At 67.4% G+C, this 57,280-nt stretch carries 49 protein-coding genes and 1 pseudogene (1 of these 50 cut by a window edge); 30 read left to right on the top strand and 20 right to left on the bottom strand.

Annotation, left to right across the window (positions count from 1 at the left end):
• On the bottom strand, window positions 1-3,640 hold the 5' portion of the coding sequence (locus HCU76_RS09580; RefSeq protein ID WP_218509107.1) for a M48 family metallopeptidase. The gene continues 212 nt to the left of window position 1, outside the view; 3,640 of the gene's 3,852 nt are visible here — the first part of the coding sequence; the start codon lies at window positions 3,638-3,640; its stop codon lies off the left edge, out of view.
• A gap of 121 nt (window positions 3,641-3,761) precedes the next feature.
• Between HCU76_RS09580 and HCU76_RS09575 the strand changes: the two genes are divergently transcribed.
• The 6 genes from HCU76_RS09575 (at window position 3,762) to HCU76_RS09550 (ending at window position 8,349) form a co-directional block, all read left to right on the top strand.
• Window positions 3,762-4,889, top strand: coding sequence for a sterol desaturase family protein (locus HCU76_RS09575; protein WP_213953363.1), 1,128 nt, complete (start codon window positions 3,762-3,764; stop codon window positions 4,887-4,889).
• Window positions 4,889-5,674 (top strand): YaeF family permuted papain-like enzyme, encoded by a 786-nt coding sequence (locus HCU76_RS09570; RefSeq protein WP_256354107.1) that lies wholly within the window; start codon window positions 4,889-4,891, stop codon window positions 5,672-5,674. The genes HCU76_RS09575 and HCU76_RS09570 overlap by 1 nt, the downstream gene beginning before the upstream one ends.
• 21 nt (window positions 5,675-5,695) lie before the next feature.
• Window positions 5,696-6,946: an NAD(P)/FAD-dependent oxidoreductase gene (locus tag HCU76_RS09565; protein WP_256354106.1), complete on the top strand. Its 1,251-nt coding sequence runs from the start codon at window positions 5,696-5,698 to the stop codon at window positions 6,944-6,946.
• Between the two features lie 153 nt (window positions 6,947-7,099).
• Window positions 7,100-7,312: a 30S ribosomal protein S21 gene (gene rpsU, locus HCU76_RS09560; RefSeq protein ID WP_007833691.1), complete on the top strand. Its 213-nt coding sequence runs from the start codon at window positions 7,100-7,102 to the stop codon at window positions 7,310-7,312.
• A gap of 94 nt (window positions 7,313-7,406) precedes the next feature.
• Window positions 7,407-7,856: a GatB/YqeY domain-containing protein gene (locus tag HCU76_RS09555; RefSeq protein WP_213953361.1), complete on the top strand. Its 450-nt coding sequence runs from the start codon at window positions 7,407-7,409 to the stop codon at window positions 7,854-7,856.
• Between the two features lie 28 nt (window positions 7,857-7,884).
• Window positions 7,885-8,349 carry an NUDIX domain-containing protein gene (locus tag HCU76_RS09550; RefSeq protein ID WP_213953360.1) on the top strand — a complete coding sequence of 155 codons (465 nt, stop codon included), beginning with the start codon at window positions 7,885-7,887 and terminating at the stop codon, window positions 8,347-8,349.
• 141 nt (window positions 8,350-8,490) lie between these two features.
• Here the strand turns inward: HCU76_RS09550 and HCU76_RS09545 are convergent, their stop codons facing one another.
• Window positions 8,491-9,237: a sulfite exporter TauE/SafE family protein gene (locus tag HCU76_RS09545; protein WP_213953359.1), complete on the bottom strand. Its 747-nt coding sequence runs from the start codon at window positions 9,235-9,237 to the stop codon at window positions 8,491-8,493.
• A gap of 164 nt (window positions 9,238-9,401) precedes the next feature.
• On the opposite strand from HCU76_RS09545, the gene HCU76_RS09540 reads away from it, so the two are divergent.
• Window positions 9,402-10,298, top strand: a complete 897-nt coding sequence (locus tag HCU76_RS09540) for a LysR family transcriptional regulator (protein WP_213953358.1) — start codon at window positions 9,402-9,404, stop codon at window positions 10,296-10,298.
• Here the strand turns inward: HCU76_RS09540 and pmbA are convergent.
• On the bottom strand, window positions 10,293-11,675 hold the full coding sequence (gene pmbA / locus HCU76_RS09535) for a metalloprotease PmbA (protein ID WP_218509106.1): 1,383 nt from the start codon (window positions 11,673-11,675) through the stop codon (window positions 10,293-10,295). The two genes, HCU76_RS09540 and pmbA, sit on opposite strands and share 6 nt — an antisense overlap.
• A 101-nt stretch (window positions 11,676-11,776) precedes the next feature.
• Here pmbA and yjgA point away from each other — a divergent pair, with 101 nt between their 5' ends.
• The 3 genes from yjgA to HCU76_RS09520 all read left to right on the top strand — a co-directional run bounded on the left by yjgA (window position 11,777) and on the right by HCU76_RS09520 (window position 14,103).
• Complete coding sequence (gene yjgA / locus HCU76_RS09530; protein ID WP_213953356.1) at window positions 11,777-12,433, top strand: ribosome biogenesis factor YjgA; 657 nt, start codon at window positions 11,777-11,779, stop codon at window positions 12,431-12,433.
• The gene (gene mog, locus HCU76_RS09525) at window positions 12,430-13,023 is read left to right on the top strand and encodes a molybdopterin adenylyltransferase (protein WP_213953355.1); all 594 of its coding nucleotides are present in this window, start codon (window positions 12,430-12,432) and stop codon (window positions 13,021-13,023) included. Before yjgA ends, mog begins: the two co-directional genes overlap by 4 nt.
• Window positions 13,024-13,086: 63 nt before the next feature.
• A complete protein-coding gene (locus HCU76_RS09520) occupies window positions 13,087-14,103 on the top strand; it encodes a DUF1887 family protein (RefSeq protein WP_213953354.1) in 1,017 nt (338 codons plus the stop codon).
• 36 nt (window positions 14,104-14,139) lie between these two features.
• Here the strand turns inward: HCU76_RS09520 and cysE are convergent, their stop codons facing one another.
• Window positions 14,140-14,958, bottom strand: coding sequence for a serine O-acetyltransferase (gene cysE / locus HCU76_RS09515; protein WP_213953353.1), 819 nt, complete (start codon window positions 14,956-14,958; stop codon window positions 14,140-14,142).
• Window positions 14,942-15,709 (bottom strand): RNA methyltransferase, encoded by a 768-nt coding sequence (locus HCU76_RS09510; RefSeq protein WP_218509105.1) that lies wholly within the window; start codon window positions 15,707-15,709, stop codon window positions 14,942-14,944. The genes cysE and HCU76_RS09510 overlap by 17 nt, the downstream gene beginning before the upstream one ends.
• A 113-nt stretch (window positions 15,710-15,822) precedes the next feature.
• On the opposite strand from HCU76_RS09510, the gene HCU76_RS09505 reads away from it, so the two are divergent.
• The 10 genes from HCU76_RS09505 (at window position 15,823) to HCU76_RS09460 (ending at window position 25,486) form a co-directional block, all read left to right on the top strand.
• On the top strand, window positions 15,823-16,833 hold the full coding sequence (locus tag HCU76_RS09505; protein ID WP_218509104.1) for an inositol monophosphatase family protein: 1,011 nt from the start codon (window positions 15,823-15,825) through the stop codon (window positions 16,831-16,833).
• The gene (locus HCU76_RS09500) at window positions 16,833-19,115 is read left to right on the top strand and encodes an FUSC family membrane protein (protein WP_218509383.1); all 2,283 of its coding nucleotides are present in this window, start codon (window positions 16,833-16,835) and stop codon (window positions 19,113-19,115) included. Before HCU76_RS09505 ends, HCU76_RS09500 begins: the two co-directional genes overlap by 1 nt.
• 34 nt (window positions 19,116-19,149) lie before the next feature.
• Window positions 19,150-20,256, top strand: coding sequence for a mechanosensitive ion channel family protein (locus HCU76_RS09495; protein WP_218509103.1), 1,107 nt, complete (start codon window positions 19,150-19,152; stop codon window positions 20,254-20,256).
• A 1-nt stretch (window position 20,257) separates the two neighbouring features.
• Window positions 20,258-20,434, top strand: a complete 177-nt coding sequence (locus tag HCU76_RS09490) for a hypothetical protein (protein ID WP_213953348.1) — start codon at window positions 20,258-20,260, stop codon at window positions 20,432-20,434.
• A 4-nt stretch (window positions 20,435-20,438) separates the two neighbouring features.
• Window positions 20,439-20,864 (top strand): DUF1810 domain-containing protein, encoded by a 426-nt coding sequence (locus HCU76_RS09485; RefSeq protein ID WP_218509102.1) that lies wholly within the window; start codon window positions 20,439-20,441, stop codon window positions 20,862-20,864.
• Between the two features lie 89 nt (window positions 20,865-20,953).
• A complete protein-coding gene (locus tag HCU76_RS09480; RefSeq protein WP_218509101.1) occupies window positions 20,954-21,547 on the top strand; it encodes a PadR family transcriptional regulator in 594 nt (197 codons plus the stop codon).
• Between the two features lie 2 nt (window positions 21,548-21,549).
• Window positions 21,550-22,386: a siderophore-interacting protein gene (locus tag HCU76_RS09475; RefSeq protein ID WP_218509100.1), complete on the top strand. Its 837-nt coding sequence runs from the start codon at window positions 21,550-21,552 to the stop codon at window positions 22,384-22,386.
• Window positions 22,387-22,513: 127 nt separating this feature from the next.
• A complete protein-coding gene (locus HCU76_RS09470) occupies window positions 22,514-23,512 on the top strand; it encodes a tripartite tricarboxylate transporter substrate binding protein (RefSeq protein ID WP_218509099.1) in 999 nt (332 codons plus the stop codon).
• Between the two features lie 8 nt (window positions 23,513-23,520).
• A complete protein-coding gene (locus HCU76_RS09465; protein WP_218509098.1) occupies window positions 23,521-24,852 on the top strand; it encodes a sulfatase in 1,332 nt (443 codons plus the stop codon).
• Window positions 24,853-24,970: 118 nt separating this feature from the next.
• Entirely contained in the window at window positions 24,971-25,486 is a 516-nt protein-coding gene (locus tag HCU76_RS09460; protein WP_213953342.1) for a hypothetical protein, read from the top strand.
• Window positions 25,487-25,525: 39 nt separating this feature from the next.
• Here the strand turns inward: HCU76_RS09460 and HCU76_RS09455 are convergent, their stop codons facing one another.
• Window positions 25,526-27,061, bottom strand: coding sequence for a DHA2 family efflux MFS transporter permease subunit (locus HCU76_RS09455; protein ID WP_256354105.1), 1,536 nt, complete (start codon window positions 27,059-27,061; stop codon window positions 25,526-25,528).
• Window positions 27,058-27,525 (bottom strand): MarR family winged helix-turn-helix transcriptional regulator, encoded by a 468-nt coding sequence (locus HCU76_RS09450; RefSeq protein ID WP_213953340.1) that lies wholly within the window; start codon window positions 27,523-27,525, stop codon window positions 27,058-27,060. Before HCU76_RS09450 ends, HCU76_RS09455 begins: the two co-directional genes overlap by 4 nt.
• 137 nt (window positions 27,526-27,662) lie before the next feature.
• Between HCU76_RS09450 and HCU76_RS09445 the strand changes: the two genes are divergently transcribed.
• The 5 genes from HCU76_RS09445 (at window position 27,663) to HCU76_RS09425 (ending at window position 33,755) form a co-directional block, all read left to right on the top strand.
• The gene (locus HCU76_RS09445; protein WP_213953339.1) at window positions 27,663-28,007 is read left to right on the top strand and encodes a helix-turn-helix transcriptional regulator; all 345 of its coding nucleotides are present in this window, start codon (window positions 27,663-27,665) and stop codon (window positions 28,005-28,007) included.
• The gene (locus HCU76_RS09440; RefSeq protein ID WP_371319785.1) at window positions 27,997-29,328 is read left to right on the top strand and encodes a type II toxin-antitoxin system HipA family toxin; all 1,332 of its coding nucleotides are present in this window, start codon (window positions 27,997-27,999) and stop codon (window positions 29,326-29,328) included. Before HCU76_RS09445 ends, HCU76_RS09440 begins: the two co-directional genes overlap by 11 nt.
• 119 nt (window positions 29,329-29,447) lie before the next feature.
• Complete coding sequence (gene mutS, locus HCU76_RS09435; protein ID WP_218509097.1) at window positions 29,448-32,042, top strand: DNA mismatch repair protein MutS; 2,595 nt, start codon at window positions 29,448-29,450, stop codon at window positions 32,040-32,042.
• A 33-nt stretch (window positions 32,043-32,075) separates the two neighbouring features.
• On the top strand, window positions 32,076-32,903 hold the full coding sequence (locus HCU76_RS09430; RefSeq protein ID WP_218509096.1) for a proteasome-type protease: 828 nt from the start codon (window positions 32,076-32,078) through the stop codon (window positions 32,901-32,903).
• A gap of 45 nt (window positions 32,904-32,948) precedes the next feature.
• Window positions 32,949-33,755 carry an alpha/beta fold hydrolase gene (locus HCU76_RS09425; RefSeq protein ID WP_213953336.1) on the top strand — a complete coding sequence of 269 codons (807 nt, stop codon included), beginning with the start codon at window positions 32,949-32,951 and terminating at the stop codon, window positions 33,753-33,755.
• A 19-nt stretch (window positions 33,756-33,774) separates the two neighbouring features.
• Here the strand turns inward: HCU76_RS09425 and HCU76_RS09420 are convergent, their stop codons facing one another.
• Both HCU76_RS09420 and HCU76_RS09415 read right to left on the bottom strand, forming a co-directional pair.
• Window positions 33,775-34,557, bottom strand: coding sequence for an IclR family transcriptional regulator (locus HCU76_RS09420; RefSeq protein ID WP_218509095.1), 783 nt, complete (start codon window positions 34,555-34,557; stop codon window positions 33,775-33,777).
• A 19-nt stretch (window positions 34,558-34,576) separates the two neighbouring features.
• Entirely contained in the window at window positions 34,577-35,347 is a 771-nt protein-coding gene (locus tag HCU76_RS09415) for an IclR family transcriptional regulator (RefSeq protein ID WP_218509094.1), read from the bottom strand.
• A 162-nt stretch (window positions 35,348-35,509) separates the two neighbouring features.
• Between HCU76_RS09415 and HCU76_RS09410 the strand changes: the two genes are divergently transcribed.
• The 4 genes from HCU76_RS09410 to HCU76_RS09395 all read left to right on the top strand — a co-directional run bounded on the left by HCU76_RS09410 (window position 35,510) and on the right by HCU76_RS09395 (window position 40,766).
• Window positions 35,510-36,676, top strand: a complete 1,167-nt coding sequence (locus HCU76_RS09410; protein ID WP_218509093.1) for an acyl-CoA dehydrogenase family protein — start codon at window positions 35,510-35,512, stop codon at window positions 36,674-36,676.
• A 131-nt stretch (window positions 36,677-36,807) separates the two neighbouring features.
• On the top strand, window positions 36,808-39,012 hold the full coding sequence (locus HCU76_RS09405; protein WP_218509092.1) for an acetate--CoA ligase family protein: 2,205 nt from the start codon (window positions 36,808-36,810) through the stop codon (window positions 39,010-39,012).
• A gap of 55 nt (window positions 39,013-39,067) precedes the next feature.
• Window positions 39,068-40,405: an MFS transporter gene (locus HCU76_RS09400; protein WP_218509091.1), complete on the top strand. Its 1,338-nt coding sequence runs from the start codon at window positions 39,068-39,070 to the stop codon at window positions 40,403-40,405.
• Between the two features lie 70 nt (window positions 40,406-40,475).
• Window positions 40,476-40,766: a DUF1330 domain-containing protein gene (locus HCU76_RS09395; RefSeq protein WP_213953330.1), complete on the top strand. Its 291-nt coding sequence runs from the start codon at window positions 40,476-40,478 to the stop codon at window positions 40,764-40,766.
• Window positions 40,767-40,841: 75 nt separating this feature from the next.
• Here the strand turns inward: HCU76_RS09395 and HCU76_RS09390 are convergent, their stop codons facing one another.
• The 3 genes from HCU76_RS09390 to HCU76_RS09380 all read right to left on the bottom strand — a co-directional run bounded on the left by HCU76_RS09390 (window position 40,842) and on the right by HCU76_RS09380 (window position 43,894).
• Window positions 40,842-41,666 (bottom strand): undecaprenyl-diphosphate phosphatase, encoded by an 825-nt coding sequence (locus tag HCU76_RS09390; protein ID WP_218509090.1) that lies wholly within the window; start codon window positions 41,664-41,666, stop codon window positions 40,842-40,844.
• 53 nt (window positions 41,667-41,719) lie between these two features.
• Window positions 41,720-42,367: an aspartate/glutamate racemase family protein gene (locus HCU76_RS09385; protein WP_213953328.1), complete on the bottom strand. Its 648-nt coding sequence runs from the start codon at window positions 42,365-42,367 to the stop codon at window positions 41,720-41,722.
• A 183-nt stretch (window positions 42,368-42,550) separates the two neighbouring features.
• A complete protein-coding gene (locus HCU76_RS09380) occupies window positions 42,551-43,894 on the bottom strand; it encodes an aspartate aminotransferase family protein (protein ID WP_213953327.1) in 1,344 nt (447 codons plus the stop codon).
• A gap of 134 nt (window positions 43,895-44,028) precedes the next feature.
• On the opposite strand from HCU76_RS09380, the gene HCU76_RS09375 reads away from it, so the two are divergent.
• Window positions 44,029-44,895, top strand: a complete 867-nt coding sequence (locus HCU76_RS09375; RefSeq protein WP_213953326.1) for a MurR/RpiR family transcriptional regulator — start codon at window positions 44,029-44,031, stop codon at window positions 44,893-44,895.
• Window positions 44,896-45,019: 124 nt separating this feature from the next.
• Here HCU76_RS09375 and HCU76_RS09370 read toward each other — a convergent pair whose 3' ends face one another.
• The 8 genes and pseudogenes from HCU76_RS09370 to HCU76_RS09335 all read right to left on the bottom strand — a co-directional run.
• A complete protein-coding gene (locus HCU76_RS09370) occupies window positions 45,020-45,277 on the bottom strand; it encodes a hypothetical protein (RefSeq protein ID WP_213953325.1) in 258 nt (85 codons plus the stop codon).
• Between the two features lie 80 nt (window positions 45,278-45,357).
• Window positions 45,358-46,044, bottom strand: a complete 687-nt coding sequence (locus HCU76_RS09365; RefSeq protein WP_213953324.1) for a response regulator — start codon at window positions 46,042-46,044, stop codon at window positions 45,358-45,360.
• Window positions 46,041-47,603: an ATP-binding protein gene (locus HCU76_RS09360; protein ID WP_213953323.1), complete on the bottom strand. Its 1,563-nt coding sequence runs from the start codon at window positions 47,601-47,603 to the stop codon at window positions 46,041-46,043. The genes HCU76_RS09365 and HCU76_RS09360 overlap by 4 nt, the downstream gene beginning before the upstream one ends.
• A 39-nt stretch (window positions 47,604-47,642) precedes the next feature.
• Complete coding sequence (locus tag HCU76_RS09355) at window positions 47,643-48,299, bottom strand: HAMP domain-containing sensor histidine kinase (RefSeq protein WP_213953322.1); 657 nt, start codon at window positions 48,297-48,299, stop codon at window positions 47,643-47,645.
• A gap of 187 nt (window positions 48,300-48,486) precedes the next feature.
• Complete coding sequence (locus tag HCU76_RS09350) at window positions 48,487-49,995, bottom strand: efflux transporter outer membrane subunit (RefSeq protein ID WP_213953321.1); 1,509 nt, start codon at window positions 49,993-49,995, stop codon at window positions 48,487-48,489.
• Window positions 49,992-53,195, bottom strand: coding sequence for an efflux RND transporter permease subunit (locus tag HCU76_RS09345; protein WP_213953320.1), 3,204 nt, complete (start codon window positions 53,193-53,195; stop codon window positions 49,992-49,994). The genes HCU76_RS09350 and HCU76_RS09345 overlap by 4 nt, the downstream gene beginning before the upstream one ends.
• 607 nt (window positions 53,196-53,802) lie before the next feature.
• A complete protein-coding gene (locus HCU76_RS09340; protein ID WP_218509089.1) occupies window positions 53,803-56,934 on the bottom strand; it encodes an efflux RND transporter permease subunit in 3,132 nt (1,043 codons plus the stop codon).
• A gap of 115 nt (window positions 56,935-57,049) precedes the next feature.
• Window positions 57,050-57,280: pseudogene (locus HCU76_RS09335) on the bottom strand (efflux RND transporter periplasmic adaptor subunit); the annotation flags it as partial.

Raw genomic sequence — 57,280 nt, 5'->3', positions numbered from 1 at the left:
AGGCTTCCAGGCCCGCCACGAAGTCGCTCAGCGCCTTCATCTCGGCGGCCGGCAACCGGCGCACGAGTGCAGCCAGCACGTGATCGGTCTTCTGCCCCGACTTGATCGCGAGGCCGATGGCCATCCAGGCATTGTCGAGATCCATCGCCAGGCGGGCTTGCGCCTTGAGTGCCGCGGCGACGGCCGCAGGCCCGGCGCCGTCGGACGCCCCGACCATCAGCGCCAGCCGATGTTCCGGCGCCGACGGGGCCTCGGCGAGTGCGAGCGCCCTGTCGAGTTGGCCCCGGTCCAATGCGGCGTAGCCAAGCGCTGCCCCGTCCGATAGCGACAAGTTTCCACCGCGCAACTCGACCAGGGTCTTGAGCACTTTGGAATGAGCAGCCAGGTCGGCAAGATCGGCGCCCTCGCCACCTTCGATGCGGCGGATGCGCGCCAGCTCCATCGACACGGCGTTGCGCAGCGGCGCACTCCTCGCCGCCGCTTCCAGCGCCTGCCGCGCCTGCGGCCAGGCCTGCTCGGCAGCCCACACATGGGCGGCCGCGTAGGCGAACCAGACGCTGTCCGGATACTGGGCCGCGCCGCGCTTGAAGGTCGCGTCCCGCACCGCTTCATCGCCGATGCAGCGCACCGTCAGATAGACCAGGTCGCCCTGGTCGGGGCGTGCCCGCTGCAGTTCCCGGTGGCGGTCGCAAATACGCTGTCGCTCACCGGGCGTTGCTTCATCCTGCAGTGCTCGCAGCGCGACGACTTCATAGGGGTTGCGCTGCAGCCGTTCGCGCAGGATCGCATCGCGCCCCGGCAAGGCTTGCGCCAGCATGACCCAGTCGAGCAGATCGCCAGATTCCACGTCGTCCCAGCGCGCATGCATCGCGATCAGCGCGTTGCGCTCCGCATCGCTTTCCAGCAGGCCGAGGTTCTCGCGCACCGAGCGCGTTTCGGCGGCGCTCAAGGCTTCGCGCGTGCCACCGCCGCCCGAGGTCCTGATCTGCTTCGGCGGCGCTTCGAGCACATGTTGCGCCGACGGGCTCGACCAGCGCGGCGCGCCCAGCAGCCTGGCCGGGCGGGCCGCTGCGTCGCCATAGGTCGCCGTCCAGGCCACCAGGGGACTGGCGCCCGCGATGTTGTAGACGTAGCGCGCGCCGACCTCTTCTGGCGTAACGGTCAGCGATTCGATCTCCGCGCCATCGGTGGTGCGCGCCGTCAGGGCGAGCGGCTGGTTGGCCTCGACCTCGAACTGCATCGACGCACCGGCCGCCAGCACCGTCCGCTGCCCGCCCAACTGCACCTCGACATTGCGACCCAGGCCGTTGAAGGCCGTGACCCGCGACGTACCCCAGGACGTGCTCACGCCCATCAGGCTGGCAACGACGCCACCCGCCACGGCAATGCGCGCAGTGCCGGCCCACCATCCATCGGCGATCTGGAACCGCGACCACGCGTCGAGCCTCAGTTGTCGCGGCCGCTCCTGTCCGGTGACCAGCGTGTCGTAGCGCTCCGGCGTGACAGGCATCAGCAGCGCATCGCCCGCAGGCTGCCGCGCGATGGCCGCGTCACGCAGCCGTGCCTCCGCCAGCAGCAGGCTGTCCAGCGCCGCACGCCTCAGACAGCGCAGGGCGCGCGTGATCGGATTGAGCCAGCTGTCGAGCGCTTTCAGCCACTCGTTGAAGTTCTCGTGCGACGGAGGCACGAAATCGAAATCGCCAATGTCCAGCATCTGCTCCCAGCTCGCATGCCCGAGCAGCGCCATCACCTCGGGGCCCGGCAGCATGCAACTGCGCTCGCGCGAGACCTGCGACATCAGCATGAACAAGGCGCCGGCGTCACGCAAGGCGCGCTCCGCATCCTTGGGGCTGGTCTTGCGCTTGGCCGTGACCATCGCGACCGTGTTCTGCAGGACGGCGTGCATGTCGAGCAGGTTGGCTTCGGCGTGCTCGGCGTAGTGCAGCAGGCGCAGCAGGCCGAACCAGCTGGCCTCCCACTCGGCGCCTGCCCTGGAGGCCAGCACGCGGCAGGTGCTGCGGCACAGCCTGTCATGCGCGGCCAGCGCGCGTTCGATGTCGGCGATCTCCCGCGTGACCTCCTCGATCACGCCCGCGAGATCGCGCCGCCTGATCGGGCGTCCACGATGTTCCAGCCGCGTGCCCGCGCTCACGGCAGCGCCGTTGCGAAGCGCGGTCAGCGCGGCGCGCTCGTGGCACAGCGCGTCCAGCCTTTCGAGGTCGCAGGACAGCGACTCGGGGTACAACTGCGCCGAACCATGCGCGGGCCCTTCCGGATCGAACAACTGTTCCGCCGTCGTCGCCGATCGCGTGACGGCGCGGGCCAGGTAGAGCCCGCGGTATTGACGGCGGTAGGACTCGCGGTCGTACTCGGCATCGAGCGCCGCTTGCGAGGCTTCGCGCGAAGCCACGGCCGGTGCCGGTTCGATGTGGCGGATCAGGCTGGCGCAGATCCGCTCGCGCAACGCATGCGGCTCGTTGAACAGGGTCCAGCTCGACTCGCCGCGCAGCTCCGCCGACAAGTACACGCTCTTGGCGTTCTCTTCGCGCTCGTGGCTGGCCGGGTGCGTCGACCACATGCGCGACATCTGGATCTTGTCGCGCTTGAAGACCCGATGCGCCGCCGGAGCCGACGATGCGGGCGGCACGCCGTAGCCGGGATCGTCGTAGACCGCGCGCAACTTGACCAGCACGCGGGCCTGGATGTCGTAGAGGTCGGCCGTCGCCTGGCCTTTCTTCAACTGCTGGTTGGCGAACTCCAGTGTGCGGTCCCAGGCCGTCTCGGCCGCCTGCATCCTGTAGAGCGCATGCACCAGCGCATCGCTGCCCGCCAGGCCCACGGCCACGCGGTCGGCCTGGAACTCCATCTCGCGCGACAGCGCGCGGTCGGCCAGCACCACCACGCGGAACAAGCTGTCCACCAGCGAGCGGATGGCCCACACCAGCAGCGAGAACATCCAGCCCACCCAGGCTACGCGGATGTCGGCGCGCGACAGGCCGCCGAGGAAGTTGTCGAAGCGGTCGCGCTTGGCCACGACGTGCCCGGCAATCTGCTGCGCCAGGTAAACCCAGCGCCCGACCGCCATCGTGCGCTGCGCGAAATGCCCGAACTCATGGGCCAGCACGGCCTTGAACTCCGACACCGTCAGCATGTTGACCAGCGCCAGCCCGATCTCAAGGTTCTTGCGCGAGGGCAGCAACAGGTTGGCCAGCGACAGGTCGTAGAACACCGCCGCATTGACGCGGGTCGAAAGGTACACCTTGTGCGGCCTCGGCGCATTGGCTTCGTCGGCCAGGCGGTGCAGGAAGGCGAACAGGCGCGGTTGTTCCGCGGCAGAAATCTCCGTGAGCGAACCCAGCTCGCCGCGCCGCACGAACACCAGCGCCTTGAGCATGAAGAAGGCCAGGAAGCCTGCCGCCACGCCCACCGCCAGTTGCCGCACGCCGTCGGGCGAGCCATGCAGCGACGCCCCGATCAACACCCATGCCTTCCAGGCCAGCCACCCTGAAAAACCCAGGTAAGCGGCAACAAATGCCAGCAATGCCGACATCGCGAGCCAGGCTTGCCGGCGGTACGCAGCGGTAGCCCTGACAATCGCATCCTTCCCCGCGTCCGGACCTGCCGGATACAACGCATCCATGTTATGAGCTCCCTCCGGCCGGGGATGCGACGAGGGAATGACCCACTGACAATCGCAACCGGCTGGTTCAAAAATAATGACAGGGATGATCCATCTGTCACCCGATGGCGGAAAGCTAGAAATGCTCGAAAAACTCAACGAATTCAGTGAGAGCCACGGTGAACTTCAACCGGGCAAGGGATTAGTCACAGGAACCATCGCGCTGACCCTCGGCATCCTGTGCTTGCTGGGCGTGCTGGCCTTCCATTTCCCGCAATACCTCACGACGCCGGAGCTGCGCCGCAGCTACAACGTCGACGTGATGCGCTTCATCCTGCTGGCGGCCATGGTGATCGCGGGCGGCATGTCGCTGGTCAACGTGATCTTCAACCGGGCACGCTGGCTGTCGGCCTTCGCGTTCCTGCTGGTCGCGGCCGCACTGCTGCTGGGCGGCCACAAGGTTCCGGTGGACAGCAACTTCCCCGACCACACGCCCTACATCGGGCTCGACTGGTTCATCCTCGACCTGCTCGGCTCGTCGCTGATCTTCATCTTCATCGAGAAGCTGTTCGCCTACCGCAAGGAGCAGCCGGTGTTCCGCGACGAGTGGCAGACTGACCTGCACCACTTCATCGTCAACCACATGATCGTGGGCTTCGTGCTGCTGGCGACCAACCTGCTGGTGCACAAGCTGTTCGGCTGGGCGGCCCACGACGGCATCCGCGGCTGGGTGGCCAACCTGCCGTTCTGGGCCGGGCTGCTGCTCATCATCCTCGTGGCCGACCTGGTGCAGTACTGGACCCATCGCGGCTACCACGAGGTCCCGCTGCTGTGGCGCCTGCATGCGGTGCACCACAGCGTGAAGAGCATGGACTGGATGGCCGGCTCGCGCCAGCACATCCTCGAGCTGCTGATCACCCGCACGCTGGTGCTCGCGCCGATCTACGTGCTGGGCTTCAGCAAGGAAGTGATCGACGCGTACATCGTGGTGGTCGGGTTCCAGGCGGTCTTCAACCATTGCAATGTGAACGTGCGCCTCGGGCCGCTGCGCTACATCATCGTCACGCCCAACTTCCACCATTGGCACCACAGCCAGGACGACGAGGCGATCGACAAGAACTACGCGGCGCACTACGCCTTCCTCGACTACCTCTTCGGCACCGCCGTGAAGAGCACCAGGCTGTGGCCCGAGCACTACGGCGTGGTCGGCGACTACGTGCCGAACGGCTTCTTCAAGCAGCTCAAGTTTCCGTTCGTCTGGAAGGGATGATGAGACTTCCAGCCATGGTCGCCGCGACTTGCGCGGCGCTGTTGATGTCAGCCTGCGCCTCGCGCGTGGACCTTCCGATCCGGGACACGCCGCCAGCCCTTCGCATCCAGAGTTCGGCCATTGCGCCCGGCAACGGCGGGGAACTCATCACCGTTGCCGCGCTCGAACCCGGCGACATCCTGCTGACCTCGGTCGCCACCATCAAGTCGTTTGGGATCCGCCTCGGCAGCTTCGCGCCGGTGAGCCATGCGGTGCTCTACCTGGGTGACGGGCGCATCGCCGAGGCCGTGGGCAGCGGCGTGCGCGCGCGCGGCCTCGACGAAGTGATCGCAGAGGAACAGATGGTGGTGGCCTTTCGCGCGCCCGGCCTCGACGAAGCCCATGTCGAGCGCATGCGCGCCTGGGCCTTGTCGCAGGTGGGCACGCCCTACAACACCGTCGGCGTGATGCTGGATGCACCCTTCGTGCTGAATCGCCGCATGTGCGAGTTGCCGCTGGTGCCGTCGGCGGTCAGCAACTTCTGCGTCACCGGCATGGCCACGGTGCAACTGGGCGCCAGCCGCAACGACCGCTTCTTCTGCTCCCAGTTCGTGCTGGAGGCCTACAACCAGGCCGGCAAGCCGATCACCACCGCCGACCCGCGCTGGGTCAGCCCGGCCGACCTGCTGCACATGCGCGAAGGCGACGTGCCGTCGATCCCGGCGACGCAACCGCTGCGCTACGTCGGGCATCTGAAATACAACCCGATGCCGGTGATCACGGCGGATGGGGCGACGTCGCGATGAACGTCTGCAGGACCGTTGACCATGGCTGACGCAATGAATTTCGACGTCGTGGTCATCGGTGCTGGCGCCGCCGGCCTGTTCTGCGCGGCGCAGGCCGGCCAGCGCGGCCGGAAGGTGCTGCTCATCGACCACAGCGAACGCATTGCCGAGAAGATCCGCATCTCGGGCGGCGGACGCTGCAACTTCACCAATCGCGACCTGGACCCGCGCGCGCCGCAGAAGCACTTCGTCGGCGAGAACCCGAATTTCTGCCGGTCGGCGCTGTCGCGCTATACCTCGCAGCAATTCATCGCCCTGGTGGACCGCCACGGCATCGCGCACCACGAGAAGCACAAGGGCCAGTTGTTCTGCGATGGCCCGTCGCAGCAGATCATCGACATGCTGCTGGCCGAATGCGCCGAGGGCGGCGTCACGCACTGGCAGCCGTGCAGCGTGAAATCGCTCGCGTATTCGGCGGCGGATGGCAAGGCCACGGGCAGCTACCAGGTCGAAACCAGCCGCGGTGCGGTCGAGGCCGCGAACATCGTCGTCGCCACAGGCGGCCTGTCGATCCCGCAGCTTGGCGCGAGCGATTTCGGCTATCGCATCGCGCGCCAGTTCGGCCTGGACGTCATCCCGCCGCGTCCCGCGCTGGTGCCGCTGACTTTCGCCGGCGAAGGCTGGGCGCCTTACGCCGGCCTGGCTGGGCTGGCGCTGCCGGTGCAGATCGAGACCGGCGCCAGGAAGGAGCGCATGTTTTTCCTGGAAGACCTGTTGTTCACGCACCGCGGACTGTCAGGGCCGGCGGTGCTGCAGATCTCCAGCTACTGGAAGGAAGGCACGCCCCTGACCATCGACTTCGCACCCGGTGTCGACGTCGCCGCCGCGCTCGGCGAGGCCAAGGCCCGGTCGCGCAAGCGGATCAACAACGAACTGGCCTCGCTGGTGCCTTCGCGCCTCGCGGACGCCTGGGTGGGCGAGGAACCGGCCCTGCAGCGCCCCATCAATGAAGCAGCCGACCGCGCGCTGCAGGCACTGGCCGAGCGCATCGCCCGCTGGCAGATCACGCCCGCCGGCACCGAAGGTTACAAAAAGGCCGAGGTGACGGCCGGCGGCATCGACACGCGCGAGCTGTCATCGCAGACGATGGAGGCAAAGAAGCAGCCCGGCCTCTACTTCATCGGCGAGGTGGTCGACGTCACGGGTTGGCTCGGCGGTTACAACTTCCAGTGGGCCTGGGCCAGCGCGTTCGCCTGCGCCGGGGCGCTGGCAGCCGTGCGCGGCAACGGCTGAGCCTTGTGCAAAAAGCTGCCCCATAGCCTTTTGTTGCTATAATCTTTGGCTAACTTCTGGCCTCCCCTCAACGGCCGCCCAAAATTTTCAGTTGAGGAACCCCGGCCCGGGGCCTCGATCTCTCCGGGCCAAATCCAGTTCAACGATTCATCAATGACCACCATCCGCGTTAAAGAAAACGAGCCCTTCGACGTCGCACTGCGTCGCTTCAAGCGCACCATCGAAAAGCTCGGCCTGCTGACCGACCTGCGCGCCCGCGAGTTCTACGAAAAGCCGACCGCCGAGCGCAAGCGCAAGAAGGCCGCTGCCGTCAAGCGCCACTACAAGCGCGTGCGCAGCATGCAGCTCCCCAAGAAGCTGTACTAAGCACAGCTTCCGCTGGCCGCACGCCAGTGATCCGAGCCGCGCCGGGGTAACCTGCCGCGGCTTTTGTTTTTGCTTCCCCTCCCCAGGATTCGCCATGAGCCTCAAAGAAAAGATCACCGAAGACATGAAGACCGCCATGCGTGCCAAGGACTCCGAGCGCCTCGGCACCATCCGCCTGCTGTTGGCCGCCCTGAAGCAGAAGGAAGTGGACGAGCGCGTTGAATTGGACGACGCGATGGTCGTGGCCATCGTCGACAAGCTGGTCAAGCAGCGCAAGGATTCGGTCGCCGCCTTCACCCAGGGTGGCCGCCAGGACCTGGCCGACAAGGAAGCCGCCGAGATCAAGGTGCTGGAGGTCTACCTGCCGCAGCGCATGAGCGCCGACGAAGTGGCGGTCGAGGTCAAGGCCATCGTCGCCGAGCTGGGCGCCAAGGGCCCCGGCGACATGGGCAAGGTGATGGGCACCGTCAAGACCAGGCTCGCCGGCAAGGCCGACATGGGCCAGGTCAGCGCCGCGGTCAAGGCGGCTCTCAGCGGCGCATGAGCGCGGGCATCTTCGCCCGGGCTGAGGCATGACCCGTCCCGTCCTCAAGGCCTGCGCCTGCCTTGTGGATGCACAGGGCCGCCTGCTGGTGTTCGACCACCCGGTCGACGGCGGTATGCAATTGCCCAAGGGCACGGTCGAGCCGGGCGAACATCCGGAAGATGCCGTGCGCCGCGAACTGCTCGAGGAGTCGGGCATCGCGTACACCGGCGACCTGCAAGACCTCGGCACCCTGGACCGCCATTGCGAAGCCGGCGTCGAAGGCAACAAGCGACGCCACCCGCAGCTCTGGCACCTGTACCTGATGCGCAGCAGCGCGCCGCTGCCGGAGGCCTTCGAGCACGTCGCCATGGGCAGCCCGGAAGAGGATGGGCTCGTCTTCTCGTTTCGCTGGCTCGCCCCGCAGGACAACACGGACGACTTCGCCTTGCCCTACCGCCGGGTCATCGAGCGCGTGCGCGCCGCGCTTCGGGCGCAGGCCTCAGCCCGATAGTGCGCCAGGCCGCACTGAGGCGATCCCAGTGTTCCGTGCGACTTTGCAATCAAGCGCAGAACAAGGCGGAGCGGCGCAGGCAGTGCTGTAGCACGGCAAGGCGGTCCAACGCAGTGATGCGTTTTTGATTGCGAAGTCGCATCAGTGGGCCCACTGCCGGCCCGCCATGTAGGCGCCGAGCAGCGCGAGACCCACGAAGAAGCAGCGCCGGAAGGCGGCCACCGGCAAGCGCTGCCGCAACGCCGAGCCGGCGACCATCCCGAGCAACGCCGGCAGCAGCATCGGCAGCGACGCTTGCAACGCCGCGCCGGCAAAACCGCCGCTCAGGGCCAGGCCCAGCGCGAGGGCCAGTGTCGACGTGGTGAACGACATGCCCATGGCCTGGATCAATTCGTCCTTCTCCAGCCCCAGACCCTGCAGATACGGAACGGCAGGCAGCACGAAGACCCCGGTCAATGCCGTCAGCAGGCCGGTCAGGGCGCCGGCCACGGGGCCCATCCAGTGCGCATGACCTGCCGGCACCTGCACTCGCCAACCCGCGAGTCCCCACACCGCGTAGCCGACCAGCGCCAGCCCCAGCAGCACCGACGCCCATGCGCCCGCAGGCGCGCCGAACAGGACGGCCCCGCCGAGCGTCCCCGCGACGATGCCGACCTGCATGCCGCCCAGCCGTCGCAGCATCGCCGCCAAGGTCGAGCGCGGCCCCGCCTGCCACGCGTTGGTGACCAGCGAAGGAACGATCAGCAGCGCGGCCGCCTGGGCCGGCGGCATCCACAGCGCCAGCAACGCCATCGACACGGTGGGCAGCCCGAGCCCGATCACGCCTTTCACCATGCCCGCCAGCACGAACACGGCCGCGGTCGCCACCCATGTGGTCCAGATCGTCATGCAATGCCTCTTTCTTCAACCTTGATGGAAAGGCAAGTCTGCCGGCGAAGCCGGAGGCCGAAAATGCGGATCTCGCGCAGCCAGCCTCAGGCAGGGACTGAGCCCCCGACCGGGCCGCCTCTGGCCCGATCGATTGGCGAAGCACCCGTGCTACCTTGGCATCCATGCGATTCGACCTGACCGACCTGCGGCTGTTTCTCAATGTCGTCGAAGCCGGCTCCATCACCGCCGGCGCCGAACGCACGCACATGACGCTCGCTTCTGCCAGCCAGCGCGTGCGCGGCATGGAGGACGCATTGGGCAGTCCGCTGCTGCTGCGCCATGCCCAGGGCGTGACGCCCACCGAGGCCGGTCGCACGCTGCTGCACCATGCGCGGGTGGTGCGCCAGCAGATGGAACAACTGCACGGCGAACTGGGCGACTACGGCACCGGCCTGCAAGGCCATGTCCGCGTGCAATGCAACACCTCGGCCATGACCGAACACCTGCCCGCGCCGCTCGCGCGCTTCCTGGCGCTGCATCCGCGCGTTTCGGTGGATCTGGAAGAGCGCGCCAGCCAGGACATCGTGGAGGCGCTGCATGGCGGCCTGTGCGACATCGGCATCGTCTCGGATGCGGTCGACACCACGGGGCTCGCGCAGTTCGTGTTCCGCCGCGACGACCTGGTCCTGGTCGTGCCGCGCGGCCATGCGCTCGCGCGGCGCCGCCGCGTGGCATTGGCCGATGTGGTCGGCAGCGAATTCATCGGCCTTGCCAACGGCAATCCGCTGCAGGAGCACATTGCCCAGCAGGCGCGCCGCATGGGCAAGCGGCTGAACTACCGCGTGCGCGTGCGCAGCTTCGAGTCGGTCTGCGGGATGGTGGAACAGGGCATCGGCGTCGGCATCGTGCCGCTCACCGCAGCCGGGCGATGCGCGGCAACCATGAAGATCCGGTGCGCCGCCCTCAGCGACGACTGGGCCGCGCGCACGCTGCTGGCCTGCGCGCGCCGCGTGGAAGAACTCTCACCCAACACGCGCCGCTTGCTGGACCACCTGCTGTCGCAAGGCGCAAGCCTATGAGCCCGCGACCTTCATGCGATTGACCAGCAACGAGCCGGTCGACTTGGCGCCATAGTTGTAGACGTCGGCGCCCACCGCCTCGATGCCCATCAGCATGTCCTTGAGGTTGCCGGCGATGGTGATCTCCTGCACCGGGAACGCGATGCGCCCCTTCTCGACCCAGAAGCCGCTCGCGCCGCGCGAGTAGTCGCCGGTCACGTAGTTGACGCCCTGCCCCATCAGCTCGATCACGAACAGGCCGGTGCCGAGCTTGGCGAGCATGGCGTCGAGGTCATCGCCTGCCTGCGTGAGGCGCGAGCGCAGCGTCAGGTTGTGCGAGCCGCCGGCATTGCCGGTGGTCTTCATGCCGAGCTTGCGAGCGGAATAGGTGCTGAGGAAATAGCCTTGCAGCCGTCCCGCATCCACCACCTTGCGCGCCTGGGTCGTCACGCCTTCGTCGTCGAAGGGCGAGCTGCCCTTGCCGCGCAGCACGTGCGGGTCTTCCGCCACGTCGATGTGGTCGGGCAGCACCGCCTTGCCGAGCGAATCGAGCAGGAAAGTGCTCTTTCGATAGAGCGCACCGCCGCTCGTGGCCTGCACCAGTCCGCCGAGCAGACCCGCGGCCAGCGGCGACTCGAACAGCACCGGGCATTCGATGGTCTTGATCTTGCGCGCCTTCAGCCGGCTCAACGCCCGCTCCGCCGCGTAACGGCCGATGGCCGCCGGCGCCGCCAACTCATCGGCCGAGCGCATCGAGCTGTACCAGGCATCGCGCTGCATGTCGTCGCCCTTGCCGGCGATCGGCGCAACCGAGATGGAGTGGCGCGAACTGGCATAGCCGCCTCGGAACCCATGCGTGTGCGCACTGAAGAAATGGCTCTGCTGCGCCGAGACGCCGGCGCCTTCGCTGTTGGTGATGCGCTTGTCGGTCGACAGCGCCGCCGCTTCGCATTCGAGCGCGATGCGCGCGGCTTCCTCGCTCGTCACCGCCCACGGATGGAACAGGTCGAGATCGGGCTGCTCCTTGACGATGTCTTCTTCGTCCGGCAGGCCGCTGACCGGGTCTTCCGCGGTGAAGCGCGCGATGTCGTAGGCCGCCTGCACGGTCTGCGCAATGGCAGCCTCGGAGAAGTCCGAGGTGCTGGCGTTGCCGCGGCGATGGCCCACGTAGACCGTGATGCCGAGCGACTTGTCGCGGTTGCGCTCGACGTTCTCGAGTTCGCCCTTGCGCACCGAGACGCTGAGCCCGCAGCCTTCGGACGCCTCGGCGCCGGCATCCGTGGCGCCGAGCTTCCTGGCATGCGCCAGGGCCGTATCGACCAGGTTTTCAAAGAAGGGGCGGCTGTAGGCAAAGCCGGTTTCCGCTTGCGCGGGCGATGTCTTCGGGGTGGTCTTCATGTAGTGGCTATGATACTTGCGCCCCCTGTGTCGGATGACCTGTCCCTTTCCGAAGACTCGTTCCGGAGCCCCCGAACCAGCCTCAATCCCCTCGCCTGCACATGTCACGCAAACCCAAAAAAGGCTATTTCGTCCGCGGCCAGTTCATTGCCGAAGGCAGCGAACTCGACCTTGAACTCAAGCGCGAGCTCAAGGGCACCGACGAAGCCAGCAAGACCGAACTCAAGCGCGAAAGCGCCGAACTGCAGAAGATCGGCGAAGACCTGCTGACCCTGCGCGCCGGCCTGTTCGACCCGCTGCCGCTCGGCGAGAAACTCGCCGACGCGATCCACGAAGCCAAGCGCATCACCAACTTCGAAGGCAAGCGCCGCCAGATGCAGTTCATCGGCAAGCTGATGCGCGGCCTCGACCCCGAAGTACTCGACGCCGTGCGCGCCGCATTGGCCGAGCAACACCGTGCCCCCGCCGAGGAGACTGCCATGCTGCATGAAGCCGAACGCTGGCGCGACCGCCTGATCGCCGATGACGACGCCCTCGGCGGATGGATCGAAACCCATCCCGCCACCGACGCACAGCAACTCCGCGCCCTGGTCCGCCAGGCCCGCAAGGACATCAAGGCCGGCCCGCCCGGCGAAGCACCGCGCCAGGGCAAGGCCTACCGCGACGTGTTCCAGATCGTGCGCGAGCAACTGGCCGCGCACGGCAATGCCGACCATGCGGCCCAGTCGGAAGACCTGGAGCGCGAGGACGATGCATGAGCGGATTCGATGAAGTGCGCATCGGCATCGTCTCGGTCAGCGACCGCGCATCGAGTGGCATCTACGAAGACAAGGGGCTGCCGGCGCTGAAGGATTGGCTCGGCCGCGCACTCCTCAACCCGATCACCTTCGAAGCCCGCCTGATCCCCGACGAGCAGGCGGCCATCAGCGCCGCCTTGATCGAACTCGTCGATGCCGGCTGCTCGCTGGTGCTGACCACCGGGGGCACCGGCCCTGCCCTGCGCGACGTGACGCCCGAAGCCACGCTGGCCGTGGGCCACAAGGAGATGCCCGGCTTCGGCGAGCAGATGCGCCAGATCAGCCTGCATTTCGTACCGACCGCGATCCTGTCGCGCCAGGTGGCCGTGATCCGCGACAAGTGCCTGATCCTCAACCTGCCCGGCCAGCCGAAGTCGATTGCGGAAACGCTGGAAGGCTTGAAGGACGCCGAGGGCAAGCAGATCGTGCCGGGCATCTTCGCCGCGGTGCCCTACTGCATCGACTTGATTGGCGGCCCGTATTTCGACACGGACGACAGCGTCTGCAAGGCGTGGCGGCCGAAGGCGGCGATCCGCGCGACCACGAGGTAATTTTGCAACGGACCGCCGTGCTGCTGGACGCAGCATCAGCCAAGAAAAACAGCCAAACGATTCATGCCCATCTACCGTTGCAACAAGTGCGGGTTCGTTTCTGAAGACGCAATTACGCCTGTGGGCATCAAGACGCTGTGCGGTCGCTGCGGCACACCGAGCACCGTCTACGGAACCGTGTTCTACGTGGAAAAACTGGTGGAGCGCTACTTCGCGGCCTTGCGGGAAGTCGCCGCCTTGCAGCAACCAGACAAGGCTGCGGCCGGCGGTGAAGTCGCAGCACTGACGCCGCCCGAAGCCGTCGCCACCCCTGAACAAACACTGGCGGACGCGGATGCTCATAGTTCAGCGGCGCTGGCGACAGCCACGCAGCACGCGCCATTGCAAGCCTGGTTCAAGTCCCGCCAGATCGACGCCCAGTTCGATCACGCCCTCGTCGATACCACCGGTTTCTTCGACGACGCCGCCCGCACACTCGGCGACGACTGGGCGTTGTTTTCCGAGTTGGTAGACCGTGTGCGTTTTGCCTACCGCAAAAGCCACAGCTGGGTGAACCTCGAGCTTGCAAGCCTGAGCCAGAAAGACGCGCAGGCCATCAATACACTGTGCCGCCAGTTCTACAGTCACACGTTCTTCTCACGCTACCACTATCAGAAGCAGGAAAAAATTGTTCGCCTGACGCTTCAGACGGCACCTGCAGTGCGTCAGTTTTTCGATGGCGGCTGGCTCGAGTGGTACGCATTTGTAGAGTTGATTCAGCACGCAAGGGCACGCAATCGTGGCTTCTCGTGCGCACGTGGCGTGAAGGTCGTTTTCCCGAACGAAGACCTGCACGAACTCGATGTCGTTCTGCTTCCCGAAGGGCAGTCGCCGATCTGCGTGGAATGCAAGTCGGGTGAGTTCCGGCGCGACATCGACAAGTACCTGCGTCTGCGCAAGCGCCTCGGCATCGAGCGAAGCAGGTTCATCGTCTGCGCCGCTGACCTCACCGATGAACAAGCGGCGGGCTTGACTGCGATGTACGAACTGACGTTTGTCAATCTTTCATCGCTGAAGCGGCACGTGGACGCTCTTCTTTGACGGAGATGGCGCAGCTTTGATCGGAGATGACGAGAGCTACTTCCCCACCAGCTCCGTCAACTTCTCCGCCTCGAAGCACTCATCCCGCGCCGCATCCGTCGGCACGCAATCCGACTTCTTCCCGCGCTCGGCCGACAGCGTCTCGATCGCCTGCCACAGCAGCGCGATCTGGTGCTCCTGCGACGAAGCGTTGTCGATCAGCCCGCGCATCGCCAGCGACAACGGATCGTCGCTCTGCGACACGCCATAGGCCAGGAAAGTCTCGCCGTTCTCGCCCGATGCACGATCGGCCTTGGCCGGAATGATCCGCGCCGGAATCCCCACCGCAGTTGCGCCCGCAGGCACCGGCTTGATGACCACCGCATTGGCGCCGATCCGCGCGCCATCGCCGACAGTGAAGCCTCCCAGCACCTTCGCCCCCGCGCTCACGACGACATTGCGCCCGAGAGTCGGATGCCGCTTCGTGCCCTTGTAGAGCGACGTGCCGCCGAGCGTCACGCCCTGGTAGATCGTGCAGCCGTCGCCGATCTCGGCCGTCTCGCCCACCACCACGCCCATCGCATGGTCGAAGAACACGCGCTCGCCGATCTTCGCGGCCGGGTGGATCTCGATGCCCGTCATCCAGCGCGCGAAGTGCGCGATGAACGCGCCCAGCCAGCGCAGCCCACGGTTCCAGCACCAGTGCGCCGGCCGGTGCAGGACCACGGCATGCAGGCCGGGATAGAGCGTCAGCACTTCCCAGGCCGAATGGGCGGCCGGGTCGCGCTCGAGGATGCACTGGATGTCGGAGCGGATTCGGGCAAACATCTTTGGGTGATATCGATAGGGGGAACGCAGTCTAAGGTGCGCCGGCATCACCTACGGGCGCTGTGGATTCCCCGTCCAGCGGCGGCCGATGCGGGTCGACCATCGCCTTGGCAATGCCGCGCAGGATGTGGATTTCCTCCTGCGTCGGCTGGGCGCGATTGAAAAGCTGCTGCAAGCGCGGCATCAGTTTCTTCGGCGCGGCCGGGTCGAGAAAACCGATCTGCACCAGTGAACGTTCCCAGTGCGCCAGCATGCCGGCCACGGCCTGTGCATCGGCCGGCAGTTGCACCGGCGTGGCATCGCGGACCTCGAACCCGCCCAGCGCCAGCCGCCATTCATAGGCGACCAACTGGATCGCCGCGCCCAGGTTCAGCGAGCCGAACGAAGGATCGGCCGGGATGCTCAGCGCCACGTTGCAGCGGTACACGTCCTCGTTGCGCATGCCGAAACGCTCGGAGCCGAACAGGAAGGCCACATGCTGCTCGCCGCCCCTGGCCAGCGGCTCCAGGTGCTCGCGCGGCGTGCGCGTCGGCGGGCCGAAGTCACGCGGGATCATCGCCGTGGCGCACAGGTGGGTGACGCCGTCGAGGGCCTCGTCCAGTGTCTCGACGATGCGGGCATTGGCCAGCACATCCAGTGCGCCGCTGGCCCGCTGGATCGTCTCCTCCCGCCGCAACACGTTGGCCCAGCGCGGGGCCACCAGCACCAGGTCGCCGAAGCCCATGGTCTTCATCGCCCTCGCGGCGGCGCCGACATTGCCGGCATGGCTGGTCTGGATCAGGATGAAGCGGGTGCGCATGGATTCGATCGGGGGCTGAAAGGGGCCTGCGGGTAAACTCGGGGATTGTCGCCGCCCGCATCGCCGGGTCGTATCCACCGGGCCACGCGGCCCCGCGTTCTTTCTCACAGTCCATGTCTTCACCCAATCTGCATCCCATGATCAATGTGGCCATCAAGGCCGCACGCGCCGCGGGCGCCATCATCAACCGCGCCGCGCTCGACATCGAGGCCGTGCGCGTCTCGCAGAAGCAGGTGAACGACTTCGTGACCGATGTCGATCACGCGAGCGAACGCGCGATCATCGAGACCCTTCTCACGGCCTACCCCGGCCACGGCATCCTGGCCGAAGAGTCGGGCAGCGAGCACGGCGCCAAGGATTCGGAATTCGTCTGGATCATCGACCCGCTCGACGGCACCACCAACTTCATCCACGGCTTTCCGGTGTACTGCGTGTCGATCGCGCTGTCCGTGAAGGGCAAGATCGAGCAGGCGGTCATCTACGACCCGAGCCGCAACGACCTGTTCACCGCCACCAAGGGCCGCGGCGCCTTCATGAATGACCGCCGCATCCGCGTGAGCAAGCGCACCCGCATGAACGAGTGCCTGATCTCCACCGGCTTCCCGTTCCGCACCGGCGACAACTTCAAGCAGTACCTGGCCATCATGGCCGACCTGATGCCGCGCGCCGCCGGCCTGCGCCGCCCCGGCTCCGCCGCGCTCGACCTGGCCTACGTGGCCGCCGGCTTCAGCGACGCCTTCTTCGAGACCGGCCTGAACCCGTGGGACATCGCGGCGGGTTCGCTGCTGGTGACCGAGGCCGGCGGCCTGATCGGCAACTTCACCGGAGAGCCGGACTTCCTCGACCAGCGTGAATGCCTGGCAGGCAATCCGAAGATCTATGGCCAGTTGGTGCCGCTGCTGACCAAGTACTCGAAGTTCGCCGGGGTCGACGACAAGATGGCGGCCAGTGACCGCATCCGCGCCGTCGACTCGTCGAGAGACCTCTACGCGCGCAGCACGGTCGACCTGCAGCAGCCCGATGGCGATGCCGAATCCTCCGCACCCGCCGCCGCGCCGGCGCCGCGCAAACTGACCCGCGCCCGTCCGCCCGTCGTCGCGCCAGCCGATCCCGCCGGCGAGTGATGCAAGGGGTGGCGCCACACGCCGCTGCGGCGCTGCGCACCCGCGCGGCGCTGCGGATCGCGCTGAGCCACTATGTTGCGAACGGCGTGTCGGTTGCGTTCGGGCTGTTCCTGATCTCCGGGCTGATGCACCTGTGGCTGGGCGCCATTGCGAGCGCCGCGGCCACGGTCGGCGTGATCGTGACCACGCCGCCCGACCAGCCCAGCCCGCGGCGCGGCAAGTTCCTGCAGATGCTGCCGGCGCCGCTCTTGTCCATGCCGCTGTTCTTCGCGGTGCAGATGCTGCACACCATGCCGATCCGGCTGGGCATGGTGCTGATTCCCGCCACCTTCCTCGCCTTCAGCGCGATGGCCTGGGGCAAGCGCGGCATCCCGATCGCCATCGCCGTGATGTTCGCGATGATCTTCTCGATGGCGACGCCAGCGCCCACGGGCCTGCATGAAGCGCTTGAACGCACCGCCCATTTCGGGCTCGGCGCCGGGCTCTACGTGGTCTATTCCACGCTGGCCAACCTTGCGCTCAACGGGCGCTATCGCACGCAGTTGATCGCGGACGTGCTGTATTCGATGGCGGCGCTGATGCGCACCGAAGCCAGCCAGTTCAAGGCGCCTGACGAGACGAGCGACGTGCGCGACACACCCGCGCCGCTGCTGGGACAACTGCTGCAGCAAACGGCTGCATTGGCCGACCAGATCCAGGGGGCGCGGGACATCGTGCTCGAATCGCCCCGAACGCCACACCGCCAGCGGCTGGCCGGCATGCTGGTGGTGGTGCTCGAGATGCGCGACCAGTTGCTGGCCAGCGAACTCGACCTGGATGCGCTCACCGCGCTGCCCGAGCATGCGCCGGCCCTGGCCGAGATGCGCAGCGTGCTGGAAGCGCTGTCCGATGAAGTCGTTGCGGTCGCGGACGCGATGCTGATGTTCCGCACGCCGGACGCACTGGCCGACCTGCGGCCGCGCCTGTCGATGATCCGCCTGCCCACGGACAACCCGCATGCCCCGCCGCACGCGGGGCCCTCGCCAGCCGTGCTGGCGCGCGGGCTCGCGAACCGCATCGGCCACATCAATGACGAGGTGCTGCGGCTGAACAAGCTCATGCGCCACGAGATCGAACCCGACCTGGCCGTGGTGCGCGCCAACTGGCGCGTGTTCGTGAGCCCGACCGCATGGTCGTGGCGGCCCTTCCTGGCGCTGTGGCATTGGGATGCCCCGCCCCTGCGCCATGCCATCCGGGCCACGCTCGCGATCGCGGTCGGCTATGGGATCGCGGTGTGGATGCCCTGGGGTTCGCACGACTACTGGATCCTGCTGACCATCGTGGTGGTGCTGCGCGGCAGCCTGTCCCAGACGCTGGAGCGGCGCAATGCCCGCGTGGCCGGCACGTTGCTGGGCTGCGTGCTGGCCGTCGGGCTGCTGGCGACGCATCCGTCAGCCATGATGCTGCTCATGTGCGTGACCTTCGCGCAGGCCATTGCGCATGGCTTCGCGGTGCGCAAGTACCTCGTCACGTCCGTGGCCGGAACGGTGCTGGGCCTGGTGCAGGCACACCTGCTGAACGTCGGCGCGAGTCCGACCTTCGCACTGGTGGAGCGAATTGCCGACACCTTGATCGGCGTCGCTGTCTCATGGGCCTTCTGCTATGTGCTGCCGTCGTGGGAGCGCGGCCAGATTCCGGACCTGGTGCGGCGCACGCTGGTGGCGCAAGCGCTGCACGCACGGCTCGCGCTGGGCCTCGGCCAACTTCACGACATCGACAACAGCATCGAACTCGACTGGCGGCTCGCGCGGCGCGAGGCCTTCGACAGCCTCTCCGCGCTGGTGCAGGCCACCCAACGCTCGCTGGCGGAGCCGCGCGCCGTGCAGCCGCCGCTCGAGCCGCTCGAACACCTGCAGGCCCATAGCTACCAGTTGCTCGCGCAGCTCAGCGCCATCAAGTCGATGCTGGTGCTGCGTCGCGACCGTCTCACGCCCGGCGAAGTCGAAGGGCCGCTGATGCGCACCGCGGAGCGCATCGAATCGCTGATCGGCAGCGCACCCATCGCGTCCTCGCCGCTGCCCACGAGCGCGCCCGCCACCGCATTGGGCGGGGCGATCCCCCTGCCCGACCCCTTCGAGAACGACATCAGCCCGTGGCTGCTGCGCCGGCTCGACCTGGCCACCGGCATTGCGACCCAGCTTCGTGATGATGCGGCGCGGATCCTGCAGCCATCCACCGAGACGGCCACCACAGCGGGTGCCCCCACGTCAGCCGCCGGTACGGCCCCGCACGAGGCGGCATGAGCATTGCCGGACAGCTCCAGGATACGAAGGTTCCATGAACGCCCAATTGGTGTTGGCGCACCCCTGGTTCGGCACCTGGCTGGCCGCTCTGGTCGCGGTGCCGGCGGCGCTGATGGCCTATCGCATCGGCGGGCTGGTGCTGATGCGCGTGACGCGGCCGACGCCGGGGTTGCATGCGATGGTCGACAAGGCGCGCTCGGCCGCGCGCTGGGCGCTGCCGCTGGTTGCGTTGCAGATGGTGTGGCAAGCCGCGCCGGACGACCTGCGCTACATCAACACCGTGCGGCACCTGAACGGGCTGTTGGTGATCACCGCGCTGACCTGGCTGCTGGTGCGGGCCATCTCGGGCTTCACCGAAGGCCTGCTGACCAAGTACCCGGCGAACGTCGCCGACAACCTGAACGCGCGCCGCATTCATACGCAGGCGCGCGTGTTGTCTCGCTTGGCCCTGGGGATGGTGCTGGTGGCGGGTGTGTCGCTGGTGCTGATGACCTTTCCGGGAGCGCGGCAGGTCGGCGCCAGCCTGCTGGCCTCGGCCGGCGTCATCGGCCTGATCGTCGGCCTGGCGGCCAAGCCGGTGTTCAGCAACCTGATCGCCGGCTTGCAGATCGCGCTGGCGCAGCCGATCCGCATGGACGACGTGCTGGTGGTCGAGGGCGAATGGGGCACGGTCGAGGAAATCACCGGCACCTTCGTCGTGATGAAACTGTGGGACGAGCGGCGCCTGATCCTGCCGCTCAGCTATTTCATCGAGAAGCCCTTCCAGTGCTGGACGCGGCACACCGCGCAGCTGCTGGGCTCGGCCTTCATTTATGTCGACTACGGCACGCCCCTGGCGCCCTTGCGCGCCGAGCTGGAGCGCATCGTTCGCACTGCGCCCGAATGGGACGGCCGCACCTTCGTGCTGCAGGTCACCGACGTCACGGAACGCAGCATGCAGTTGCGCATGCTGGCCACCGCGGCAACGGCGGGGCAGGCCTTCGACCTGCGCTGCCGCATGCGCGAAGGAATGATGACCTTCATGCAGCGTGAATACCCACAACACCTGCCCAAGCTTCGGACCGAGGATTCCGACACGGGGCCGTATGCTGCAAGCCCGCCGACGCCTGACGAATTGCCGGCCATCGCCTCAAGGAGTTGATTTGAAGATCCTGCTTGCCTCCACCCTCGCGGCCCTGCTCTGCCTCGTGGCAGGCTGCGGCAGCGCACCTTCCTCCCCTGCGAGCGGCAGCGAGGGCGCGGGTACCTCGACCGGCGGCAGCGGCGTCGAGGTTTTCGGCACCATCGACGCGGGCGTCTCGCACTACCGCACGCGCTAGTTCCATGACCGCGCCGGACGCCCTGCAACGCTTCGTCGACGCGCAGGCGCCGGTGTACGAGACCGTGCTGGCCGAGCTTCGCGCCGGCCGCAAGCGCAGCCATTGGATGTGGTTCATCTTTCCGCAGCTCGACGGGCTGGGCCACAGTGCCATGGCCCGGCGCTACGCGATCGCTTCGCTGGCCGAGGCGCGCGACTACCTGCGGCACCCGCTGCTCGGCCCACGGCTGGAGGCTTGCAGCGCGCTCGTGCTCGACGTGGCCGACACGCCGCTCGACCTGATCCTGGGCCCGCCGGACGATCTCAAGTTCAGGTCGTCCGTGACGCTGTTTGCGGCGGCGGCGCCGGAGAAGCAGGTGTTCGACGCCTGCCTGCGCAAGTACTTCGGCGGCATCCCGGACCCTCGCACGCTCGCGCTTCTCGAACCCTGAACGCATCAGGGTCGTTGTCGCTTTCGACTTGATTTAGACTTGATTTAGATATATCGTAACTGCATCAAATCAAGCAAAGAGGACAGCCGATGCGTCACTTCAGGAATTTCGAACACTGCATCCGCCGTGGCGAGCACGGCGACGGCCCCGGCGCTGGCGGTCGGGGCCGCGGCGATCACCATCGCGACGGCATGCGCGAGGGCATGCGCGGCGGCGGCCGCGTGTTTGGCCACGGCGGCCTGCGTTTCGTGCTGCTGCAACTCATCGCCGACAAGCCGAGCCATGGCTACGAGCTGATCAAGTCGATCGAAGACCGCCTCGGCGGCAGCTACAGCCCCAGCCCGGGCACTGTCTACCCCACGCTCACGCTGCTGGAAGAACTCGGCTACCTCACCGTGGACGAGGCCGATGCCGGCGGCCGCAAGCGCTACAGCATCACCGAGGCCGGCCGGGCCTTCCTGGCCGACAACCGCGTGACTACCGACGCAATGCTGGCCCGCATGCAGGGCGGCGTCGACGGCGCCGGCCCGCGCGGCGGACGACCGCCGCAGGTCACGCGCGCCATCGAGAACCTCAAGCTCGCCATGCGCATGCGGCTGTCGCGCGAGCCCCTCACACCGGCGCAAGCCAGCGCCTTCGCCGCCGTGCTCGACAGCGCGGCCCAGCAACTGGAACAGATCTGACGATGAGCACCGAAACCCTTTCCACCCTGCCCGACCGCCTGCCGCAGCGGGTGCGCCACCCGCTGCGCTTTCGCAAGCTCGAAGTGCGCACTGTGCAACGCGTCACGCCGCACCTGGTCCGTATCACGCTCACCGGCGATGCGCTGGAAGGCTTCACCAGCCTCGGCTTCGACGACCACGTCAAGCTCACGCTCCCCGATGCTGTGTCCGGCGTGCTCACCGTGCCGACCATCGGCGCCGACGGCAGCCCGAGCTGGCCGCCGGGCCCCAAGGCCGTGATGCGCGACTACACGCCGCGCCGCTTCGATGCCGAGGCACGCCTGCTCGAGATCGACTTCGCGCTGCACGAGGCCGGCCCTGCTACACGCTGGGCCGAAAGGGCGCAACCGGGCGATGCCATCGGCATCGGCGGGCCGCGCGGCTCCTTCATCGTGCCGATGGATTTCGATTGGCACCTGCTGGTCGGCGACGACACGGCGCTGCCCGCGATCTCGCGCCGACTGGCCGAGTTGCCCGCTGGCGCGCGTGCGCTGGTGCTGGCCGAGGTCGACGGACCGGCCGACCGCATCGCACTGGACAGCCGCGCCGCGGTCGAGGTGATCTGGGTGCACCGGGACGATTTCGGCGCCAACCCATCGGAGCCGCCCTTGTTGACCGCTTTGCGGAAGGAGCGCCTGCCGACGGGCGACTTCCACGGCTGGGTGGGCTGCGAATCAGCCGCCGCCAAGGCCGTGCGCGCCTGGCTCGTCAACGAGTGCGGCGCCAATCCGAAGTGGATCCGCGCGTCTGGCTACTGGCGCCGAGGCGCCGCAGCAACGCATGACTCGCACGACGAGTAGGCCGCGTCCGGCCGCGCTCGCACGGCAAGACGAAGCACGGGCCATCGGGGTAAGTCCGGTCTGGTCGATGAGATGAATCGATCGTCCGCGCTCTAAAGTGAGCCGAAGCCCACAAGGAGAGACATCGATGCGCATCGGACCCAACCTGCAGCGCCGCCGCCTGAACACTGCCCTGGCCGCCGCCGGCACCATGGCCTTTGCGCCGTTCGCCGCGGCGCAGAACGCCATCGCGCCCGGCACGCCCATCAAGGTGCTTATCGGCGTGCCCGCCGGCGGCACGCAGGACGTGCTCACGCGCGCCATCGCGCAGGAAGTGAGGGACTCGCTCGGCCCGCTCATCATCGACAACCGCTCGGGCGCGGCGGGCCGCATCGCGGTCGAAGCCGTGAAGTCGGCGGCGCCCGACGGCCGCACGCTGTTGCTGGGCACGGCCGGCATGATGACCATGTACCCGAGCGCCTACAAGAACCTCACGTACGACCCGGTGAAGGACTTCCAGCCGATCATCAACGCAGCCCGCTTCGAGCTGGCGCTCGTGGTGAACAAGGACGTGCCGGCCAACACGCTGGCCGACTTCATCACCTGGGCCAAGGCGCAAAGCGGCGCCGTGAGCTTCGCCTCGTATGGCGCCGGCACGCCATCGCACTTCCTCGGCGAGATGCTCAATCGCGGGGCCGGGCTGCAGATGGTGCACGTGCCTTATCGCGGCTCGACACCGGCACGGCAGGACGTGATGGGCGGCAGCATCCCGGTCTACTTCGACACGGTCGGCGGCGCCCTGCAGATGCTGCCGAGCGGTCGCGTGAAGGTGCTCGCGACGAGCGGCGACAAGCGCTCGCCGCTGATGCCGAGCCTGCCGACCTTCGTCGAGGCCGGCTACAAGGACGTGATCGCCACCGCGTGGTTCGCCTACTTCGCGCCAGCCAGGACACCCAAGCCCGTCGTCGACCAGTTGCGTGCCGAATTCATGCGCGCCGTGAACACGCGCGAGGTGCGCCAGCTACTGCTGCAGAACGGCATGTACCCCCTCGGCGACAACGCGGACGCGCTGCTGAAGACGATGCGCGAGGACACCGCGCGCTGGGCCGGCATCATGAAGGCCGTCAACTTCCAGGCAAACGATTGAACGCCCTCATGAACGACAACGAATCCAGGCGCCCCAACATCGTCTTCATCGTGGCCGACGACCTCGGCTTTGCGGACCTCGGCTGCTATGGCGGGCGCGACGCGAGCTTCGGCCCGGTGTCGCCGGTGCTGGACGGCCTGGCCGCGCGCGGCATGCGCTTCACCGACGGCTATTCGAACTCGCCCGTCTGCTCGCCGACCCGCTTCGCGCTGATGACCGCGCGCTACCAGTACCGCCTGCGCGGCGCGGCCGAGGAGCCGATCAACAGCAAGTCCCGCGGCAGCGCCACGCTGGGCCTGCCGCCGGAGCATCCGACGCTGCCGTCGCTGCTGCGCAAGGCCGGCTATCGCACCGCGCTGGTCGGCAAGTGGCACCTGGGCTACCCGCCCGCCTTCGGGCCGCTGCAATCGGGGTATGAAGAATTCTTCGGACCGTTGTCGGGCGGCGTCGACTATTTCACCCATTGCGACTCGCGCGGCACGCACGACCTGTACGAAGGCAACGAGGAGGCCGTGAAAGAGGGCTATCTCACCGACCTGTTCTCCCGCCGCGCCGTGGACTACATCGAACGGATGAGCGCGCAGCCCGACCCGTTCTTCCTCTGCCTCACCTACACCGCGCCGCACTGGCCCTGGGAAACCCGCGACGATGCGGGCATCGCGCCGCAGGTGGCCGACAATCTGTTCCACCTGGACGGCGGCAATGTGGAGACCTACCGCCGCATGATCCATCACATGGACGAGGGCATCGGCTGGATCATGGCGACGCTCGAGAAGGCCGGCATCGCCGACGACACGCTCGTGGTCTTCACCAGCGACAACGGCGGCGAGCGCTTCTCGGACAACTGGCCGCTGGTGGGCGGCAAGATGGACCTGACCGAAGGCGGCATCCGCGTGCCGTGGATCGCGCATTGGCCTTCCACGATCCGGCCCGGCGCCGTCAGCGCACAGCACTGCATGACGATGGACTGGTCGGCCACGATGCTCGACGTGGCCGGTGCGACGGCGGACCCGGCCTGGCCGCTCGACGGCGTGTCGCTGCTGCCAGTGCTGCGCGACCCGGCGCACGTCTTTCCGAGGCCGCTGCACTGGCGCATGAACCACCGCGACCAGCGCGCGCTGCGCGACGGGGACTGGAAATACCTGCAGGTCGACGGCAACGAATACCTGTTCAACATCCCGGCCGACGCGCGCGAGCGGGCCAACCGCGCCAGGCGGGAGCCCGATAGGCTGGCCGCGATGCGCGCCGACTGGCTGGCCTGGAACGCCACCATGCCGCCCATTCCTGCCGATGCCACGGTCAGCCTCGGCTATTCCGCCAAGGACATGCCGCAGCGTTGATACGACTCCGCAATGCGCCAGATGGCGCTGGCCATTTGTCCGGTTGACATTTAAATACACGGACTCGCAGAATTCACCGCACTTGAATACTTTAGAACTAGCCGCGGAGTGAACTGCAATGGATCTACTTGAGAAGTGGCAACTCATTGGCTGCATGGTCACAGCCATCGTCGTGCTGGCCTTCCTCTACTGGGGATGGAACCAGAAGGCCATCAAGAGCGAGGCGGCGCGGCGCATCGAAGCCGCACGCATCCGATCGGGCCACGTACCCCTCGAAATCCCGACCACGCGCAGCGGCCTGCGAAGCGCCGGCAACACCGACGACCCCGACACGCTGCCCGAATGGTTCATCCAGGGCTCCGGCGAGCACGCCATGGTCGACGAGACGCCGCGCATGCAGATCCGCTACCTGGACGTCGATGGCAAGAAGGTGCAGAACGTGCTCCAGGTGGAGCAGCTCGACCTGCAGAAGAAGCTGATCGTCGGGCACACCGACATCCCCGGCGACGTGCGCAAGATCTTCCTGCACCAGGTGCTGGCGGCGCGCAGTGCGGAGACGGGGCAGCGCTTCAACCTCGACACGTGGGTGGAAGCCGTGCGCGTGGCGCGGCGCCGGCGCGGGCTGGCGCATTAGGCTCGCCCCCAGCTCGCCGCGCGGCGGCTCACGAAAGGGTCAGTGGGGCACTTCGACCGCCGCACCGGCAGCCGGTCCGCGCTTCGGACTGCGGATCATCAGCAGCAACGGGATGGCCGCAAGCGTGATCACCATCATGATCCCGAAGTCGTTGAGGTAGCCGATCAGCGCACCCTGGCGCGTGACCTCGGCGTTGAGCAGCGCCAGGCCGCCGACGGTGTCGGGGTTCATCATGGACGGAAGGCTGGGCAGGCCGAGGTTGCCCGGCGACACCGTCGCCGCCAACTGCGCATGCGCCTTGCTGGAGCCTTCGGTCAGCAGCGCCTGCACGATCGAGATGCCCACGCTGCTGCCGATGTTGCGCAGCAAGCTGAACACCGGCGTGCCCTGGTTGCGCAGCCGCGGGGCCAGCGTCGCGAAGGTGGCGGTCGACAGCGGCACGAAGGTGAAGCCGATGCCCAGGCCCTGGATGAAGCCGGAAACGACGATCAGGGTGCTGTCCATCTGCAGCGTCAGGCGCGTCATCTGCCAGAGCGAGAGCGCCGTCAGGCTGAAGCCGACGGCCATGATGGCCCGCACGTCGTACTTCTGCACCAGGCGGCCCACCAGGATCATCGCGATCATCGTGCCGATGCCACGCGGCGCCGTCACTTGGCCGGTGTAGATCACCGGGTAGCCCATCAGGCCCTGCAGGAAGTTGGGCAGCAGCGCCATCGTCGCGAACAGGATCATGCCGACGATGAAGGCGAACAGCAGGCCGGTGACGAAGTTGCGGTCCTTCAGCAACTCGCGGTCAAGGAAGGACACGCCGCGCACCGTCCAGGTGTGGACCACGAAGAAGCCGAAGGCGACCAGCGCGGCGGCGGCCTCGAGCTTGATTTCCCAGGAGTCGAACCAGTCGAGCTGCTCGCCGCGGTCGAGGAACATCTGCAGCATGCCGATGGCCAGCGACAGCGTGACAAACCCGAAGATGTCCAGCTTCTCGCCCTGGGGCCGGCTCTCCGGCAGGTAGCGTGCGATGCCCCACAGCGCGAACAGGCCCACCGGCAGGTTGATGAAGAAGACCCAGCGCCAGTCGAAGTTCTCGGTGAGCCAGCCGCCCAGCAGCGGCCCGAGGATCGGCCCGACCATGATGCCGGCGCCCCAGATCGCCATCGCCTGGCCGACCTTCTCGCGCGGGTTGATGTCGAGCAGCACGGCTTGCGAGAGCGGCACCAGCGCAGCGCCGAAGATGCCTTGCAGCAGCCGCGCGCCGACGATCTCGACCAGTGAGCCGGCCAGCCCGCACAGCGCCGAGGCGATGGTGAAGCCGACCACCGAGATGATGAACACGCGGCGCCGACCCCAGTGGCCGCACAGCCAGCCGGTGAGCGGCAATGCGATGGCCGACGCGACGATGTAGGAGGTCAGCACCCAGGTGATCTGGTCCTGCGACGCCTGCAGGCTGCCCTGCATGTGCGGCAGCGCAACGTTGGCGATCGTGGTGTCGAGCGCCTGCATGATGGTCGCCAGCATGATCGAGATGGTGATCATGCCCCGATGCGGGATGTTGGCGTGGTTCACGGGGGTGGTCATTCCTTCGCCTCCGACTCGCTCGCCGAGGCTACGAGACCGCTGCGCACCTTGCCGAGCAAGGCGATCAATTGAACGCGTTCCGCCGGCTCCAGCACGCTGAGCGTCCTGGCCTGCAGACTGTCGCTGATGGTCAGCGCGCCATCGAGCGCCTTGCTCGCGCTGGCCTCCAAGTGGATCTGGTTGACCCGCCGGTCGGTTGCGCTGGGCTCGCGGCGGATCCAGCCGGCCGCAACCATGCGGTCGCACAGCGTGGCGACCGCCATGGTGCTGAGGCCGAGGCGTTGCGCCAGTTCGGTCTGCGACAGCGCGGCCTCGTCGTCATTCATCGCCAGCACGCCGAGCAACCGGCATTGCGCCCGCGAGAGGCCGATGCGCTCGCGCGCGAGGCGGTCGAAGGCCTCGCCATGGAGCTTTGCCACGTCGTTGACCAGGAAGCCAAACCGCTGCGTGAAATCTCTTTTCATAAGCCCACCTATTATAAGTATGCTTATGATTTTGGGCGCACAGGCTATCAGCAAAACGCTGGCCAACCACGCTGGATTGCAAACAATCGATTCGACTAATAAAATAGCTAATAACTCGCTTAAACACCATTTTATTGATGCCAAGGCACACCCCCTCGCTCGTTGGCCTGCCTGCCCCCGTGCAGGCGTCGCTGCTGCGAGCGGGCCAGCGGCTGCGCGCACACCGCGTTCAACGCGGCTGGACGGTGGCCGAAATGGCCGAGCGCTTGTTCTGCTCGCCAACCACTTGGCGGGCGCTTGAAGCGGGCAAGCCGGGCACCAGCATCGGACTCTTCGTGCAGGCGCTGTGGCTGTTCGGGGAACTGGACACGCTGGACGCGGTGGCCCCCGCACCAGCCGGACTGGCGTCCAACCGGCGGGTGCGTCGACCGGCCGGCAAGGTGGCCCCCGGCGTGATCGGAGAAGCCGAGCGTGACTTCTGAGCCCGGTGCCGTCGAACGCAACGTCTACGTCGGCATTGCGCAAGAGCCCCCAGGACCGGGCGGTGCCCGGCCCGCCCCTCGCGGGGGATTGAGTCGAGATGGCAAAGCTACGTCGACTCAAGAGACGCCCGACGATGTGCAGCCGGTCGGGCTGCTGAAGCTGGCTCGGCACGGGGTGATGGAGTCCGGCGAATTCGCCTATGGGCGCCGCTACCTGCAGCAATCCGGCGCACAAGCGCTGAACCCTGACCATCTCCCCCTGCGCGATGCCGCATTCGTGCTGCCCGAGCGGCGCGTGCGCGACGGCGGGGCCATGCCCCTGACCTTGCGCGATGCGCTGCCGGACAGTTGGGGACGCAAGGTGCTGGAAGTGCAGCAAGGCCGGCCGCTGTCGGACCTCGATGCGCTGCTGCTCACCAATGAGGACCGAGTCGGCGCGATGGTGTTCGCCGAGTCATTGCCCATCCGGCCAGATGCACCGGCAACCACGCTCCTCTCGCTCGAAGACCTGGCGGAAGCATCAAGGCGCATCGAGGCCGGAATGGAGGTCACGCCACGCATGCAGCAACTGCTGCGAGGCGGCAGCCTGGGCGGCGCGCGACCCAAGGCGACGTTCGTGCATGAGGGTCGACGCCACATCGCCAAGTTCGCCTCGCGAGGCGACGAGCACGACATGGAAATCGTCGAAGCCGCGACGCTCGGGCTGGCAAGGACCTGCGGGATCGACGTGCCGAGCTTCCTGCTGCAGCCCCTGGCGATGGGCCACGCCTTGCTCATCGAGCGCTTCGACCGCATTGGCCCCGTGATGGACGAACGCCGCCTGCACTACCTCTCGTCCTCCGCGTTGCTGGACGTGCCCTACGAATCCAGCGGCGGCAGCTATGTCGAACTGGCCCAGTTGCTGCGTCGACTTTCCGCCAGCCCGGAGCAGGACGTCCGCGAACTGTTCCGTCGAATGGTGTTCAACCTGTGCGTCGGCAACAGCGACGATCACGTCAAGAACCACGGTGCGCTGCGTCAAGGCAATGGCTCGTGGCGGCTGGCGCCTGCGTTCGACCTGGTCGCGCAGTTGGACAGCCACACCGGCTACCAGGAACTCGCGATCCTGCCGGGCCAGCACGCATCGACCCTTGCGTTGGCGCACGAGGCCGCACCGCATTTCGGGCTGGCGCCCGCGGGTGCCGATGCGCTGATCCAGTCGATCGGCGCCACGGTGGCCGACCGGGCGCAGGCGGCAATCCAGGCCGCCGGCGGCAACGCCGCGCTCGTCAAGCGCTTCACGGACTTCGTCGGGCAGCAAGCCGAGCGCATCCGCGCCTGAATGTCGCGGAAAATCCCCGCCAGACATCTATCGCCCGCGCCGCCCGGCGTCGGCCTTCCAGGAAACGGATCCCCGCGTTGACTTCGATAGCGCCAGCCGAGCTGGCATCCCACACTCCCATGATGGTGCAGTACCTGCGCCTCAAAGCCGACCATCCGGACACCCTGCTCTTCTACCGGATGGGCGATTTCTACGAGCTGTTCTGGGCCGACGCCGAGAAGGCCGCGCGCCTGCTCGACATCACGCTCACTCAGCGCGGTCAGTCGGCCGGCCAGCCGGTGGTGATGTGCGGCGTGCCCTTCCATGCGGTCGACACCTACCTGGCCCGGCTCATCAAGCTGGGCGAGTCGGTCGCGATCTGCGAGCAGGTCGGCGAGGTCGGCGCGAGCAAGGGGCCGGTCGAGCGCAAGGTGATGCGGGTCGTCACGCCCGGCACGCTGACCGATTCCGAGTTGCTCAACGACCGCAGCGAATCGCTGCTGCTGTCCGTGCATGCCGGCACGCGCAATTTCGTCGGACTGGCCTGGCTCAGCGTGACCGGCGCGGACCTGCACCTGGCCGAATGCCCGGCCGATGCGCTCGAAGGCTGGATCGGCCGCATCGCGCCGAGCGAGGTGCTCTACAGCGCCGAGGTCACGCCGGCCTTCGAGAACCGGCTGAAAGCGGCGCGCTCCGGCACCGCGCCTTTCAGCTTGTCGATCCGGCCGGCCTGGCAGTTCGATGGCGGGCTCGGCGAACGCAAGCTGAGCGAGCAACTGGCCAGCGTGAGCCTCGCCGCGTGGAATGCCGAGGGGCTGACGAACGCGCATGCCGCCGCCTCGGCCTTGCTCGGCTATGCGGAACACACGCAGGGCCGCGCGCTGACGCATTTGCAGAAGCTCGTGGTCGAACGCGATGGTGAACTGATCGAGCTGCCACCCACCACGCGCCGCAACCTCGAACTCGTGCAGACGCTGCGCGGCGAGGATTCGCCGACGATGTTCTCGCTGCTCGACACCTGCATGACCGGGATGGGCAGCCGCCTGCTCAAGCGCTGGCTGCTGGCGCCGCGGCGCGACCGCAGCGAGGCGCAGGCTCGACTGGAAGCCATCGCCGCGCTGCAGACCGCGCCCGCGGGCAGCACCGTGCTGCCCTGGCGCACGCTGCGCGAGCAACTCAAGAACACCAGCGACGTCGAGCGCATCGCCGCACGCATCGCCTTGCGCCAGGTGCGCCCGCGCGAACTGGTGGCGTTGCGCCTCGCGCTCGCCAAGACCGAGCAGCTGGCGCCCGCGCTGCCGGCCTTCGCCGCGCTGCTCGCCGGCATCTGCAACGACTTCGCCGCACCGCCGGGCTGCGCCGAATCGCTGGTCGGCGCGATCAAGCCCGACCCATCCGCGCTGGTGCGCGACGGCGGCGTGATCGCGTCAGGCCACGATGCCGACCTCGACGAACTGCGCGCCATCAGTGACAACTGCGACGACTTCCTCCTCAAGCTAGAAATCGAGGAGCGCGAGCGCACCGGCATCAGCAACCTGCGCGTGCAGTTCAACCGCGTGCACGGTTTCTACATCGAGGTCACGCAGAGCATGCTGGCCAAGGTGCCCGACAACTACCGCCGCCGCCAGACGCTGAAGAACGCCGAGCGCTTCATCACGCCCGAGCTCAAGGCTTTCGAGGACAAGGCGCTCTCGGCGCAGGACCGCGCGCTGGCACGCGAGAAGTTCCTCTACGAGCAACTGTTGGATGCCCTGCAGGCCCACGTTCCCGCGCTCACGCGCCTGGCAACCGCACTGGCCACGCTCGATGCCCTCTGCGCACTGGCCGAGCGCTCGCATACGCTGAACTGGCGCGCACCTTCCTTCGTGGCGCACCCCTGCATCGAAATCATCGGCGGCCGCCATCCCGTGGTCGAGGCGCGCCTGGCCGAGAAGTCCGCCGGCAACTTCATCGCCAACGACACGCGCATGGGCCCGCAGCAACGCATGCAGGTCATCACCGGCCCCAACATGGGCGGCAAGTCCACCTACATGCGGCAGGTGGCGATCATCGTGCTGCTGGTTTCCATCGGCAGCCACGTGCCGGCCACCACCTGCCGGCTCGGCCCGATCGACGCGATCCACACCCGCATCGGCGCGGCCGACGACCTGGCCAATGCGCAATCGACCTTCATGCTGGAGATGACCGAGGCCGCGCAGATCCTGCACGGGGCCAGCGCCCAGTCATTGGTGCTGATGGACGAGATCGGCCGCGGCACCAGCACCTTCGACGGGCTCGCGCTGGCGGCCGGCATCGCGGCGCAACTGCACGACCGCACCAAGGCCTTCACGCTGTTCGCCACGCACTACTTCGAGCTGACCGAGTTCCCGGCCACGCACCATGCGGCCGTCAACATGCACGTGAGCGCGACCGAGTCGGGCCGCGACATCGTGTTCCTGCACGAGATGCAGCCCGGCCCGGCCAGCAAGAGCTACGGCATCCAGGTGGCGCGTCTCGCCGGCATGCCCGCTGCCGTGGTGAACCATGCGCGGCAGGCTCTGGAAGCACTGGAGGCGCAGCAGACGCAGACGCGTGCGCAAGTCGACCTGTTCGCGCCGCCGCCCGAGGTCGCGCCGCCCGCAACCAGCGCCGTAGAATCCGCGCTGGCTGCGCTGGACCCCGACGCGATGAGCCCCAGGGAGGCGCTCGAGGCCCTCTACACACTCCAGAGATTGAACGCACGAAGCCACGGCTGACAAACGGGCCCGTTTCGTGCACAGAGACTGCTCATGACATATTGCGTAGGCATCAAACTGAACGCCGGCCTGGTGTTCCTCTCCGACTCGCGCACCAACGCGGGTGTGGACCACATCAGCACCTTTCGCAAGATGATCTGCTACGAGCAGCCGGGCGACCGCTTCATGGTGCTGCTGTCGGCGGGCAACCTGAGCATTTCGCAATCCGTGCGCGAGATCCTGCAGATCGAGGAACTGCAGGAGGCCAACGGCGGGCCACCGATCACGATCTGGAACGCGAAGAGCATGTTCGACGCGGCGCGCGTGCTCGGCTCGGCCGTGCGCCATGTGTACGACCGCGATGCCGAGGCGCTGAAGCATGCCGGCCTGGACTTCAACGTGTCCTTCATCTTCGGCGGCCAGGTCAAGGGCGAGGGCATGCGCCTGTTCCTCGTCTACTCGGCCGGCAATTTCATCGAGGCCACGACCGAGACGCCCTACTTCCAGGTCGGCGAATCGAAGTACGGCAAGCCGGTGCTCGACCGCGTGCTCACGCCCGAGACGCCGCTGGACGAGGCAGCCAAGTGCGCGCTGGTGTCGATGGACTCGACCATGAAGTCGAACCTCTCGGTCGGCCTGCCGCTCGACCTGGTCGTCTACGAGGCCAACAAGCTGCAGACCGATCGCGTGATCTGCATCGATGCCGAGAACCCCTACTACCGCATGATGCACAACAGCTGGGGCCAGAAGCTGCGCGAGGTGTTCGACAGCATCGAGGACCCGGTGTGGGACGACTCGGCTTCCGCGCATCCCCTGAAGATGCCGGCCGCGCGCCACGGCGCGCTGCGCAAGATCTCCACGCCTGAAGAAAAACTGATCTGAGTCCCGGTACCGTTCGGGCGCGCCCGGCGAACGGGCGAACAACATATGCCTTCCATCGTCTTCTCCCACGGCAACAGTTTCCCGGCCAGCACCTACCGGGTGATGCTCGACAGCCTGCGCAATCGCGGCTTCGAGGTCGATGCCATCGAGAAATTCGGGCACGACCCGAAGTACCCGGTCACGGACAACTGGCCGAACCTGGTGCAGCAACTCGCCGACTTCACGAAGGCGCGGATCGGCAAGAAAAAGGGCGGCCCGGTGTTCCTGGTCGGCCACTCGCTCGGCGGGTTCCTGAGCCTGATGTGCGCGGCCCAGCATCCTGAACTCGCGAAAGGCGTGCTGCTGCTCGACTCGCCGCTCATCGGCGGCTGGCGCGCCGACACGCTGAGCCTGGCCAAGCTCTCGCCCTTCATGCGGGCCATGTCGCCCAGCGTGGTGAGCCGCAAGCGCCGCACCACCTGGGCCCATCGCGACGAGGTGTTCGAGCACTTCCGCACCAAGAAGGCCTTTGCCAGGTGGGACGAGCAGGTGCTGCACGACTACATCGACCACGGCACGCTGGATGCGGAAGACTCGCGCGTGCTCAGTTTCGACCGCGATGTCGAGACGGCCATCTACGACACCGTTCCGCACAACCTGGGCAGCCTGCTGCGACGTCATCCGCTCAAGTGCCCGGTCGCCTTCATCGGCGGTCGCCAGTCGCGCGAGATGAAGGCCGCGGGGATGTTGATGACCGAGAAGGTCACGCACGGGCGCATCAGCATGCTCGACGGCACGCACCTGTTCCCGATGGAAAAGCCCATTGCCACGGCCGCGGCGGTCGAGGCGTCGCTGCGCAACCTGCTGGGCTGAGCGGTCGGCACCGCTGTGCCTACCGCAGTCCCAGCGCCACCTCGACGCTGCGCACCAGCGTCACCAGACGCAGCCCCACGCGCTGTTGCGTGTCGGGTGTCGCGGCCTGGGCCGCGGGTACGGTGCAGTTGAAGACCACGATCTCCGAATTGACCAGCCTGGACATCGGCACCGCGACCGCCAGCCGGTCCGGCTGGAAGTAGCCCGGATTCGTGCAGTAGCCGCGCGACGCCATCTCTCGCATCGTTTGCGGCAGCCGCCGCGCATGCTCCGCGAACAGTTTGGGATATCGCACCTTGATCTGGTTGAGCGCGGACTCGCGTTCGATGGGGTCGGCACGGGTGAGCCATGCGCGCCCGATGGCGGTGGCGATCAGCGGCATCGATGCGCCGATGTCGATGAGCGGCGCATCGCCTTCCTCCGACCGGGCAGCATCCATGTAGACCATCTCGGCGCGGTCCCGGATGCCGATGCCGACGGTGCCTCGCACTTCGGCAGCCAACTCGTTCATCAGCGGCCTGGCCACCTGTCGCAGGATCATACTGGCCAGCAACGGATAGCCCATCGACAACACGGCCGCGCCGAGGCGGTACTTGCCCAGCTTGATGTCGTGCCGCAGGTAGCCCAGCGCGGTCAGCGTAAAGCAGAGGCGCGACACCGTTGCCTTGTCGAGCCCGGTGCGGGCGACGAACTCCTTGTTGCCGAGCAGTGGCTCGCCCGGCTTGAAGCACTGGAGCAACTCGAGGCCGTTGGCCAGTGTGCTGGCGAACTGCTTGTCCTGCGGGAGGTCGTCGGCGGGCATGGTGCGTCGTCCGGGCGGCTCAAAGCCCGGCAATTTCATGGTGAGCAAGCCAGGCGCTTTCCACTTCGCGCACCAAGCGCTGCAATGCCGGCGCCACCTCGTCTTCCAGCATCCTGCGCCCCGACAGCACGGCGGGCACGCCGCATGTGAAGACAAGGGTTTCGCTGTCGACCTCCAGCCGCATCGGCACGGCGACGGCATGGATGTCCTGCTGCCAATCGCCCTTCGAAAAGCAGGCGCCGGCGTCGGCAAAGCGACGCAGCGAATCCTGGACTGCGCGGCCGTGCGTCTTCCAGGCAGTCGGGTCGTCGGCCTGGATCTGCCGGAGCACCTCGCGGCGCTGGTCCTCGTCGGTGCCCGCCAGCCAGGCCCGGCCCATGGCGGTGTCCAGCAACGGCAGCGATGCGCCGATGTCCGGCCTGAAGGCGATCGACTCATGGCCCCGGCAGGTTTCGACGTAGACCATGGCGGCGCGATCGCGCATGCCCAGCGACACCGATCCGTGCGCCTGGTCGGCCAGGGCCTTCATCAACGGGCGCGCCAGTTGCCGGATGGTCATGTTGGCGAGCAAGGGGTAGCCCGCAGACAAGGTTGCCGAGCCCAGCCGGTAGCGCCTGTGCTCCGCGTCGTACTTGAGGAAGCCGAGTTCGCCCAGCGTGTAGGTCAGGCGGGACACGGTCGCCTTCGACAAACCGGTTCGCTCGGCGAATTCGCGATTGCCGAGCGCAGGCTCGCCGACCTTGAAGCATTTCATGATCGACAGGCCATTGGCCAGGCTGGTCGCGAACATCTGGTGGCGCGGAGGATGCGGTGTTTTCAATGGGAAATGCGTCGCGGCGGTCGGTTGGATGGTGTTTAACATAGAGAAACACGCGGCTCTGAAAGGCTCGCATTCTCCTACATTTCCTGCACCGGCCCAGTGACCGCGGGCTCAACCAGACAGGAGACAAAGATGATTCGAGACACCCAGGGTTTTGAGGTTTTCATCGGCAAGCTGCGCGATTTCGTCCGCACGCGACTGGTGCCCAACGAGGCACGCGTGGCCGCCGCCGACGAGGTGCCAGTCGACGTGGTGAGCGACATGGCCGCGAACGGGCTGTTCGGCTATTCGATTCCCGAGGCCTATGGCGGCGCCGGCATGACCACCGAGGAACTGGTGCTGGCCGCGATGGAGTTGTCGCAATGCTCGGTGGCGTTTCGTGCCCGCGTCGGCACCAACACCGGCATCGGCTCCGAGGCGCTGGTGGCGGAAGGCTCGGAAGCGCAGAAGCGCCGCTACCTGCCCGACATGGCGAGCGGCAAGCTGACCGGCTGCTTCGCGCTCACCGAACCCGAGGCGGGCTCGGACGCGACGGCCCTGCGCACGACGGCCGTGCGCGACGGCGACCACTACGTCCTCAACGGCACCAAGTGCTTCATCACCAACGCGCCCATCGCCGGCCTGTTCACCGTGATGGCGCGCACCGCGCCGGACAACCCTGGCGCAAGCGGCGTGTCGGCCTTCCTGGTGGAGCGCGAGACGCCGGGCCTGAGCACCGGCAAGCCCTACAGCAAGATGGGACAGGCGGGCTCGCCGGTGTCCGAGGTGCACTTCGACAACTGCCGCGTGCCCGCCGCCAACCTGATCGGCGGCGAAGAGGGCAAGGGTTTCCGCACGGCGATGAAAGTGCTGAACAAGCAGCGCATCCACCTGGCCGCGCTGTGCATCGGCCCGGCCATCCGCATGCTCGACGACGCGATCGCACACACCGCCAGCCGCAAGCAGTTCGGGCAGCCCGTGGGTGCCTTCCAGCTGGTGCAGGCGCTGATCGCGGACTGCCAGACCGAGATCCATGCGGCACGCGCGCTCGTCCTCGAGACGGCCCGCAAGCGCGACGAAGGCAAGGACGTGACGATGGAAGCATCCATCTGCAAGTACTTCGCTTCGGAGATGTGCGGACGCGTCGCCGACCGCTGCGTGCAGATGCTCGGCGGCTACGGCTTCATCTCCGACAACAGCATCGAGCGCTTCTACCGCGACGTGCGGCTGTTCAGGCTCTACGAAGGCACCAGCCAGATCCACCAGATCAACATCGCGAAGCGCACCTTCAGCGCCGCAGGCCACGACCTCACGGCCTGACCCGCAAGGCCTGTTCACGCGGGCCTGACTCACGAACCCCGGCGACCGACTGCTGCGTCGCCCTCCCCCGGTCTCGCCAGCGCGGCAAGGCAGACCGGGTGCCCCTGTGCGCCGTCTTTCCAGGAAACCCCATGTCTTCGTTCAACCCATTCTTCAACCCTCGCTCCGTTGCCGTCATCGGCGCATCGCAGGACCTCGCGTCCATCAGCGGGCAGCCGATCGCGCATCTCATGGCCAAGGGCTATCCGGGCGAGATCCTGCCCGTGAACCCGCGCTATTCGGAAGTGGCGGGTCACCGCTGCTATCCGGATGTCGCCTCGCTGCCCATCGCGCCGGATGTCGCGGTGATCGCCGTCGCGGCCAGGCGCGTGGCCGGCGCGCTGGCCGACCTGGGCCGCAAGGGCTGCCGGTTCGCGGTGATCCTTTCCTCGGGCTTTGCCGAGGCGGGCGAGGAAGGCGCACAGGCGCAGCGCAACATCGCCGCCACGGCCCGCGAATTCGGCATGCGCGTGATCGGACCCAACTGCCAGGGCTACATGAACATCAGCGATGGCATCCATGTGGGCTTCGGCGCGCCGTACGGAGCGACCTATCCGGCGGGCCATCTCAGCCTGACCTCGCAGAGCGGCGCCTTCGGCAATTCGATCGTGATGCTGGCCAGCCAGGAAGGCATCGGCTTTCGTCACTATGTGTCGACCGGCAACGAGTCGGTGACGACCTCGCTCGACTTCATGGACGCGATGATCGACGACCCGCAGACGCATGTCATCGCGGGCTATGTGGAGGGCTTCCAGGATGCGCACCGGCTCGTGGGCATCGGCCAGCGCGCGCTGCGTGCGGGCAAGCCGATGCTCGTCTGGAAGGTGGGCACATCGGAAGCGGGCGCCAGGGCCGCCGCGTCGCACACGGCCAACCTCGGCGGCGCGATGGCGCTGTACCGAGCCGCCTTCAGGCAGGCCGGCATCATCGAGGTGAACGATGTCGGCGACCTGGCGGACTGCGCCAAGGCGCTGCTGCCGAGGCGCTTTCCCAAGGGCAATCGACTCGCTGTCGTCACGATCTCCGGCGGCGCCGGCATCGCGATGGCGGACGGTGCTTCCGACGGCGGCCTGCAGCTGCCGGCACTCGACGCATCGACCGTGAGCGCGCTGAAGCAGGTGCTGCCTTCGTTCGCGGCGGTGGCGAATCCCCTGGACGTGACGGCGAGCCTGCTGGCCGATGCCGGCCTGCTGAAGGTGACGCTCGAGAAGCTGGCCGATGATCCGAACGTCGACATGATCGGCCTGGCGCTCGCGGCCGCCGGCGGCAAGCTGGCCGTGGAGCTGGCCCGCGAGATCGTCCGCGTCTCGCAGGAGCGCGACATGCCGATCCTCGTGGCGTGGAATGCCGACCCGGCCAACGTGCAGGAGGCCTACGACATCCTCGACGCGGCCGGCATCCCGCGCTACCAGTCGCCGGTGCGTTGTGCGCGCGGCGCCAGCGCGCTGTGGGCCTTCGAGGCGGCACGCACGCGCATCGGCCGGCAGTCGGGCGAGAAGCCGCTCGTCCTCCATCGGCCCGAGGTGCGCGGCGCCATCGTCGGCCGCAACACCGACCTCACCGAGTACGAGGCCAAGCACGTGCTGAGCGCCTATGGCATCCGTGCGACGCAGGAAGCGCTGGCGGCGAACGCATCGGAGGCGGTCCGAATGGCCGGAGCCATGGACGCGCCGGTCGTCATGAAAATCCAGTCGACCGACATCCCGCACAAGACCGAGGCCGGCGGCGTGCGCCTGGGCGTGCAAGGCGACGACGCGGTGGCGCTTGCCTTCGACGAGATCATGCGCAATGCCAGGGCCCATGCGCCGCAAGCCGCGCTCGACGGCGTGCTGGTGCAGGAGATGGTCGGCGACGCGCACGAACTCATCCTCGGCGTCAACAACGACCCGCTGTTCGGTCCGGCCGTGATGGTGGGCTTCGGTGGCATCTATGCCGAGGTCATGAAGGACGTGAGCTTCCGTATCGCGCCGCTGGTGCGGTCGGAGGCCGAGGCGATGCTGCGCGAACTGCGGGCCTTTCCGATCCTGGATGGCGCGCGCGGTCGCGCCAGGGCGGACATCGACGCCGTGGTCGACACGCTCATGCACCTGTCCGCGCTGGCCATCGACCTGCGCGACGTCGTGCATGAACTCGACATCAACCCGCTCTTCGTGAAGAAGGCCGGCGAAGGCGTGAGGGCCGGCGATGCGCTGGCCAAGCCGCTGGTCCAGGCGCACCTGCATCCGCGCCTGCATCCGCAAGTCGCCGAGCCTCAATCGCCAGAAGTCACGGTCGCGGCGACCCACACCGATCGCTGAAGCCGGCCGTTCCACACCAGACATATCGACCCATAACCATTCGGAGACAAATCCCATGTCCATCGCACAAACCCACCCATCGCCGATGGGTGCAACCCTGGCCGCCAGCGAGGTCGAGCAGACCTATCGCAAGGTGACCTGGCGGCTCATGCCGTTCCTGATCATCTGCTACATCGTCTCGTACCTCGACCGCGCCAACATCAGCTTCGCCAAGCTGCAGTTCATGAACGACCTGGGCTTCAGCGAGGCGGCCTACGGCCTGGGCGCGGGGCTGTTCTTCGTCGGCTACGTGCTCTTCGAGGTGCCGAGCAACGTGCTGATGCAGCGCATCGGCGCGCGCCGCACGCTACTGCGCATCATGGTGCTGTGGGGACTGATCTCGAGCGCGATGATGTTCGTGAATTCGCCGACGGCCTTCTACGTCATGCGCTTCTTCCTGGGCGCTGCCGAGGCCGGCTTCTTCCCCGGCGTCATCTACTTCCTGACGTGCTGGTTTCCGTCGGCGCGCCGTGGCCGCGTCACGGGCTTCTTCATGATGGGCGCGGCGGCCGCGGGCATCATCGGCGGACCGGTGTCGACGTGGATCATGGTGCACCTGTCGGGCCTGCACGGCCTGCACGGCTGGCAGTGGCTGTTCCTGCTGGAAGGGATGCCGGCGGTGATCCTCGGCGTGGTCGCGTACTGCTTCCTGTGCGACAAGCCCGCCGATGCCGCATGGCTGACGACACGCGAGAAGGCCATCGTGCTGGGCGACCTTGCCGCGGAGGAACAAAATGCACCGGGCAAGAAGAGCCACGGCTTGCGCAACGCGCTTTCCAATCCCAAGGTCTACGTGGGCATCGCCGTGTACTTCTGCGTGCTGGTGTCGTTCAACGCCATCGGCTTCTGGGCGCCCACCATCATCAGGGACATCGGCGTGAAAGACCTGGTGGATGTCGGCTGGCTGTCGAGCCTGGTGTTCCTGGCCGGCGCGCTGGGTACGTATTTCATCGGGTACAGCTCCGACCGCAAGATGGAGCGTCGCTGGCACCTGGCGGCGAGTTGCGCCGTGGTCACGCTCTGCTTCGCGCTGTTGCCGCTGGCCCATCACAGCGTGGCGCTGTCGATCGCGCTGCTGTCCCTGGCGGCAGCCGCCTCCTACGGAAGCTTCGTCGTGTTCTGGACCCTTCCGCCGAGCTTCTTGCCGGGCGACTCGAAGGCGGGCGGCATCGCGCTGATCACCAGCCTGGGCGGCATCGGCGCCTTCGTCAGCCCGACGCTGGTGGGCGCCATGAAGGCCAGCACCGGCAGCATCTACATGGGCCTGACGATCCTGGGCGCAATTTCCCTGGCGGGCGCGCTGCTCATGTTCTTCACGACGCAGCGTGCCGGCATCGTGCGAGCAGAAAGATGAAACGGATCTTGCCGTGAATCGAGACACGCGGCACAGTCGCTCGTCTACATTCGAATTGAAACGAGTCTCCATGCCAAAAGCCTACTGGGTAAGCGCCTACCGTGCGGTCAACGATCCCGACAAGCTTGCCGCCTATGCGAAGCTGGCCGGCCCGGCACTTACTGCCAACGGCGCGCGTTTCCTGGCGCGCGGCGAGCCGTCCAAGGTCTACGAACTCGGCCTGATGCAACGCACGGTGTTGATCGAATTCGACAGCGTCGAGCAGGCCATGGCGGCGCACGACAGCCCGGCCTACCAGGAAGCCCTGGCCGCTCTGGGCGATGGCGCCGACCGCGAGATCCGCATCATCGAGGGCATTTGAGCGCAACAGCGCGGCGCAGCGCGCCAACGCGAGATCGCCTGCCGGCCGGAGCTTCGAGAAAGCCTCTTCAGCCCTTCAGTCGGCCCACACCACCAGCCCGCTCCACGCCGTCGCCAGCACCACGATGCCGAAGGCGATGCGATACCACGCGAACGGTACGAAGTTGTGCGTGCTGATGTAGCGCAGCAGCCAGCGCACGCACAGCCACGCGCTGATGAACGAGAAGGCCAACCCTACGCCAAACAGCGGCAGGTCGGCCATCGACAGCAACGCGCGCTCCTTGTAGAGGCTGTAGACGGCGGCGCCGATCAGCGTGGGGATGGCCAGGAAGAACGAGAAGTCCGTGGCGGCCTGCCGGCTCAGCCCCAGCAGCATGCCGCCGATGATGGTCGAGCCGCTGCGGCTGGTGCCGGGAATCATCGCGAAGCACTGCACCAGGCCGACCTTGAGGGCGTCCCACGGCGTCATGTCGTCGACGTTCTCGATGCGCACCGAACCCGGCGGGCGCTTCTCGGCCCAGAGGATGATGAAGCCGCCGATGATGAAGGTGCTGGCCACCACTGCCGGAATGAACAGGTGCGCCTTGATGAACTTGCCGAACAGCAGGCCCAGCACCACGGCCGGCAGGAAGCCGATGAAGATGTTGAGCGCGAGGCGCTGCGCCTTGGCTTGCCTGGGCAGCGCGACGACGGTCGAATGGATCTTCTGCCAATAGACCAGGATGACGGCGAAGATCGCGCCGGTCTGGATGGCGATGTCGAACACCTTGGCCTTGTCGTCGTCGAAACCCAGCAACGACCCTGCCAGGATCAGGTGACCGGTCGATGAAATCGGCAAGAACTCCGTCAGGCCCTCGACGATGCCCATGATGGCGGCCTTGACCAGCAAAACAATATCCACGCGCACTCCTTGAAAGAGCGCCGATTATCGCGAGCCAAAGTGCCGCAGGACGGTCAGCCGGCGTTCAGCTTGTGCCGCATTGCCCGAACCGCGCTGTCGACGGTCGTCAGCACCGGCACGCCCGATGCCTGCTCGCACGCCACTCGCGCGCGGGCCATGCTGAACTGGGCCAGTGCGATGCGGGCGCAGCCACGGTCGGCCAGCGCCTTCGCTTCCGCGGCGATCAACGCATCGTGGCGCGCCGCGTCCCCCGCATTCAAGGCATCCAGGGCGCCATCGACCATCGCAAGCTCCAGTTCCACGCTCTCCGGGAATTCCGGCGGCATCGACAGGAGCGTCGGTCCGAAGGTCGCGATCAGCCCCAGCCGCCCCTGCCCCTGCACGGCCTCATCGACCATGGCCTCGTTGGGCTTGAGCACCGGAATGGCGAAGTGCGTACGCGCCACGCGCTCGATGCAGGCGCCGAAGGCCGAACAGGTGAACAGGATGCCCTGCACGCCCGTGTCGACCACGTACTGCCCCAGCCGCGCAAAGCGCTCGTGCATGGCCCCGTCGAGTTCGCCGCCGCTGCGCGCGAGGTCGGCCGAAAGGCTGTCGTCGAGCACGTTCATGCGCACCGCCTCGGGCCAGTCGCGCGCAAAGGCCTGGTTGATCGGATCGATCGAGTGCGTCAGGGCGTGGATCAGTGCGATGCGAGTCATTGCGGTGGGCTCAGATTCCCTTCGACGACGGGTTCGCGAAGGCGTCCTTCGTCCCGGCATCGAGGGGTAGTGGATGTGATGTTCTTCGGCGGGATCGGCTGCCTGAACCACTGATCGTAGAGCTTTTCCCTCCCGCCGGATTTCATCATGCCACCGACCATGCGGTCCACCAGGGCCCTGGCGTCAGGCGGTCTGGGCCGCGGCGACCCGCGTGACCGCGTCGATCGACTCGGCCAGCACGGTCGCGATCTTCTGCAGGTCCGGCCGGGACGCGATGAACGGTGGTGCGAGCAGCACGTGGTCGCCCTGTCGGCCATCGACGGTGCCGCCGAAGGGATAGCACAACAGGCCTCGCGCCATCGCATCCTTCTTGAGGCGTGCATTGACGGCCTGCCCCCGATCGAAGGGCGACTTGCTCCCCCGGTCGGCAACGAGTTCGACGCCCCAGAAGAAGCCGCGCCCGCGGATGTCGCCCACGTGCGGGTGGGAGCCCAGCGCCTTGCGCAGCATCTGGCCGAACAGCACGCCGTCGTCGCGCACCTTCGCCAGCAGGTCGTCGCGATGTATCACCTGTTGCACCGCCAGCGCCGCCGCGCAGGCCACGGGATGGCCAAGGTAGGTGTGGCCATGCCGGAAGAAGCCGCTGCCCTTCGACATCGCCTCGACAATCTTCTTCTGCGCGAGCACGGCGCCGACAGGCTGGTAGCCGCCGCCGAGCCCCTTGGCGATCGTCACCAGGTCCGGCACGACGCCCTCCTGCTCGCAGGCGTAGAGCGTGCCGGTGCGGCCCATTCCGCACATCACCTCGTCGAGGATCAGCAGCACGCCGTACTTGTCGCAGACCGCGCGCACCGCCTTGAAGTAGCCGGGCACGGGCGCCAGCACGCCAGCCGTGGCGCCCCCGACGGTCTCCGCCACGAAGGCGATCACGCGGTCGGCGCCCTGCGCGAGGATGGCCGCTTCGAGCTCGGCCGCCAGCCGCAATCCGTAGGCCTGCGCCGTTTCGTCGGCACGCTGCTCGCGGTAGGGATAGCACGGCGCCACGTGCGTGGCCGGGATCAGGATGGGCGCGAACGGCGCGCGCCGCCATTCGTTGCCGCCCACCGCCAGCGCGCCGAGCGTATTGCCGTGGTAGCTCTGGCGGCGCGCGATGAAGTGCGTGCGCTGCGGCTGGCCGATCTCGACGAAGTATTGCCGCGCCATCTTGAGCGCCGACTCCACCGCCTCCGATCCGCCGCTGACCAGGTACGCGTGGCTCGTGCCTTCGGGCGCGGTGCGGATCAGTTCGTCGGCCAGCTGCTCGGCGACTTCGGTGGTGAAGAAGCTGGTGTGCGCATAGGGCAGCCGATCGATCTGCGCATGCATGGCGGCGAGCACGTCGGGGTGCGCATGGCCGAGCGAGGACACGGCCGCGCCGCCCGAGGCATCGAGGTATTCGCGCCCCGCGGCATCGCGAATGGTCACGCCGCTGGCGGCGACGGCCACGGGCGGGGTGTTGCGCAAGTGGCGATGGAAGACATGGGTCATGGAAGGCCCCTCGACGGGCGTGTAATCAATGTTCTGGGTTGATTATTGTGTGGAACATATGTTCCGTCAACGTCGAGGTTGCAACAATCATTGGTACATTCGTTCCAAAACCCGAAGCAGTTGAAAGAACCCCGATGCCTGTCAAGGACGACCTGCGTCAGCGCTATGCCGATCTGAGCCCTGCCCTGCAGCAGGTGGCGAAGTACGTGCTCGACCACCCCAACGACGTGGTGACGAGTTCGATGCGAACCATCGGCCAGCGCTCGCAGAGCACGCCGGCGACGCTGGTGCGTTTTGCCCAGCACCTGGGCTATGCGGGCTGGCCTCAGTTGAAGGAGGCGGTGGCGGGCGAGATGGGCCTCGGGCCGGACGCCTACGGCCAGCGAGCGCGCCAGCTCGTCAGCCGCGCGAAGAGTCCGACGCTGGTCAATGAGATGTTCGAGGCGCAGCGCCACAACCTCGATGCCACCGAGCGCCAGAACGCCGGTTCGCTGCAGAAGGCGGCCGCACTGATCGAGAAGGCCGGCAGCGTGCATGCGGCCGGCTTCCGGGCGTGCTTCCCGGTCGCGTTTTCCTTCGTCTACGTCTGCCGCATGTTCCGCCCCGGCGTGCACATGATCGATGGCCAGGGCGGCTCGCTGGAGATGCAGCAGCGGGCCATGGCCAGGGGCGACGCGCTTGTCGTCATCAGCTTCGCGCCGTATTCGCGTGAGGCCCTGCAGGTGGCCGAGGCCGCGAAGCACGCGGGATGCAAGGTCGTCGCCATCACCGACAGCGAGGCGTCGCCACTGTCACTGCTGGCCGACGAGACCATCCTCTTCGCCGTCCACAGCCCGTCCTTCTTCCCCTCGGTCACGGCAGGATTCGCGGTCACGGAAGCGCTCGTGGAACTGCTCGCCAGCCGTGCCGGCAAGGGCGTGGTCAAACGCATCGACCAGGCTGAAGCGCATCTGTTCGAGTCCGGCGCCTACTTGCAGGCTCCGAAGCCGCGCAAGGGCTGATACGACTTCGCAATCAAACGCATAACTGCGTTGGATCGCCTTGCTGTGCTACAGCACTGTCTGCGGCGCTCCGCCTTGTTCTGCGCTTGATTGCAAAGTCGTATGAATCGTCGGCCCGACTCGGTCACCGCTCCGGCCGCAACACCAATCGGCCCTCGGCATCCCTCTCGCACAAACCGGTGAGCGGCGCCTCATGGCGCCCCGGCAATGGAAGACGCGCACCGTCGAATTGCCCCACGCAGGCTTCGCGCATGCCGGGTGGCGGGGCCGCGTCCGCACGCATGTGCGCGGGCGGCCCCATCGACGGCAGCGTCGACATGACGAAGCAGCCCGCCAACGCGAGCGCCATGACGGCAGCCACAAAGCAATCGGTGGTTTTCATCGGACCAGTGTGGCCGCTGATCTTGGAGAAATCGCGGAGGCATCGCGATGCCGGGCGGCGTGATCACACGCCCGTATCGATCAGCCGGCCGGTGCCTCGAAGGCGAAGCCGACGCCATACACCGAACGAATCCAGTCATGGTCCGGTGCGGCTGCAGAGAGCTTGCGGCGCAGGTTCTTGACATGGCTGTCGACCGCGCGCTCGGTCACGTCGACGGTGTCGTCGTAGGCGAGTTCGAGCAATCGCGCACGCGAGAAGATGCGCCCCGGATGCCGCGACAACGCCTGCAGCAAGCCGAACTCGCGCCGTGTCAGGTTGAGCGCGACGCCGTTCAGCGTGGCGCGCCAGTGCGCATCGTCGAGCGCCAGCGGCGTCACGCCCGGGCCCTGCCGCGCGGCACCCTCGGCACCCGTCCTGCGCAGCACGGCCTTCACGCGCGCCAACACCTCGCGCGGCGAGAAGGGCTTGCAGACATAGTCGTCTGCACCCAGTTCCAACCCAAGCAGGCGATCGACCTCCTCGATGCGCGCGGTGAGCATGATGACCGGATGGCTGGTGTGCACCCTGGCTTGCCGCAGCACGCTCATGCCGTCCAGGTGCGGCAGCATGACGTCGAGCAGGGTGAGGTCGGGCGGGTGCTCGAGCATCGTCTTCAGCGCGGTGCGCCCGTCGGCCGCGTGCTCGGCTTCATAGCCGGCGTGGCGCAGGTAATCGAGGAGCACCGAGGCGATGTCGTGCTCGTCCTCGACGACAAGGATGCGTGTCACTGCGATGCTCCCGTGCCGACCAGCGGCAATGCCAACACGATGCGCACCCCGCCCAGCGGCGATGCGGTGGCCTCGATGGTGCCGCCATGCTCCTCGACGGTCGTGCGGCAGATGGACAGGCCCAGGCCCGAGCCGCCGGTCTCGCGGCTGCGAGAGCCTTCGCCGCGGAACAGGCGCTCGAACATGCGCGACAGCTCGTCCGGCGCAACGCCCGGTGCGCTGTCGTCCATCTGGATCACCAGGCGCTGTCCTTCGGGGGATTCATCGATGCGCGCATCCAGTTGCAGGAGGCCGCCCGCATCCGTATAGGCCAGCGTGTTGTCGAGCAGGTTCATGAACACCTGGTGCAGCCGCCGCGCATCGCCGTCGACCAGTGGCTGCACCTGCGCGGCCAGCGCCTGCACGGCATCGGCATCGACGCGGATGCCGCACTGCGCGAAGCGCTCGCGCGTCATCGTGACCGCCTCCATCAGCAGCGCGAGCGGATACGCCGCCGCGCGCGTCGGCGGCGCCAGGTCCTGCGGCTCGCGCATGCTGCTGCGCAGGTCGTCGACCAGCTGGCCCAGGCGCATCACCTGGCGATGCAGGCGCAGCGCGGTGCGGTCGTCGAAGCTGCGCACGCCATCCTGCAGCGCCTCGATCTCGGCGCGCATGGCGGACAGCGGCGTGCGCAGTTCATGAGCCACGTCGGCCAGCCAGGCGCGACGCGATGCCTCGATGGTGTCGAGCCTGGCGGCCATGTCGTTGAAGGTGCGGCCCAGCAGTGCGAGCTCGTCAGTGCCCTGCACCGGCACGCGCGTGACGGGGCGCCCGCTGGCCACGTCGCGCGCGGCTTGCGTCAACGCGTCGATGGGGCTGAACCAGCGCCGTGCCAGCAGCCACGAGAGCGCCAACGCCAGCACCAGGCCGGCCAGGCCGGTCAACATCACGATGCCGGACTGCCGCGCAACGAAGGCGCGATCCGCCTCGCTCTTGAGGCCCTCGAGCGGCGCCAGCGCCAGGTAGCCGACGACGCCCTTCCCCTGGCGGATCGGCAGGCGCGCGGCTTCGCCCGGATCGGCCGCCATGCCGACCAGCGTGGCGCCCGACACATCCACCAGGCTCAGGCGCTGGAACGGCGAATCGCCCGACTGGCGGGCACCGAAGAAGAGCCAGGGCGGCGGTGCGTAGCGCGGCGCGGAAGGCTCGACTGGCTGCCAGGGCGGCGGCCCGCCGTCGCCCGCACTGGGACCGGACGACGGGCGGCGCTGGTACCAGGGCGGCAGGCGGTTGTCGTCGTGGCCGCGCGCGTCCGTGCTCGACAGCCCGAAGTCGCCCATCTGCAGGCGGCGCCAGGCATCCTCGTCGTCTCGCAACTTGTCCCAGCTGCCATTGGCCGCATAGTGCTTCTGCAACAGTTGCACCAGCCAGTCCATGCGGCGGATCTCGATCTCGGCCACGTAGGGTCCGAGGCCGCGCTGCAGGCCGAGGATCGAGAAGCCCGCGAAGATCAGCAGCACCCCGAGCAGCAGCGTGGCCAGCGCGAGAAAGATCTTCTTCGAGAGCGTCAGGCGGGGCATCTGTTCATTCGGCCCACGACCTCATCTTGCGGCAGCCGACTACCGGCATGGCGTCGCTTCCACCGCCGGCGTCGATGCATTTGCCACCAGCGCGCACAGTGGCAGGCGCAGGGTGAGCCCGAGTTCGCCCGTGGGTGCGGGTGCCACATAGACGCGGCCTCCATGCTCGTTCGCGACGCGCTGGCAAGTCGCTGCGCAGGCGCCGACGCTGCCGTGCGCGGATTCGCGTGGCCCATTCGAGGCACGCAAGAACAGGCGCGCCAGCGCGGCGTACTCGCCGTCGGCCCCGGCGTCCATGAAATGCACCACGGCCTGCTCGCCCTCCGCCCGCGCCAGCACCTTCAGCGTGCCGCCGTTCTTCATCGCGTGTGTCGCGATGGTCACGACCTGCGCGAGTAGTTGCCGGATGACCGTCTGCTGCACGAAGACGGGCAACGCGGCGCAGGTGAGTTGCAGCTGCAACGCGATGCCGCCGCGCTGCAGCAGCGCCGAACAGTCGCCCGGCATGGCGCGCAGCAGCTGGATCAGGTCGGTATCGACGCGCGGTTCCATCGCCATCTGCGCGGCGGGTTCCGTCGCCATCTGCGCGACGGGTTTCGGTGGGCTTGCCGGCACGGCCGCCCTCGTCTCCAGCATGCGCCAGAAGACCATCAATGCGGTGGCGGAAAACGCCGCCAGGAAGTGCGGGCCGGTCATGTCAGAACGCGTGGCGCGTGCGCGGACGACTGCGCGGAGACCAGGCCAGCACCCAGTGCTGCCGTCGTTGCCGGGAGGATTCGTTTCATTCAGGTTCTCCGTTGAGGGATTGCGTCGCGTTGCATGCGATGTTGAACAGCGAATGCGGAGGCAATTGGGAGGCTGCGTAAACGCGGGTGCGACGCGCTCAGCGAGCGGAAACGGCGGCCTTGTCCGTCTGCGTGACCTTGTCCGTGACCTTGTCAGTGGCGTTGTCGGTGGCCTTGTCCGTGGCCTTGTCCTGGAGCCAGTCGGCCCCCCAGCCGCCGCCCAGGCCCTGGATCAGGCCCACCGCCGCGGCCTGCCGGCTGACTTGCACCTGCAGCACGGTACGCCGCGCGCTCAATGCCGACGCCTGTGCAGTGACCACGTCCGTATAGCTCACCTGGCCCGCGCGATAGCGGTTGAGAAACTGTTGCTCGGTCTTGTCCGCCGCCACAGAGGCTTCGCGCCGCAGCGTTTCCTGCTGCGCCAGGCTGGCCGTGGCCGTGAGCTGGTCCTCGACGTTCTGGAAGGCCGTGAGCACGGTCTGGCGATAGCCCGCGACAGACGCCGCGTGTGCGGCCTTCGCGGCATCGACACGCGCCCCGATGGCGCCCGCATCGAACAGCACCTGGGAGGCCGAAAGCCCGAAGGACCACACCAGTTGCGGCGCACTGAACAGGTCCTGCCAGCGCAGGGAGGTGGTCCCTGCGGTGGCACTGAGCGTCAGGCTCGGATAGTAGGCGGCGCGTGCGATGCCGATCTGCGCATTGGCCGCCGCAACCGCACGCTCTGCGGCCGCAATGTCCGGTCGGCGTTGCAGCAAGGTCGATGGAATGTCCAGCGGCACGATGGGCACCACCGGCTTCCATGCGCTGAGCGCGACCAGGCTGAACTCGGCCGGCGCAGCGCCGACCAGCACGGCGATGGCATGCTCCAGCGTGTCGCGCGTGCGCCTCAGCACCACGCGATCGGCGCGCGCATTGACCAGTTGCGTCTGCGCCTGCAGCACGTCGCTCTGCGGCGCAATGCCGGCCTCGTAGCGATTGCGGGTGATGGTGTAGCTGCGCTCGTAACCTTCGATCGTGTCGTCCAGCAGCAACCCTTCCGCGTCGGCTTCGCGCAGCGAGAAATAGCTGGAGGCCAGCAGGCCGATGGCCGACAGGCGCGCCGCCGCCAGGTCTGCCGCACTGGCTTGCGCCTGTGCCTGCGCGCTGTTGACGGCGGCGCGCAGGTTGCCCCAGATGTCGGGTGTCCAGTCGGCGTCGAGCGACACGCCCGCGGAGCCCGCGACGATGGGAACGCTGCGGTCGCCGCTGCGCCGCGCGTTGCCCGACAGGCCCAGCGTCGGGAACAGGCCCGCGCGCTGCTCGCGCACCAGCGCCTGGGCCTGGTCGTAGTTGGCAACCGCTGCCGCGATGTTCTGGTTCGACACCTGCACGCGCGCGGCCAACTCGTTCAATTCCGCGTCGCCGAACACCTTCCACCATTCGCCGCGGTCGTCGGCATCTGCTGGCGCAGCCACGACCCAGCCTTGCGCGGCGGGCGCTTCCTTCCAGGTGTCGGGCGAGACCGTCACCGGCTTTTCATAGGTCGGCCCGACGGCGCAGCCGGCCAGCAACATGGTCAGCGCGAGCACGACGGGTTTGATCAGGATGGAGTGCGGGGCAGTCATGACGATAGGCCGGCGGAACGGCTCAAGTACTTTTCGTTGGCGGAACGGCGGCGCAGCTTGTCCATGAGCACGTAGACGACCGGCGTGGTCAGCAGCGTGAGCAGCTGGCTTGCGATGAGGCCGCCGATGATCGACACGCCCAGCGGCTGCCGCAGCTCGGCGCCCTGGCCGAAGCCGATGGCCAGCGGCAGCGCACCGAGCGCAGCGGCCACGGTGGTCATGAGGATCGGGCGGAAGCGCAGCAGGCAGGCCTCGCGCACCGCCTCGGTGGCCGTCAGGCCGCGCGCGCGTTCGGCGTCGAGCGCAAAGTCGATGATCAGGATGGCGTTCTTCTTCACGATGCCGATCAGCAGGAACACGCCGATCAACGCGATGATCGAGAAGTCCATGCGGAACAGCAGCAGCGCCAGCACCGCGCCCACGCCGGCAGAAGGCAGGGTGGTCAGCACAGTGATGGGATGGATCAGGCTTTCATAGAGCACGCCCAGCACGATGTAGATCACCACCAGCGCCGCGAGGATCAGGAAGGCCTGCTGGCCCTGCGATTGCTGCGCGCTCGCCGCCGTGCCGCTGAAGCTGCCGCGCACGTTGATCGGCATCGCGATGTCGGCGCCGGCCTGCTCGACGATCGCGCGCGCCTCGCCAATCGAGACGCCCGGCGCCAGGTCGAAGGAGATGGTGCTCGAAAGCTCGCCGCCCTCGTGGGATATCGATGTGGGTATCGCACGCTCCGACATCGTCGCGACCGTGCTCAGCGGCACCATCGTGGTCGTGGTGTTGGCCAGCGGCGACCCGGTCGACGCGCCGCGCAGGCCCGGGTTGGCCGAGGTGAGCACCGGCACGTTGCCGCTGGTCACGGCAGGGTCCGAAGGCACGTACAGGTCCTTGAGCTCCACCGGCCCCCGCATGAAGCGCGGCGCCCATTCCATGATCACGGCGTACTGGTTGAGCTCGTCGTAGATGGTCGCGACCGAGCGCTGGCCGAAGGCGTTGTAGAGCGAGTTGTCGATCGCGCTCGAGCTCAGGCCCAGGCGCGAGGCGCTGTCGCGGTCGACGTTGACGTAGGTCTCCACGCCATTGTCGGACTGGTCGCTGTCGATGTCGGTGAGCGACTCTTCCAGCTTCAGCCGGTCGGCCAGCTTGCCGACCCAGGTGCGCAGGTCCTTCAGGTTGTCGCTCTTGAGCGTGTACTGGTAGGTTGAGTTGCTGGAGCGCCCGCCCATGCGCAGCTCCTGCACCTGGCCGAGGAACACGCGCAGGCCGGTGAGCTTGTCGAGTTGCGGACGCAGCCGCGCGATGACCTGCGGGCTGGTCGCATCGCGCTGGTTCACCGGCTTGAGGTTGACGAACATGAAGCCACCGCCCGCACGGCTGCCGCCCGCGAAGCCGACCACCGTGTCGACCGCCGGGTCGGCGCGCACGATGTCGACCGCCTGCTTCAGCTTCTCGCCGAGCGCGATCGAGGAGATGCTCTGGTCGGCGCGCAGGCCGCCGTTGAGCTGGCCGTTGTCCTGCTGCGGAAAGTAGCCCTTGGGCACGTGCTGGAACAGGTAGAAGTTCAGCCCGATCACGGCCACCAGCACCAGCATCACGATGGTCTTGCTGTGCAGCGCCCAGTCGAGGCTGTGCTCGTAGATGCGAAGGATGAAGTCGTAGCTGTTCTCGGCCCAGCGCACCGGCCAGGCCTTGCGGCGCTGCGGCGCGTGCGGGTCTTCCTTCGGCTCGGAGGAGAGCAGCCAGGCGCACATCATCGGCGTGGTGGTCAGCGAGATCAGGAGCGAGATCAGCACGGCCGCCGACAGCGTGATCGCGAACTCGCGGAACAGCCGGCCCACCTGCCCATCCATGAACAGCAGCGGTATGAACACCGCCACCAGCGACAGGCTGATCGACAGCACGGTGAAGCCCACCTCGCGCGCGCCGAGCAGCGCGGCGTCGAACCGGTTCATGCCCTCCTCGATGTGGCGACTGGTGTTCTCCAGCACGACGATCGCATCGTCCACCACGAAGCCGGTGGCCACGGTGAGCGCCATCAGGCTGAGGTTGTTGAGGCTGAAGCCCAGCAGGTACATCACGCCGAAGGTGCCGAGCAATGACACGACGGTGGCGACCGCCGGCACGATGGTCGCGCGCGCCTTGCGCAGGAACAGGCCCACGACCAGCACCACGAGCACGATCGAGATCATCAGCGTGCCCTCGACCTCGCGCAGCGATGCGCGGATGGAGTTGGTGCTGTCCGAGGCCACTTCGACGTTAATGTCCTGCGGCAGTTGCGCGCGCAGTTCAGGCAGCAGGTCCCGCACGCCATCGACGGTCTCGATGATGTTGGCGCCGGGCTCGCGCGTGATGAGGATGATGATGGCCGGCTCGCCGTTGAAGAGCCCGGTGGTGCGCCGGTTCTCGACGCCATCCACCACGTTGGCGACATCCGACAGGCGCACGGCTGCGTTGTTGCGCCACGCGATGATCATCGAGCGATAGTCCGTCGCGCGCAGACCCGGCGAGGGCGTGTAGATCTGCAGCCGCCGCCCTTCGCCTTCGATCGCGCCCTTGGGCCGGTTGGCGTTGCTGGCCTGGATGGCGGCGCGCACGTCCTCGGTGCTGATCCCGTATTGGTTGAGCGCATAGGGCTGCAGCTCGATGCGCACCGCCGGGAGCGAGCCGCCACCGATCTCGACATCGCCCACGCCCGGCACTTGCGAGACGCGCTGGCTGACGATGTTGGACACCGCGTCGTAGATCTGTCCCGGCGTCTTGGTCTTGGAGGTGAGCGCCAGGATGATGACGGGCGACGAGGCCGGATTGGCCTTGCGGTAGGTCGGGTTGCGCCGCAGCGTGGCGGGCAGGTCGACGCGTGCCGCATTGATGGCGGCTTGCACTTCGCGCGCTGCGCCGTCGATGTTGCGAGAGAGATCGAATTGCAGGCTGACGCGGCCGGAGCCGGTGGAACTGCTCGACGTCATCTCGTTGACGCCCGCGATGGTGCCGAGCCGCCGTTCCAGCGGCGTGATGACGCTGCTGGCCATGGTGTCGGGGCTGGCGCCGGGCAGTTGCGCCGTGACCGAGATCGCCGGGTAGTCGACATTGGGCAGCGGCGAGACCGGCAACACGAAGAAGGCCGCGATGCCGGCGAGCGCGATGCCGATGGTCAGCAGGACGGTGGCTATCGGTCGCTTGACGAAGGGGCTGGAGAGGTTCACTGGCCTGCTCCTTGACCGGACTCGTCGATGCGCTCGTGCGTGCGTTCCAGGGTGCGGTCGTGGGTGCGGTCCGGGGTATGGTCCGGGATGCGTCGTCGGGCGGCATGCCGCACGGCGCGTGCGACCCTACTGCGCCGGTCGCTTCGCGACTCCCCTGCGCTGCTCACGCTTGGCGGGGTCCACATGAACTCGCTTCGCTCAAACAGCATGTGGCCCTCATCCGCCAAACGCTGCGCTGCTCGGCGGCGCAGAAGGGTCGCCCACCCCGCACCGCATACCACCCGCCGCCGTGGACACGCTCGTGGTGCATCCCTCTTGCTCCCTCTCCCCTCGGGGAGAGGGCTGGGGTGAGGGCTGCCACCTCCAAAGAGGATGGAGCTTCCGATCACCCCCAAGCCCGGTACGCGGTGTGGGTCAGTCGATCCCTTCTGCGGTGCTGAGGAGCGCAGCTTTTCGCGGATCAGGGCCACATGCTGTTTGAGCGAAGCGAGTTCATGTGGACCCCGCGGAAAGCGAGCACCGCAAGGGAGCCGCGAAGCGCCCGCCGCAGTAGGGTCGGCCGGCCCGCACCGCGTGCCGGGCGCTCTCAACGACGAAACGAATGCAGTCACGCAACGACCTCGGATGAAGTCCGCCGACCAAACCGCCGCCCCAGCCGATCGAACGCAAGATAAATCACCGGCGTCGTGAACAGCGTCAGCACCTGGCTCACGATCAGCCCGCCGAAGATCGCCAGCCCCAACGGCCGCCGCAACTCCGCGCCTTCGCCAAACCCCAGCATCAACGGCACGGCAGCAAACAACGCAGCCAAGGTCGTCATCAAGATCGGCCGGAAGCGCAGCAATGCCGCCTGGTGGATCGCCTCCTGCGGCGACTTGCCCTCCGTGCGCTCGGCATCGATCGCGAAGTCGATCATCATGATCGCGTTCTTCTTCACGATGCCGATCAGCAGGATGATCCCGATGATCCCGATCACGCCCAGGTCATTGCCTGTGATCCACAAGGCCAGCAACGCGCCCACGCCAGCCGATGGCAAGGTCGACAGGATCGTCAGCGGATGGATGTAGCTCTCGTACAGCACGCCCAGCACGATGTAGACGCAGACCACAGCGGCCAGGATCAGCCACAACTGGTTCGACAACGACTTCTCATACGCACCCGACGCACCCAGGAAGGTCATCGTCACGCTGGCCGGCATGCCGATCTCCTTCGCGGCCTGGCGGATCGAATCGACCGCCTTGCCCAGCGACACGTTGTGCGCCGTATCGAAGCCCACCGTCGCGGCCGGGTACTGCGCCACATGCGTGATCTGCAGGGGCGCGAGCTGCTCGCGGATCGTCGCCACCGCGGACAAGGGCGTCGGCGCGCCGGTGCCGGTCTTGAGGTTCAGCGTGCCGAGCTGCTGCGGCGTCTCGATCGAATCGGCCTTGGCCTCGAGGATCACGCGGTACTGGTTGGTCTCCGTGAAGATCGTCGACACGATGCGCTGGCCGAAGGCGCTGTAGAGCACGTCGTCGACCGCGCTGGCCGTCACCGCGAGCCGCGAGGCCGTGTTGCGGTCGATGTCGACGTACGCCGACAAGCCCTCCGCGCCGGCATCGCTTGTCACGTTGCGCACGCGCGGCTCATGCTCCAGGCGGGCCATCAGCTTCTTCACCCACTCCGTCACCGTGGCCGAACTCACGCCCTCGATCGACAGGCGGTACTCGGTCGGCCCGCTCTCCGCATCGATGGTCAGGTCCTGCGTCGGCTGCAGGTACAGCGTCACGCCGGCCACCTCGCGCACACGTTCGCGCAGGCGGTTCATCACGTCTTCCTGGTTGCCGTGCCGGGGCTTCAGGTTGACCAGCATGCGGCCGGTGTTGAGCATCGTGTTGTTGGCCGCATCGACGCCGGTGAACGAACTCAGGCTCTCCACATCGGGGTCGGCAAGGATGGCCTTCGCGGCCGCCTGCTGCAGGTCCGACATGCGGTCGTACGACACGTCCTGCGCGGCCTCGATGCGCGCCTGCAACTGGCCCGTGTCCTGCGTCGGGAACAGCCCCTTGGGGATGAACACGTACATCAGGACGGTCAGCACCAGCGTCAGCAGCGCGACGATCATCGTCAGGCCCTGGCGGCGGAACACCCAGCCCAGCGACACGTCGTAGCGTGCAATCACGCCGTCGAAGAAGGCCTGCACCTTGCCCGCCAGGCCGCGCGTCGCGTTGTGCGGCTCGGTCTTCAGCATGCGGGCCGACATCATCGGCACCAGCGTCAGCGACACCACGGCGGAGATGAGGATCGTGATGGCCAGCGTCATCGCGAACTCGCGGAACAGCCGTCCCACCACGTCGCCCATGAACAGCAACGGGATCAGCACCGCGATCAGCGACACCGTCAGCGAGATGATGGTGAAGCCGATCTGCGAAGCGCCCTTGATCGCGGCCGCGAAGGGCTTCTCGCCCTCCTCCAGGTAGCGCGAGATGTTCTCGATCATCACGATCGCGTCGTCCACCACGAAGCCGGTCGCGATGGTCAGAGACATCAGGCTCAGGTTGTTGAGGCTGTAGCCCAGCATGTACATCACGCCGCAGGTGCCGATCAGCGAGATCGGCACGGCCAGGCTGGCGATGATGGTCGCGCGCCAGCTGTGCAGGAAGAAGAAGATCACCAGGACCACCAGCACCACGGCCAGCGCGAGCTCGATCTCGACATGCATCACCGAGGCGCGGATGCCGGTCGTGCGGTCGCTCAGCACCTTCACGTCCAGGCCCGTGGGCAATTGCGCCTGCAGGTCTGGCAACTGTTTCTTGATCGCGTCGACCGTGGCGATGACGTTGGCGCCCGGCTGACGCTGCACGTTCAGGATGATCGCCGGCGTGAGTGTGGGCTCCACGCCCGGCGCCGACGCGTCGCCCGGCCCGTTCACGCCGGACCACGCGCCCAGCTTGGTGTTCTCCGCGCTGTCCACTACCTGCGCCACGTCGATCATGCGCACAGGCGCGTTGTTCTTGTAGGCGACGATCAGGTTCTTGTAGTCGTCCACCGTCACCAACTGGTCGTTGGCATTGATGGTGTAGGAGCGCTTCGGCCCGTCGAAGCTGCCCTTGGCGCTGTTGGCGTTGGCATTCGCAATCGCAGTGCGCAGCGCATCGAGTCCGATGCCGTACGAAGCCAGCGCGCGCGTGTCGGCCTGGATGCGCACCGCAGGCCGCTGCCCGCCCGAAAGCGTGACGAGCCCCACGCCCGACACCTGGCTGATCTTCTGCGCGAGCCGCGTGTTGACGATGTTCTGCACCTCGGTCAGCGGCATCGTCTTCGAGCTGATGGCCAGCGTGAGCACCGGCGCGTCGGCCGGGTTGACCTTGGCATACACCGGCGGCGCGGGCAGGTCGGCCGGCAGCAGCGAGTTGCTGGCATTGATGGCGGCTTGCACTTCCTGCTCGGCCACGTCCAGCGTCTCGGTCAGCGCGAACTGCAGCGTGATGATCGACACGCCGGCCGCGCTGGTTGAGCTCATGCGGTTGAGCCCGGACATCTGGCCGAAGTTGCGCTCCAGTGGCGCCGTCACGGTGCGGCTCATCACCTCGGGGCTGCCACCGGGATACAGCGTCTGGACCTGGATCGTGGGGTAGTCGACCTGCGGCAGCGCCGACAGCGGCAGGAACTTGAAGCCCACCAGCCCGGCCAGCACGATCGCCACCATGAGCAACGCCGTGGCGACCGGGCGCTCGATGAACGGGCGTGACGGACTCATGGATGCCCCCACGTGCGGCACTTCGCTGCATCGCTGCGTTCCGACCGGGTGCGCGCTGGTCCGAGGCGGGCCGGCAATGCGCCGACCGCCATGCGCCTGGCCCCGAGATTCGTGCTCATTCCGCCTGGCGCCGCGGGCGCTCGCTCATGCGTTGCCAGCGCTCCAGCGCGGCCGGGTCGCCACGATCGATGGCTTCGAGGAAGCGCTTGCGGCGCTCCAGCTGCTCGGGATCGTCCTTGGCCGAATCGAGCATGCGCTGGCGTTGCTCCGGCGTGGGCGGCTTGACGGCTGCGGCCGGGGCGGCTGGCGCGGCCTCGGCTGCTGCCTGAGGCGTGGCCGCGCCTGC

Origin of the sequence: Variovorax sp. dw_308 (genome assembly GCF_019207085.1) — a bacterium.
Taxonomy (GTDB): domain Bacteria; phylum Pseudomonadota; class Gammaproteobacteria; order Burkholderiales; family Burkholderiaceae_C; genus Variovorax.
This window is presented reverse-complemented; position numbering and strand designations above follow the sequence as displayed.

Bases quoted from the DNA above. Each gene is read 5' to 3' on its own strand.
- HCU76_RS09575 (WP_213953363.1), top strand. From the start codon at position 3,762: ATGCTCGAAAAACTCAACGAATTCAGTGAGAGCCACGGTGAACTTCAA.
- HCU76_RS09570 (WP_256354107.1), top strand. From the start codon at position 4,889: ATGAGACTTCCAGCCATGGTCGCCGCGACTTGCGCGGCGCTGTTGATG.
- HCU76_RS09565 (WP_256354106.1), top strand. From the start codon at position 5,696: ATGGCTGACGCAATGAATTTCGACGTCGTGGTCATCGGTGCTGGCGCC.
- rpsU (WP_007833691.1), top strand. From the start codon at position 7,100: ATGACCACCATCCGCGTTAAAGAAAACGAGCCCTTCGACGTCGCACTG.
- HCU76_RS09555 (WP_213953361.1), top strand. From the start codon at position 7,407: ATGAGCCTCAAAGAAAAGATCACCGAAGACATGAAGACCGCCATGCGT.
- HCU76_RS09550 (WP_213953360.1), top strand. From the start codon at position 7,885: ATGACCCGTCCCGTCCTCAAGGCCTGCGCCTGCCTTGTGGATGCACAG.
- HCU76_RS09545 (WP_213953359.1), bottom strand. From the start codon at position 9,237: ATGACGATCTGGACCACATGGGTGGCGACCGCGGCCGTGTTCGTGCTG.
- HCU76_RS09540 (WP_213953358.1), top strand. From the start codon at position 9,402: ATGCGATTCGACCTGACCGACCTGCGGCTGTTTCTCAATGTCGTCGAA.
- pmbA (WP_218509106.1), bottom strand. From the start codon at position 11,675: ATGAAGACCACCCCGAAGACATCGCCCGCGCAAGCGGAAACCGGCTTT.
- yjgA (WP_213953356.1), top strand. From the start codon at position 11,777: ATGTCACGCAAACCCAAAAAAGGCTATTTCGTCCGCGGCCAGTTCATT.
- mog (WP_213953355.1), top strand. From the start codon at position 12,430: ATGAGCGGATTCGATGAAGTGCGCATCGGCATCGTCTCGGTCAGCGAC.
- HCU76_RS09520 (WP_213953354.1), top strand. From the start codon at position 13,087: ATGCCCATCTACCGTTGCAACAAGTGCGGGTTCGTTTCTGAAGACGCA.
- cysE (WP_213953353.1), bottom strand. From the start codon at position 14,958: ATGCCGGCGCACCTTAGACTGCGTTCCCCCTATCGATATCACCCAAAG.
- HCU76_RS09510 (WP_218509105.1), bottom strand. From the start codon at position 15,709: ATGCGCACCCGCTTCATCCTGATCCAGACCAGCCATGCCGGCAATGTC.
- HCU76_RS09505 (WP_218509104.1), top strand. From the start codon at position 15,823: ATGTCTTCACCCAATCTGCATCCCATGATCAATGTGGCCATCAAGGCC.
- HCU76_RS09500 (WP_218509383.1), top strand. From the start codon at position 16,833: ATGCAAGGGGTGGCGCCACACGCCGCTGCGGCGCTGCGCACCCGCGCG.
- HCU76_RS09495 (WP_218509103.1), top strand. From the start codon at position 19,150: ATGAACGCCCAATTGGTGTTGGCGCACCCCTGGTTCGGCACCTGGCTG.
- HCU76_RS09485 (WP_218509102.1), top strand. From the start codon at position 20,439: ATGACCGCGCCGGACGCCCTGCAACGCTTCGTCGACGCGCAGGCGCCG.
- HCU76_RS09480 (WP_218509101.1), top strand. From the start codon at position 20,954: ATGCGTCACTTCAGGAATTTCGAACACTGCATCCGCCGTGGCGAGCAC.
- HCU76_RS09475 (WP_218509100.1), top strand. From the start codon at position 21,550: ATGAGCACCGAAACCCTTTCCACCCTGCCCGACCGCCTGCCGCAGCGG.
- HCU76_RS09470 (WP_218509099.1), top strand. From the start codon at position 22,514: ATGCGCATCGGACCCAACCTGCAGCGCCGCCGCCTGAACACTGCCCTG.
- HCU76_RS09465 (WP_218509098.1), top strand. From the start codon at position 23,521: ATGAACGACAACGAATCCAGGCGCCCCAACATCGTCTTCATCGTGGCC.
- HCU76_RS09460 (WP_213953342.1), top strand. From the start codon at position 24,971: ATGGATCTACTTGAGAAGTGGCAACTCATTGGCTGCATGGTCACAGCC.
- HCU76_RS09455 (WP_256354105.1), bottom strand. From the start codon at position 27,061: ATGACCACCCCCGTGAACCACGCCAACATCCCGCATCGGGGCATGATC.
- HCU76_RS09450 (WP_213953340.1), bottom strand. From the start codon at position 27,525: ATGAAAAGAGATTTCACGCAGCGGTTTGGCTTCCTGGTCAACGACGTG.
- HCU76_RS09445 (WP_213953339.1), top strand. From the start codon at position 27,663: ATGCCAAGGCACACCCCCTCGCTCGTTGGCCTGCCTGCCCCCGTGCAG.
- mutS (WP_218509097.1), top strand. From the start codon at position 29,448: ATGATGGTGCAGTACCTGCGCCTCAAAGCCGACCATCCGGACACCCTG.
- HCU76_RS09430 (WP_218509096.1), top strand. From the start codon at position 32,076: ATGACATATTGCGTAGGCATCAAACTGAACGCCGGCCTGGTGTTCCTC.
- HCU76_RS09425 (WP_213953336.1), top strand. From the start codon at position 32,949: ATGCCTTCCATCGTCTTCTCCCACGGCAACAGTTTCCCGGCCAGCACC.
- HCU76_RS09420 (WP_218509095.1), bottom strand. From the start codon at position 34,557: ATGCCCGCCGACGACCTCCCGCAGGACAAGCAGTTCGCCAGCACACTG.
- HCU76_RS09415 (WP_218509094.1), bottom strand. From the start codon at position 35,347: ATGTTCGCGACCAGCCTGGCCAATGGCCTGTCGATCATGAAATGCTTC.
- HCU76_RS09410 (WP_218509093.1), top strand. From the start codon at position 35,510: ATGATTCGAGACACCCAGGGTTTTGAGGTTTTCATCGGCAAGCTGCGC.
- HCU76_RS09405 (WP_218509092.1), top strand. From the start codon at position 36,808: ATGTCTTCGTTCAACCCATTCTTCAACCCTCGCTCCGTTGCCGTCATC.
- HCU76_RS09400 (WP_218509091.1), top strand. From the start codon at position 39,068: ATGTCCATCGCACAAACCCACCCATCGCCGATGGGTGCAACCCTGGCC.
- HCU76_RS09395 (WP_213953330.1), top strand. From the start codon at position 40,476: ATGCCAAAAGCCTACTGGGTAAGCGCCTACCGTGCGGTCAACGATCCC.
- HCU76_RS09385 (WP_213953328.1), bottom strand. From the start codon at position 42,367: ATGACTCGCATCGCACTGATCCACGCCCTGACGCACTCGATCGATCCG.
- HCU76_RS09380 (WP_213953327.1), bottom strand. From the start codon at position 43,894: ATGACCCATGTCTTCCATCGCCACTTGCGCAACACCCCGCCCGTGGCC.
- HCU76_RS09375 (WP_213953326.1), top strand. From the start codon at position 44,029: ATGCCTGTCAAGGACGACCTGCGTCAGCGCTATGCCGATCTGAGCCCT.
- HCU76_RS09370 (WP_213953325.1), bottom strand. From the start codon at position 45,277: ATGAAAACCACCGATTGCTTTGTGGCTGCCGTCATGGCGCTCGCGTTG.
- HCU76_RS09360 (WP_213953323.1), bottom strand. From the start codon at position 47,603: ATGCCCCGCCTGACGCTCTCGAAGAAGATCTTTCTCGCGCTGGCCACG.
- HCU76_RS09355 (WP_213953322.1), bottom strand. From the start codon at position 48,299: ATGACCGGCCCGCACTTCCTGGCGGCGTTTTCCGCCACCGCATTGATG.
- HCU76_RS09350 (WP_213953321.1), bottom strand. From the start codon at position 49,995: ATGACTGCCCCGCACTCCATCCTGATCAAACCCGTCGTGCTCGCGCTG.
- HCU76_RS09340 (WP_218509089.1), bottom strand. From the start codon at position 56,934: ATGAGTCCGTCACGCCCGTTCATCGAGCGCCCGGTCGCCACGGCGTTG.